45 protein-coding genes and 3 pseudogenes (1 of these 48 only partly in view) are annotated in these 57,671 nt (G+C 58.7%); 26 read left to right on the top strand and 22 right to left on the bottom strand.

The window, feature by feature from the left end:
• On the bottom strand, positions 1–151 hold the start of the coding sequence (locus tag ABJ99_RS12040; protein WP_054086031.1) for a LysR family transcriptional regulator. It extends 797 nt beyond the left edge of the window; 151 of the gene's 948 nt are visible here — the first part of the coding sequence; it begins with the start codon at positions 149–151; its stop codon lies beyond the left edge, outside the window.
• 159 nt (positions 152–310) lie between these two features.
• Between ABJ99_RS12040 and ABJ99_RS12035 the strand changes: the two genes are divergently transcribed.
• The 3 genes from ABJ99_RS12035 (at position 311) to ABJ99_RS12025 (ending at position 4,847) form a co-directional block, all read left to right on the top strand.
• Positions 311–1,837, top strand: coding sequence for a CoA-acylating methylmalonate-semialdehyde dehydrogenase (locus tag ABJ99_RS12035; protein WP_054086030.1), 1,527 nt, complete (start codon positions 311–313; stop codon positions 1,835–1,837).
• A gap of 34 nt (positions 1,838–1,871) precedes the next feature.
• Positions 1,872–2,762 (top strand): 3-hydroxyisobutyrate dehydrogenase, encoded by an 891-nt coding sequence (gene mmsB / locus ABJ99_RS12030; RefSeq protein ID WP_054086029.1) that lies wholly within the window; start codon positions 1,872–1,874, stop codon positions 2,760–2,762.
• Positions 2,763–2,876: 114 nt separating this feature from the next.
• Entirely contained in the window at positions 2,877–4,847 is a 1,971-nt protein-coding gene (locus tag ABJ99_RS12025; RefSeq protein WP_054086028.1) for a TonB-dependent receptor domain-containing protein, read from the top strand.
• A gap of 344 nt (positions 4,848–5,191) precedes the next feature.
• Here ABJ99_RS12025 and ABJ99_RS12020 read toward each other — a convergent pair whose 3' ends face one another.
• Both ABJ99_RS12020 and ABJ99_RS12015 read right to left on the bottom strand, forming a co-directional pair.
• Positions 5,192–6,529 carry an ATP-binding protein gene (locus tag ABJ99_RS12020; protein ID WP_054086042.1) on the bottom strand — a complete coding sequence of 446 codons (1,338 nt, stop codon included), beginning with the start codon at positions 6,527–6,529 and terminating at the stop codon, positions 5,192–5,194.
• 29 nt (positions 6,530–6,558) lie between these two features.
• On the bottom strand, positions 6,559–7,323 hold the full coding sequence (locus ABJ99_RS12015) for a response regulator transcription factor (protein WP_054086027.1): 765 nt from the start codon (positions 7,321–7,323) through the stop codon (positions 6,559–6,561).
• Between the two features lie 295 nt (positions 7,324–7,618).
• On the opposite strand from ABJ99_RS12015, the gene ggt reads away from it, so the two are divergent.
• Positions 7,619–9,346 (top strand): gamma-glutamyltransferase, encoded by a 1,728-nt coding sequence (ggt, locus tag ABJ99_RS12010; RefSeq protein WP_054086026.1) that lies wholly within the window; start codon positions 7,619–7,621, stop codon positions 9,344–9,346.
• 75 nt (positions 9,347–9,421) lie between these two features.
• Here ggt and phnE read toward each other — a convergent pair whose 3' ends face one another.
• The 4 genes from phnE to ABJ99_RS11990 are packed head-to-tail and all read right to left on the bottom strand — an operon-like array spanning position 9,422 to position 12,652.
• Entirely contained in the window at positions 9,422–10,189 is a 768-nt protein-coding gene (gene phnE, locus ABJ99_RS12005) for a phosphonate ABC transporter, permease protein PhnE (protein WP_054086025.1), read from the bottom strand.
• Positions 10,186–11,013 carry a PhnE/PtxC family ABC transporter permease gene (locus tag ABJ99_RS12000; RefSeq protein WP_054086024.1) on the bottom strand — a complete coding sequence of 276 codons (828 nt, stop codon included), beginning with the start codon at positions 11,011–11,013 and terminating at the stop codon, positions 10,186–10,188. The genes phnE and ABJ99_RS12000 overlap by 4 nt, the downstream gene beginning before the upstream one ends.
• On the bottom strand, positions 11,007–11,804 hold the full coding sequence (locus tag ABJ99_RS11995; RefSeq protein WP_054086023.1) for a phosphonate ABC transporter ATP-binding protein: 798 nt from the start codon (positions 11,802–11,804) through the stop codon (positions 11,007–11,009). Before ABJ99_RS11995 ends, ABJ99_RS12000 begins: the two co-directional genes overlap by 7 nt.
• Positions 11,801–12,652, bottom strand: coding sequence for a putative selenate ABC transporter substrate-binding protein (locus ABJ99_RS11990; protein WP_054086022.1), 852 nt, complete (start codon positions 12,650–12,652; stop codon positions 11,801–11,803). The genes ABJ99_RS11995 and ABJ99_RS11990 overlap by 4 nt, the downstream gene beginning before the upstream one ends.
• A gap of 231 nt (positions 12,653–12,883) precedes the next feature.
• Here ABJ99_RS11990 and selD point away from each other — a divergent pair, with 231 nt between their 5' ends.
• Genes selD through ABJ99_RS11975 form a run of 3 tightly spaced genes read left to right on the top strand, consistent with a single transcriptional unit; the run spans position 12,884 to position 15,817 of the window.
• Positions 12,884–13,918: a selenide, water dikinase SelD gene (selD, locus tag ABJ99_RS11985; RefSeq protein WP_054086021.1), complete on the top strand. Its 1,035-nt coding sequence runs from the start codon at positions 12,884–12,886 to the stop codon at positions 13,916–13,918.
• Positions 13,918–15,018 carry a tRNA 2-selenouridine(34) synthase MnmH gene (gene mnmH / locus ABJ99_RS11980; protein ID WP_054086020.1) on the top strand — a complete coding sequence of 367 codons (1,101 nt, stop codon included), beginning with the start codon at positions 13,918–13,920 and terminating at the stop codon, positions 15,016–15,018. Before selD ends, mnmH begins: the two co-directional genes overlap by 1 nt.
• 34 nt (positions 15,019–15,052) lie before the next feature.
• Positions 15,053–15,817: a sulfite exporter TauE/SafE family protein gene (locus tag ABJ99_RS11975; RefSeq protein WP_054086019.1), complete on the top strand. Its 765-nt coding sequence runs from the start codon at positions 15,053–15,055 to the stop codon at positions 15,815–15,817.
• Positions 15,818–15,974: 157 nt separating this feature from the next.
• Here ABJ99_RS11975 and ABJ99_RS11970 read toward each other — a convergent pair whose 3' ends face one another.
• Positions 15,975–17,558 (bottom strand): peptide chain release factor 3, encoded by a 1,584-nt coding sequence (locus tag ABJ99_RS11970; RefSeq protein ID WP_054086018.1) that lies wholly within the window; start codon positions 17,556–17,558, stop codon positions 15,975–15,977.
• 344 nt (positions 17,559–17,902) lie between these two features.
• Between ABJ99_RS11970 and ABJ99_RS11965 the strand changes: the two genes are divergently transcribed.
• The 6 genes and pseudogenes from ABJ99_RS11965 to ABJ99_RS26985 form a co-directional block, all read left to right on the top strand.
• Positions 17,903–18,616, top strand: a complete 714-nt coding sequence (locus tag ABJ99_RS11965; RefSeq protein ID WP_003379713.1) for an ABC transporter permease — start codon at positions 17,903–17,905, stop codon at positions 18,614–18,616.
• A 14-nt stretch (positions 18,617–18,630) separates the two neighbouring features.
• Positions 18,631–19,524, top strand: coding sequence for a glycine betaine ABC transporter substrate-binding protein (locus ABJ99_RS11960; protein WP_054086017.1), 894 nt, complete (start codon positions 18,631–18,633; stop codon positions 19,522–19,524).
• 13 nt (positions 19,525–19,537) lie between these two features.
• A complete protein-coding gene (locus ABJ99_RS11955) occupies positions 19,538–20,191 on the top strand; it encodes an ABC transporter permease (RefSeq protein ID WP_010436767.1) in 654 nt (217 codons plus the stop codon).
• A complete protein-coding gene (locus ABJ99_RS11950) occupies positions 20,188–21,357 on the top strand; it encodes an osmoprotectant ABC transporter ATP-binding protein OsmV (protein WP_054086016.1) in 1,170 nt (389 codons plus the stop codon). Before ABJ99_RS11955 ends, ABJ99_RS11950 begins: the two co-directional genes overlap by 4 nt.
• Positions 21,358–21,557: 200 nt before the next feature.
• Complete coding sequence (locus ABJ99_RS11945) at positions 21,558–21,785, top strand: EF-hand domain-containing protein (protein ID WP_054086015.1); 228 nt, start codon at positions 21,558–21,560, stop codon at positions 21,783–21,785.
• Between the two features lie 161 nt (positions 21,786–21,946).
• Positions 21,947–22,117, top strand: a pseudogene (locus ABJ99_RS26985) (glycine/betaine ABC transporter ATP-binding protein); the annotation flags it as partial.
• A 47-nt stretch (positions 22,118–22,164) separates the two neighbouring features.
• Here ABJ99_RS26985 and ABJ99_RS11940 read toward each other — a convergent pair.
• Positions 22,165–24,648, bottom strand: a complete 2,484-nt coding sequence (locus ABJ99_RS11940; protein ID WP_054086014.1) for a M60 family metallopeptidase — start codon at positions 24,646–24,648, stop codon at positions 22,165–22,167.
• A 433-nt stretch (positions 24,649–25,081) separates the two neighbouring features.
• Between ABJ99_RS11940 and ABJ99_RS11935 the strand changes: the two genes are divergently transcribed.
• The 4 genes from ABJ99_RS11935 to ABJ99_RS11920 all read left to right on the top strand — a co-directional run bounded on the left by ABJ99_RS11935 (position 25,082) and on the right by ABJ99_RS11920 (position 31,391).
• The gene (locus ABJ99_RS11935; RefSeq protein WP_054086013.1) at positions 25,082–26,245 is read left to right on the top strand and encodes a type III PLP-dependent enzyme; all 1,164 of its coding nucleotides are present in this window, start codon (positions 25,082–25,084) and stop codon (positions 26,243–26,245) included.
• Positions 26,246–26,525: 280 nt separating this feature from the next.
• Positions 26,526–27,725 carry an alpha-xenorhabdolysin family binary toxin subunit A gene (locus ABJ99_RS11930; protein WP_054086012.1) on the top strand — a complete coding sequence of 400 codons (1,200 nt, stop codon included), beginning with the start codon at positions 26,526–26,528 and terminating at the stop codon, positions 27,723–27,725.
• 35 nt (positions 27,726–27,760) lie between these two features.
• Positions 27,761–28,774: an alpha-xenorhabdolysin family binary toxin subunit B gene (locus tag ABJ99_RS11925; protein ID WP_054086011.1), complete on the top strand. Its 1,014-nt coding sequence runs from the start codon at positions 27,761–27,763 to the stop codon at positions 28,772–28,774.
• A 133-nt stretch (positions 28,775–28,907) separates the two neighbouring features.
• Positions 28,908–31,391: a PepSY domain-containing protein gene (locus ABJ99_RS11920; RefSeq protein ID WP_054086041.1), complete on the top strand. Its 2,484-nt coding sequence runs from the start codon at positions 28,908–28,910 to the stop codon at positions 31,389–31,391.
• Positions 31,392–31,406: 15 nt separating this feature from the next.
• Here ABJ99_RS11920 and ABJ99_RS11915 read toward each other — a convergent pair whose 3' ends face one another.
• From ABJ99_RS11915 to ABJ99_RS11865, 11 genes are all read right to left on the bottom strand, one after another.
• The gene (locus tag ABJ99_RS11915; RefSeq protein ID WP_054086010.1) at positions 31,407–32,381 is read right to left on the bottom strand and encodes a peptide ABC transporter ATP-binding protein; all 975 of its coding nucleotides are present in this window, start codon (positions 32,379–32,381) and stop codon (positions 31,407–31,409) included.
• The gene (locus ABJ99_RS11910; protein ID WP_054086009.1) at positions 32,381–33,349 is read right to left on the bottom strand and encodes an ABC transporter ATP-binding protein; all 969 of its coding nucleotides are present in this window, start codon (positions 33,347–33,349) and stop codon (positions 32,381–32,383) included. Before ABJ99_RS11910 ends, ABJ99_RS11915 begins: the two co-directional genes overlap by 1 nt.
• A 10-nt stretch (positions 33,350–33,359) precedes the next feature.
• Positions 33,360–34,271, bottom strand: coding sequence for an ABC transporter permease subunit (locus ABJ99_RS11905; protein ID WP_054086008.1), 912 nt, complete (start codon positions 34,269–34,271; stop codon positions 33,360–33,362).
• A gap of 10 nt (positions 34,272–34,281) precedes the next feature.
• Positions 34,282–35,292, bottom strand: coding sequence for an ABC transporter permease subunit (locus tag ABJ99_RS11900; protein ID WP_005620502.1), 1,011 nt, complete (start codon positions 35,290–35,292; stop codon positions 34,282–34,284).
• A 74-nt stretch (positions 35,293–35,366) separates the two neighbouring features.
• Positions 35,367–36,962: an ABC transporter substrate-binding protein gene (locus ABJ99_RS11895; protein WP_054086007.1), complete on the bottom strand. Its 1,596-nt coding sequence runs from the start codon at positions 36,960–36,962 to the stop codon at positions 35,367–35,369.
• 84 nt (positions 36,963–37,046) lie between these two features.
• Positions 37,047–38,426 carry an OprD family porin gene (locus ABJ99_RS11890; RefSeq protein WP_054086006.1) on the bottom strand — a complete coding sequence of 460 codons (1,380 nt, stop codon included), beginning with the start codon at positions 38,424–38,426 and terminating at the stop codon, positions 37,047–37,049.
• A gap of 156 nt (positions 38,427–38,582) precedes the next feature.
• Positions 38,583–40,172: an ABC transporter substrate-binding protein gene (locus ABJ99_RS11885; RefSeq protein ID WP_054086005.1), complete on the bottom strand. Its 1,590-nt coding sequence runs from the start codon at positions 40,170–40,172 to the stop codon at positions 38,583–38,585.
• Between the two features lie 304 nt (positions 40,173–40,476).
• Positions 40,477–42,105, bottom strand: a complete 1,629-nt coding sequence (locus ABJ99_RS11880; protein WP_054086004.1) for an ABC transporter substrate-binding protein — start codon at positions 42,103–42,105, stop codon at positions 40,477–40,479.
• Between the two features lie 258 nt (positions 42,106–42,363).
• Positions 42,364–43,971: an ABC transporter substrate-binding protein gene (locus ABJ99_RS11875; RefSeq protein ID WP_054086003.1), complete on the bottom strand. Its 1,608-nt coding sequence runs from the start codon at positions 43,969–43,971 to the stop codon at positions 42,364–42,366.
• Positions 43,972–44,067: 96 nt separating this feature from the next.
• Positions 44,068–45,624, bottom strand: a complete 1,557-nt coding sequence (locus ABJ99_RS11870; protein WP_054086002.1) for an HET-C-related protein — start codon at positions 45,622–45,624, stop codon at positions 44,068–44,070.
• A gap of 224 nt (positions 45,625–45,848) precedes the next feature.
• Positions 45,849–46,562, bottom strand: a complete 714-nt coding sequence (locus ABJ99_RS11865; protein WP_054086001.1) for an SIMPL domain-containing protein — start codon at positions 46,560–46,562, stop codon at positions 45,849–45,851.
• 193 nt (positions 46,563–46,755) lie between these two features.
• On the opposite strand from ABJ99_RS11865, the gene ABJ99_RS11860 reads away from it, so the two are divergent.
• The 9 genes and pseudogenes from ABJ99_RS11860 (at position 46,756) to ABJ99_RS11820 (ending at position 56,301) form a co-directional block, all read left to right on the top strand.
• On the top strand, positions 46,756–48,015 hold the full coding sequence (locus tag ABJ99_RS11860) for an ATP-binding protein (RefSeq protein WP_054086000.1): 1,260 nt from the start codon (positions 46,756–46,758) through the stop codon (positions 48,013–48,015).
• Positions 48,012–48,572 carry a response regulator transcription factor gene (locus ABJ99_RS11855; RefSeq protein WP_007249101.1) on the top strand — a complete coding sequence of 187 codons (561 nt, stop codon included), beginning with the start codon at positions 48,012–48,014 and terminating at the stop codon, positions 48,570–48,572. The genes ABJ99_RS11860 and ABJ99_RS11855 overlap by 4 nt, the downstream gene beginning before the upstream one ends.
• An 89-nt stretch (positions 48,573–48,661) precedes the next feature.
• Positions 48,662–50,164 (top strand): annotated as a pseudogene (locus tag ABJ99_RS11850) (ABC transporter ATP-binding protein/permease); the annotation flags it as partial.
• 330 nt (positions 50,165–50,494) lie between these two features.
• Positions 50,495–51,244: a FadR/GntR family transcriptional regulator gene (locus tag ABJ99_RS11845; protein WP_007249099.1), complete on the top strand. Its 750-nt coding sequence runs from the start codon at positions 50,495–50,497 to the stop codon at positions 51,242–51,244.
• Positions 51,245–51,526: 282 nt separating this feature from the next.
• The gene (gene kdgD / locus ABJ99_RS11840; protein ID WP_054085998.1) at positions 51,527–52,438 is read left to right on the top strand and encodes a 5-dehydro-4-deoxyglucarate dehydratase; all 912 of its coding nucleotides are present in this window, start codon (positions 51,527–51,529) and stop codon (positions 52,436–52,438) included.
• Positions 52,439–52,603: 165 nt separating this feature from the next.
• Entirely contained in the window at positions 52,604–53,989 is a 1,386-nt protein-coding gene (locus ABJ99_RS11835; protein ID WP_054085997.1) for an MFS transporter, read from the top strand.
• 10 nt (positions 53,990–53,999) lie between these two features.
• Positions 54,000–55,553, top strand: coding sequence for a galactarate dehydratase (garD, locus tag ABJ99_RS11830; protein WP_007249097.1), 1,554 nt, complete (start codon positions 54,000–54,002; stop codon positions 55,551–55,553).
• A gap of 130 nt (positions 55,554–55,683) precedes the next feature.
• Positions 55,684–55,923: a PLD nuclease N-terminal domain-containing protein gene (locus ABJ99_RS11825; RefSeq protein ID WP_007249096.1), complete on the top strand. Its 240-nt coding sequence runs from the start codon at positions 55,684–55,686 to the stop codon at positions 55,921–55,923.
• Between the two features lie 186 nt (positions 55,924–56,109).
• On the top strand, positions 56,110–56,301 hold the full coding sequence (locus ABJ99_RS11820) for a hypothetical protein (protein ID WP_054085996.1): 192 nt from the start codon (positions 56,110–56,112) through the stop codon (positions 56,299–56,301).
• Between the two features lie 304 nt (positions 56,302–56,605).
• On the opposite strand, the gene ABJ99_RS29115 is transcribed toward ABJ99_RS11820, so the two are convergent.
• A complete protein-coding gene (locus ABJ99_RS29115) occupies positions 56,606–56,806 on the bottom strand; it encodes a hypothetical protein (protein WP_057447147.1) in 201 nt (66 codons plus the stop codon).
• A gap of 215 nt (positions 56,807–57,021) precedes the next feature.
• Positions 57,022–57,648: pseudogene (locus ABJ99_RS11815) on the bottom strand (sulfite exporter TauE/SafE family protein); the annotation flags it as partial.
• Positions 57,649–57,671: the final 23 nt, after the last annotated feature.

The following is a 57,671-nucleotide window of genomic DNA, read 5'->3' as shown; positions in this document are numbered from 1 at the left end:
TTTCCAGAGAGTTGATACGCCGCGACACGGTGGTGTAGTCGACGGCCAGGCGTTTGGCGGCGCTGCTGACTTTGCGGGTGCGTGCCACTTCGAGGAAAAACTTCAGGTCATCCCAGTTCAACAGGCTTAAGGAAGTGATGTTTTTTTGCATGTTGACCCTGCTTTTATCTGCATTCTTATTAGAAGTTTGCACATCTATACTCCAAAGCACGCCCCCTGACCAACTCAAAAACAATACTGTCGGGAGGCCACGAGCATCCATCGGCAACTGCCCCGGATCGCTTGGTTTGCTGAAGGGAGAACAGCTGAAATGAATGCCTCGCCGAATAGCACCGCTACCTCGATAGCCCGCGTCAAACTGTTGATCGATGGTCAGTGGGTCGACTCGCAAAGCAGCGAATGGCAGGACATCGTCAACCCGGCCACGCAGGAAGTGCTTGCGCAGGTGCCGTTCGCAACAGCCAGTGAAGTCGATGCCGCCGTTGCTGCCGCCCTTGCGGCTTATTGCACCTGGCGTGAAACGCCCATCGGCGCTCGCATGCGCATCATGCTCAAGTTGCAGGCGCTGATCCGTGAGCACTCCAAACGTATTGCGGCGGTGTTGAGCGCCGAGCAGGGCAAGACGCTGGCGGATGCCGAAGGCGATATTTTTCGCGGTCTTGAGGTGGTCGAGCATGCGTGCTCGATTGGTACGTTGCAAATGGGCGAATTTGCCGAGAACGTCGCCAGTGGCGTCGATACCTACACCCTTCGCCAACCCATCGGCGTGTGCGCAGGCATCACCCCGTTCAACTTTCCGGCGATGATTCCGCTGTGGATGTTTCCCATGGCGATTGCCTGCGGCAACACCTTTGTCATCAAACCCTCCGAACAGGACCCGCTATCGACCCTGCTGCTGGTCGAACTGGCGATCGAAGCGGGCATTCCGCCGGGCGTGCTCAACGTGGTGCATGGAGGTAAGGACGTAGTGGACGCGATCTGCACGCACAAGGACATCAAGGCCATCTCTTTTGTCGGTTCGACCGCCGTCGGCACGCACGTTTATGACCTGGCCGGGCGGCACGGCAAACGCGTGCAGGCGATGATGGGCGCGAAGAATCATGCGGTCGTGCTGCCCGACGCCAATCGTCAGCAGACGCTCAACGCGCTGGTGGGCGCAGGCTTTGGCGCAGCAGGGCAGCGTTGCATGGCGACCTCGGTGGTGGTGCTGGTCGGCGCATCGAAGCTGTGGCTGCCGGACCTCAAAGCGTTGGCGCAGAAACTCAAGGTCAACGCCGGTCACGAGCCTGGCACTGACATCGGTCCGGTGATTTCCCGGCGCGCGAAGCAGCGCATTCTCGATCTGATCGAAAGCGGCGTGCGTGAAGGCGCGACCCTTGAGCTGGACGGTCGGGAAGTCTCGGTGCCGGGCTATGAAGGCGGCAACTTCGTCGGGCCTACGCTGTTCTCGGGTGTCACCACCGACATGCAGATTTACACCCAAGAGATCTTCGGCCCGGTGCTGGTTGTGCTGGAGGTTGACACGCTGGATGAGGCCATTGCGCTGGTCAACGCCAACCCGTTCGGCAACGGCACGGGCTTGTTCACCCAGAGCGGCGCCGCAGCGCGCAAGTTTCAAAGCGAGATCGACGTCGGCCAGGTCGGGATCAACATCCCGATTCCTGTGCCGGTGCCGTTTTTCAGCTTCACTGGGTCGCGAGGCTCCAAACTGGGCGATCTGGGTCCTTATGGCAAACAGGTGGTGCAGTTCTACACTCAGACCAAGACTGTCACCAGCCGCTGGTTCGATGACGACAGCGTGAATGATGGCGTGAACACCACGATCAATCTGCGTTGAGTGCTGCCTGTCAGCCAGGCCAAGGAGAACAATAATGAACATCGCATTTATCGGTCTGGGCAACATGGGCGCGCCCATGGCTCGCAACCTCATCAACGCCGGGCACAGCCTGCACGTGTTCGATCTGAACAAGGATGTACTGAGCGAATTCGCCGGGCTGGGCGCAAAGGTCAGTGATTCACCCAAGCAAGCCGCTGAGGGCAGTGGACTGGTCATCACCATGCTGCCTGCCGCTGCGCATGTACGCAGCGTGTACCTGAACGACGACGGCGTGTTGAAGGGGATTGCGCCCGGCGTTCCGGCCGTTGATTGCAGCACCATCGATCCGCAAACGATCCGCGACATCGCCGCCACCGCTGCGCTGCAAGGTGTGGTGTTGGGCGACGCGCCGGTATCGGGCGGCACCGCAGGGGCGCAGGCTGGCACGTTGACGTTCATGGTCGGCGGCTCGGCGCAGCACTTTACCGAGCTCAAACCGCTGCTGGAAATAATGGGCCGCAACATTGTGCATTGCGGCGAAGTGGGCACCGGGCAGATCGCCAAGATCTGTAACAACATGCTGCTGGCGATTTCCATGATCGGCGTGTCCGAATCAATGGCCTTGGGCAACGCGCTGGGCATCGACACCGAGGTGCTGGCCAGCATCATCAATACCTCGACCGGCCGTTGCTGGAGTTCCGAGGCGTACAACCCTTGGCCGGGCATCGTCGAAACAGCGCCCGCATCGCGAGGATATAGCGGCGGCTTTGGCGCGGAGCTGATGCTCAAGGATCTGGGGCTGGCGACCGAAGCCGCTCGTTCGGCGCATCAGCCGGTGATTCTCGGTGCTGTGGCCCAGCAGTTGTATCAGGCGATGAGCCTGCGCGGAGACGGCGGCAAGGACTTCTCGGCGATCATCGAGGGGTATCGTAAAAAAGCGCTTTGACAGAACAGATACCTGGGCGGTCGTTCAGCCCCAAGATGTTGTCACATCTTGTCCAACCTTCCTGAATGCAGATGCATACGATTCTCTTTTACTTGTGAATCGTAAGGAAGCTCCATGCATTCTCCTCTTCGTTTGCGGCCTGCGGCTGTGATGGTCAAACTCGCGCTGGCCTTTCTGGCAGTGGGCCAGGCTCAGGCTGCCGAGCCTGTGATCGAGCCCGCCAATGTGCTGTCGCTTGACGACGTTGTGGTCACCGCTTCCGGTTTCGAGCAGAACCTGGAGGATGCACCGGCTTCGATGACGGTGATTACCGGCGACGAATTGCGCAAGAAATCTTTCCGCGACCTGACCGATGCATTGCGCGATGTCGAGGGCGTGACCGTCAATGGTGGGGCCAACGAAACCGATATTTCCATTCGCGGCATGCCCGCCGATTACACGCTGATTCTGGTCGACGGCAAACGCCAGAGCGCCCGTGAATCGCGCGTCAACGGCAACAGCGGTTATGAGCAGAGCTTCATTCCGCCCGCCGAGGCCATCGAGCGTATCGAAGTGGTTCGCGGGCCGATGTCGTCGCTGTACGGCTCGGATGCGATTGGCGGGGTGATCAACATCATCACGCGCAAGGTCACCTCGGAGTGGGGCGGTTCGGTTACCTACGATTACTCGGCGCGCCAGCACAGCGATCAGGGCAATGCGCGTCAGACCCAGTTCTTTCTCGGCGGCCCGATCAAGGAAGACCTGTTGGGGTTACAGGTCTGGGGGCGTTATCTGGATCGTCAGGCTGACGACGACGTTGAAACCACCAACGGTTTCAGCAAGGCTGACCATCGTGATCTGACGGCGCGGCTGTCATTCACGCCGACCATCGACCACGACATTCTTCTGGAGGCCGGGGCCACGCGCCTCAAGAACGGCGATGGCGTGAGCGCCAACTGGGCCACTCGCGAGCAGGAAAACAACCGCGATCACTGGTCGATTTCGCACCAGGGCCGCTGGGGCTGGGCGACCTCGGACGTGTCGCTGGCCTATGAAAAATCCAGCCGCGAAGGCGAGGCCAGCGCAACGCAGACTGACGTATCGGGGCGCAAGCCTGAAGTTGAAAACCGGGTGCTCGACGCCAAGCTGGTGATGCCCACCGAGCGCAATATCACCACCACCGGCCTGCAGTGGAACGACACCACGGTGACCGACTGGAATCAGGGCCTGGGCGACCGTAAGGACTACGAGTTCTCGGTGGTGCAGAAGGCGCTGTTCGCGGAAAACGAATGGTCGGTGACCGACACCTTCGCGCTGACCAGCGGCCTGCGCATGGACCATCACGAACAGTACGGCGTGCATTTCAGCCCACGGGTGTATGGCGTGTGGCGCGCTACCGATGACTGGACCATCAAAGGCGGTGTGGCGCGAGGCTTCAAGGCGCCTGAAGTGCGCGCCGTTGTGCCGGGTTATTCCTACTTGCGTCGCAACCGGTTCGTGATGTTCGGCAACCCGGACCTCAAGCCGGAAACCAGCACCAACTACGAGCTGTCGGCGCTGTGGTCGAACCGCAACGACCTGTCGGCGGGCGCGACGGTGTTCTACAACGATTTTCAGGACAAGCTTTCTACTGTGACCACCACCGAAGTGTGGAATGGTTTTATCGTCATGGATCGGGTCAATGTCGATAAGGCGGTCATCAAGGGCGTCGAGCTCAATGGTCGTTGGGACATCACGCCTGCGGTCGCGATCAAGGGCAATTACACCTACACCGACTCCGAGCAGAAAAGCGGCGCCAACGCCGGTGCCCCGCTGGCGCTCACGCCGGAGCAGAAGGCCAATCTGCGCGTCGAGTGGACGCTCAACGACCGTACCCAACTGTGGGCCTCGACCCATTACTACGGCAAGGAATACGGCAACACCCTCACTGACGTGGCCGCGCCGGGCTACACCACAGCGGACCTGGGCGGCTCTTATGAACTGAGCAAAAACATCTCGCTCAACGCCGCGCTGTACAACGTCGCAGACAAGCGACTGGATGATGAAACCTACGGCACCGTCAATTACGGCCGCACGCTGTGGGCGAGCACCACCGTACGGTTTTGAGGTGGCACTTGTCGTCCTCATGCTCCAGCGCCCAGCGTTATACATAAGTCCGCTTTTGATTCTGGCCGGAGGCCACAGGAGTGGACCGGGCGACTATCGGTCAGGTTGAATCAACGTGCTTCTGCCCGGAGGGCGTGGGAGATTCAGGAGTTTACGACGGCCGCGATGGGTTGCGCAGCGGCCCTGAAACAGGCTACCTCGGGTGTGTCTGATACACCGAGGCGCCGGGTTCTGCTGCCGGTTCCCGGTAGTTCGCGGACAAGTCCGCTCCCACAAGCGCTCCGCTTTCCAGGCCCATCAGGACTTATGAACGCTGAGCGCAGAGCATTGATACGAAAGTCTGGTCATCCGCCCGCAGGCAACCGCACCACCGCACACAACCCCGCTGGCGGGCGGTTTTCCAGGGTGAGTTCGCCGCCGTGGGCTTGCACGCAAGCTCGGGCGATGGCCAGGCCCAACCCGAGCCCGCCGCCTTGAGGGTGGTCTGTGCCGGTCTTGCTCAATTGCACGAAGGGTTCGAACACGTGAGTCAGCCACGCCGCTTCGATGCCCGGACCATGATCGAGGACCTCCAGGCGGATATCCCCGTCATGCGTTTTGAATAACCGGACCGTGGCATCCCCGGCGTGCTTCAGTGCGTTGTCGATCAGATTGGTCAGTGCGCGTTTCAGCGCCAGGGGGCGGCAGCGACACCTGATCTCGCTTGCACCATCCCAGCCAATCGGCGTTCCCATCGTCGCGTAACGCTTTGCCAGATCATCGATCAGGGCGGTCAGTGATATCTCTGCCGTGGCTTCCTGCACCGCATCACCGCGCACGAAATTCAGGGTCTCGCGCACCATCGCCCGCAGCTCATCAAGGCTTTCGAGCATGTCATCGCGCGCTGGCCCGTCTTCAAGCAACTCCATGTGCAGACGCAGTTCGGTGAGCGGCGTGTTCAGGTCATGACTGATGGCGGCCAGCATGCGCGTGCGACCTTCCACATGGCGGGCAATGCGCGCCTGCATGATGTTGAACGCCGTGGTCAGATCGCGTGCCTCTTGCGGGCCGGACAGCGGCAGCGGTGGTATCCATTCACCCCGACTGACACGTTCGGTGGCCTTGGCCAGGGTCTTGACCGGCTGCACGATACGGCGCATGAAAAACACCACGATCAGCAGCACCGGAATGGTCGTCACCGGCAGGGTGTAGGCCAGCATTCGGCCCCACTCATAGCCGCCCGCCGGGTGCTGAATGCCATTCAGGAACGAACCGTTCAGCAGGTCGATACTGGTGCGCAGGCGCAAAGGCGCCCAGCCTGCCGCCACGAACACGTGCTCGCGCGCCGGGCCACCGCTGATGCGTTCCAGCTGCATGCCAATGGTGGTTTCGGCGGGCAGCATCAGGCGCTGACTCAGGTCGGCGACCAGTCGATATTCCTCTGCGCGCATGTCCTGCGTGTTGGCGACGGGCCAGGCGGACACCCACAGCTCCGAATCCGGCGTCTGCATGGCCGCCAGCAAGCGCGATGCGTCTGCGGCCGACAGGCCCTGCGTGGCATGGTAAGCGGTGATCAGCCGTTCGATGGCAAGCGTGCGCGACAACGGATGAATCAGCGCGCCGGTGCGTTGCAGATAAAGCATCGCGATGCCATTCGAGGCCAGCAGGGCAATCAGCAGCAACAGCGCCAGTTGTTGCGTCATGCGTCTGGGCCACAGTCGGCTCAACACGGTCATGCGTCGAGCGTTGCGACAGTGGCCGCCAGCAGGTAGCCGTCGCCCCAGATGGTACGCAACAGCACGGGCTCGACCGGGTTGTCACCGAGCTTGCGGCGCAGGCGGCTGATCTGTCGGTCGATCGCGCGGTCGTAGACTTCGCAGCCCGGTCGCGCTGTCAGGTCGATCAGGCGCTGGCGACTGAGAATGGTATTGGGATGGCTGAGTAATACGCCCAGCAGACGACTTTCCACCGTGCTCAGCCTGACCGCCGAGCCGTCACTGCGTAACAGCGTTGCGGTGCTGCTGATGAAACGCAGGCCGGCGAACGCATAGTGGTGCGTCAGCGCAGGCGCAGCGTCGACCGGTGCTGCCTCGATCCCACTGGGAACCGGCCCACGCCTGCGCAACACGCTGTTGAGGCGCGCCACCAGCTCGCGCGGCTCGAACGGCTTGGTGATGTAATCGTCGGCGCCAATGTCCAGGCCGTGCACCCGGTCTGCACAGGTATCGCGCGCGGTGAGCAGAATCACCGGGATGTTCTCGCGTCGATGCAAACGGCTGCACAGCTCAAACCCGTCGCCGTCCGGCAGCATCACATCCAGCACTACGGCGTCGAACGGCAATTGCTTGAGCAGTTGCCACATGCCCGCCGCATCCTCGGCCGTGCGCACGTCGAACAGGTGGCGACGCAGATAGACCGCCAGCGGATCGCGGATTTTGCGGTGATCGTCCACGACCAGAATGCGCGGGGCAGGGCGAGACTGAAGGGAGGGGCGCATCGTGTTTTTCCTGCGGCACGGCTGGGGATGATTCTCATTGAGTGGCGCGATATTATCCCATTTGTGATTGGAGAGTTGTCTTGCGGGGCGACAAACCAGTGCCTGGCTCAGCTGATAAGTGACGTGCATCGATATTTTTTACGCTAGGTAAACGCGCCAGAACCGGCTACTTTGACCCTGTCAGACCCGCGCAGGGATGCCCGGTACGCTTCGACGAGAAGCGCAGCATCCCTCGCCCAGAGGCTGTCGCTGCACTCATCAAACGTCCCTGATTCAGAAAAAGAAGAGATCGATCATGAAGCTCGAACCCCTCGCCAGGTCGCTGATCGCGACGGCACTGATTGTCGCGTATTCCCCCACATTCGCCGCATCACAGGCACCGGTCGCCGCCGAAAACGGTATGGTCGTGACTGCCCAGCATCTGGCTACCCACGTGGGTGTCGATGTGCTCAAGAAGGGTGGCAACGCGGTCGATGCCGCTGTTGCAGTCGGTTATGCGCTGGCAGTGGTTTACCCCGCCGCCGGCAACCTGGGTGGCGGCGGCTTCATGACCATCCAGCTGGCTGACGGGCGCAAGACCTTTCTCGACTTCCGCGAAAAGGCGCCCTTGGCAGCGACTGCCAATATGTACCTGGACAAGGACGGCAACGTCATCCCGGATCTGAGCGCCAAAGGCCATCTGGCCGTCGGCGTGCCGGGCACTGTGTCCGGCATGGAAATGGCGCTGAGCAAATACGGCACACGCAAGCGCGAAGAAGTCATCGCACCGGCGATCAAGCTGGCCGAAGACGGTTTCGTACTGGGGCAGGGCGACATCGACATGCTGTCCAGCGCCACCGAGGTGTTCAAGGCCGACATGGCGGATTCCGGCTCGATCTTCCTCGACAAGGGCGAGCCGATGCAGGTCGGTCAGAAGCTGGTGCAGAAAGACCTCGCCAGGACCCTCAAGGAAGTGTCCGAGAAGGGCAGCGACGGGTTCTACAAAGGCTGGGTTGCCAAGGCGCTGGTCGATTCGAGCCAGGCAGGCAAGGGCATCATCACCCAGGCTGACCTCGACCATTACAAAACCCGCGAGCTGGCGCCTGTCGAATGTGATTATCGCGGCTACCACGTAGTCTCGGCACCGCCGCCGAGCTACGGCGGTGTGGTCATTTGTCAGATTCTGAACATCCTCGAAGGCTACCCGATGAAAGAGCTGGGCTTCCGCTCGGCGCAGGGTATGCACTATCAGATCGAAGCGATGCGTCATGCCTACGTGGACCGCAACAGCTATCTGGGCGACCCGGATTTCGTCAAGAATCCGGTCGAGCATTTGCTGGACGTGAAGTACGCGGCCAAGCTGCGTGCGGCCATCGATCCGCAAAAGGCCGGTGATTCGAACAAGATCAAACCGGGCGTCGCGCCTCATGAGGGCAGCAATACCACCCATTATTCGATTGTCGACAAATGGGGCAACGCGGTCTCGGTGACCTACACCCTGAACAACTGGTTCGGCGCGGGCGTCATGGCCAGCAAGACCGGTGTGATTCTCAACGACGAAATGGATGACTTCACCGTCAAGGCCGGCGTGCCCAACATGTATGGGCTGGTGCAGGGCGAAGCCAACGCCATCGCGCCGGGCAAGACGCCGCTGTCGTCGATGAGCCCGACCATTGTCACCAAAGACGGCAAGGCGGTCATGGTCGTCGGTACGCCGGGCGGCAGTCGCATCATCACCGCGACCCTGCTGACCATGCTCAATGTCATCGATTACGGCATGAACATTCAGGAGGCCGTGGACGCGCCGCGCTTCCACCAGCAATGGCAACCTGAGACAACCAACATCGACACTTTCGCCGTCAGCCCCGACACGCTGAAGATTCTCGAGGGCTGGGGCCACAAGTTCGCCGGACCGCAATCGCCTAACCATGTGGCGGCGATTCTGGTCGGTGCTCCTTCGCTGGGCGGCAAGCCGGTCGGTAACAACCGTTTCTACGGCGCCAACGACCCACGCCGCAACACCGGGTTATCGCTGGGTTACTGAGTCACTCTGTTGATTGCGCCACGGCCCTGAGTTACAGGGGCGTGGCGTTTTTGTTGGTGCTGCCCTGCTGCCGGATCAGTTGCGCACCCAGCGCTGGCGGCTCCAGCCACTCAACGCATCGACGGCAAACACCAGTATCAGCATCGCCAGAATCACGCTGCTGGCCTGCGCTTCCTGAAACAGGCTGAGGCTGACGTAAAGCATCTGCCCCAGCCCGCCTGCGCCGACAAAGCCCAGCACGCTGGCCATGCGAATGTTGTTTTCCCAGCGGTACAGCGTATAGGCCAGTAACTGCGGCCAGAGGTTGGGCAGCGTGCCGTAGCCGAAGGCTTGCCAGGCGCTGCCACCGTGCAGGCGAATCGCCGCGGCGGGCTCCGGAGAGGTGTTTTCCAGTGCTTCGGCAAACAGGCGGCCGAGGACGCCAGTGGTGTGCAACGCCAGTGCCAGCGTGCCCGCGTTGGGCCCAAGCCCGGCGGCCAGCACCATCAGCACGGCCCACACCAGTTCCGGAATGGCGCGCAACGCATTGAGCAGCAAGCGACTCAGGCTGCGCAGCGGCCAGCCCAGACGTCCTGCAGCGGGCAACGCGAGCAGCAGACCGGCGACGGCTGCCAGCAACGCGCCCAGAGCCGACATGGCCAGCGTTTCCAGAGCGCCTTTGCCAATGGCCTGCACGTGATCGCGGCTCAGGTCCGGGCTCATGAAGCGCAACGCATAACGGCCCATCTGCGTCAGGTTGTCGTGACTGCCCAGCGTGAACAGGTCCAGACCGAGGTACACAAACGATCCGATCACCGCCGCCACAATCGCCAGCAATAGTAACAAATTGCCTGTGCGCCTCATGTGAACCGCCTGCGCAACAAGCGACTGAGCTGGTCGGCAATCAGCACCAGCAGCAGGAACGTCAGCAGCATGCTCGCCACTTCATCGCCTGCGAACATGCGCATCGACAGGTCAATCTGCTGGCCCAGGCCGCCCGCGCCGACAAAACCCATCACCACCGAGGCACGCACTGCGCACTCCCAGCGATACACCGTGTACGACGTCAACTCGGCCGCTGCATTGGGCAGAATGCCATAAGCCAGCGCGGCAAGCCGTCCGCTGCCTGACTGGAGTAAAGCGTGAGCCGGGCGCTGGTCCACCGATTCGTATATCTCGGCGTAAACCTTGCCGAGCATGCCCGCGTAAGTAATCGCGATGGCCAGCACGCCTGCCGTGGGGCCAAGGCCGACCGCGCGCACGAACAGCAGCGCCCAGACGATTTCCGGCACGCTGCGCAGAAAGATCAACAGCCCACGCACCGGCCAGCGCAGGCATTGGCCGAGCCAACCCGGCCGGCCGCCACGCGAAGCGGCCGACAAAGACAGTGCCTTGCTGGCGAGCAGGCTTGCCGGTACCGCCAGCAGCAGGGCGAGGGCGATACCGGCAGTGGCGATGGCGAGGGTTTGCAGCGTGGCGTCCAGCAGCAGGCCGAGAAATTCTGCGGAGTGCGCCACAGGCCAGAATCCGGCGAGGAAGTTGCCCATCGTCCGGGCGTTGTCGGCTTGCAGCAGCACAAACGGATTCAGCTCAGCCAGACGAATGCCCGGCCAGAGCACCGCGACTGCCAGCAGCGCCAGCATCAGGCGCGGCAATGCCGCCGGATCGCGTTGGTCGCGACTCAGCATCGCGGCGTCCAGGCGGTTTCTTTAACCTCTGACACCTGCTGCGGGCTCAGTTGTTCATTGGCGTACAGCGTGTCGAGGTGTTGCCGCTCGATCTCGCTGGCCGGGAGGTCGAAGTGGATGCGCCCATCGCGCACGCCGATGATGCGCGGAAAGTGTGCCAGCGCCAGTTCGACTGCGTGCAGGCTGGCGACCAGCGTGACGGTGTGCTCGATGGCGTGCTGACACAATAACGCCAAGGTGTGTTCGGCCAGACGTGGGTCCATCGCCGAGACAGGTTCGTCGGCCAGTAACAATTCAGGAGCCTGATACAAGGCGCGGGCGATGCCGACGCGCTGCAACTGGCCACCAGACAACTGCTGGCAACGCTCGAACAGTTTGTCGGCCAGATCGAGACGCGCCAGCACCGCGCGTGCGCCGGGCACGTCCAGTGGGTGCAGCAGGTTCAACAGGCTTTTGCCCAGCCCCCATTGCCCCAGCTTGCCCGCCGACACCGCCGTGACGACACGCTGGCGCGCAGGCAACGGCGGTGCCTGATGAATCAGGGCAATGCGGCTGCGCAAATGCTGGCGTTGCCGGCTGGACAGCTGCCACGGATCGACGCCCAGCACGTCCAGCTGCCCGGCGCTGGGTGGCAGAGCGCTGGCCAGCAGGTTGAGCAAGGTGGTCTTGCCCGCACCGGACGGGCCGATGATTGCCACCCGCTCGCCGCGCTCAATGCTCAGGTCCAGCCCGCGCAACGCCAGCATGCCATTGCTGTGGCGCAGGTCGATGGCGGACAGGCGCAGGGTCATTTCAGCAGGTCGGCAGCGCGTGCGGCTTCTTCGATACCCTTGTAGTTCTCGGGTTTGGTTTCGATGAAGCGGCTGGCAGCCTGCAAATCGAGAATCGCCTTCTGCTCCGGGTTGGCCGGATCGAGGTCAAGGAATGCCTGTTTGATCTTCGCCGCCAGCGCCGGATCGAGGCTGCCGCGCACGGTCCAGTTGTAGTCGAAATAGGTCGGTGTGGTCGCGAAGACGTGCACCTTGCTGGTATCGACCTTACCGCTGGCGACCAGCTTGTCCCACACGCTGGCATTAAGCACGCCGGCATCGACCTTGCCCGCCTGAACCCAGGCAGCCGTCGCGTCATGAGCGCCGGAATAGGCAACGCGGCTGAAGAACGTCTCCGGCTTGATGTTTTCCTTGAGCATGAAATAGCGCGGCATCAGGCTGCCGGAAGTCGACGACACCGAACCGAAGGCAAACGTCTTGCCCTTGAGGTCGGCAAGCGTCTTCACGTGCGGATCGGAGGTGATGAATTTGCTGGTGAATCTGGCGTCCTGCTCACGCTGGACCAGCGGCACAGCGTTACCGGTCTTGAGATTGACCTGCACGAAGGTGAAGCCGCCCAGCCAGGCCATGTCGAGGCGATCGGTGGCCAGTGCTTCGACGACTGCCGGGTAATCCGCTACCGGGACGAATTCGACTTTCATGCCCAGGCGTTGCTCCAGATAAGCCCCCAGCGGCTTGAACTTGCGCAGCAGTTCGGTGGGCGCTTCGTCGGGAATGGCCGACACGCGCAGGGTGCCGGCTGCGTGGCTGGTCAGCGCGGAGAAGGACAGGGCAAGGCCGGCGGCGAGCGCCAGGGTACGCTTGAGCATGGAAGTTCTCCGGTTCAATAGCGGAAAAAAAGGGCGAAGGCCACGAGAGTGAACAGGCAGCGCTTTGCAGAATTGGGTAGCCGTGCGCGGGGATTATAAGAGGCATGGCGAGAAAGACCAGTTCAGCGCGCCGTCGTCGTCTGACACGCCCGGCGGGCACTGCGGTTTGCGCTGATACGCGAACAGCCCCTAGACTCCGCAGCCTGTTTCCCGCTTACCGAGAGTGTCGCGATGAATGAGCCAATCCGCCTGACCCAGTACAGTCATGGAGCTGGGTGTGGCTGCAAGATTTCCCCCAAAGTGCTGGACGTGATCCTCGCTGGCAGCGGCGCGCAGAACCTCGACCCGAAACTCTGGGTCGGCAATGCCTCGCGTGACGACGCCGCGGTTTACGCGCTGGACGACGAGCGCGGCGTGGTCTCGACCACCGACTTCTTCATGCCCATCGTCGATGACCCCTTCGACTTCGGCCGCATCGCGGCGACCAATGCGATCAGCGATATTTATGCGATGGGCGGCGACCCGCTGATGGCCATCGCGATTCTCGGCTGGCCGGTCAATCTGCTGCCACCCGAAGTGGCCCGCGAAGTGATTCGCGGCGGTCGCGCGGTGTGCGATGCAGCCGGTATTCCGCTGGCAGGCGGGCATTCTATCGACGCGCCAGAGCCGATCTTCGGCCTGGCCGTCACCGGCGTGGTGCAGAAAAAGCACATGAAACGCAATGACACGGCGCAGGCCGGCTGCACGTTGTACCTGACCAAACCACTGGGCATCGGCATTCTGACCACCGCCGAAAAGAAGGCGAAACTGCGCGAAGAGGACGTCGGCCTGGCACGGGACTGGATGTGTACGCTGAACAAGCCGGGTAGTCGCTTCGGCAAGCTGGCCGGTGTGCTGGCCATGACCGATGTCACCGGCTTCGGCCTGCTCGGGCATCTGGTTGAAATGGCCGACGGTGCAGGGCTGACTGCTCGTCTGGATTACGCCGCCGTGCCGCGCCTGCCGGGTGTCGAGCACTACATTGCCGAGGGCTGCGTGCCGGGCGGCACGTTGCGCAACTTCGAAAGCTATGGTGACAAGATTGCCGCGCTGAGCGATGCCCAGCGCGATCTGTTGTGCGATCCGCAGACCAGCGGCGGCTTGCTGGTCGCGGTCAGCCCTGAAGGTGAAGCGGAGTTTCTGGCGGTGGCGGCCGAACTGGGCCTGCTGCTCAACCCGATCGGCACCTTGCTCGAGCGACAGACCCACGCCGTCGAGGTGTGCTGATGGCCGACAACAGCAGCGACTACCGCGCACTCTTTCTCAATGATGTGCCGATGATGGACGCTCGTGCCCCGGTGGAGTTTTCCAAGGGAGCGTTTCCGGGCGTGATCAACCTGCCGCTGATGAACGACATCGAGCGGCAGAAGGTCGGCACCTGCTACAAGCAGCACGGCCAGGAGGCGGCCATTCAGCTCGGGCATCAACTGGTCTGCGGGCAGGTCAAGGATGAGCGGGTCGAAGCCTGGATCGAATTCGCCAGGGCCAACCCGGATGGCTATCTGTACTGCTTTCGCGGTGGCCTGCGCTCGCAGACCGTGCAGCGCTGGTTGAAGGACGTCGGGGTCGACTACCCGCGTATTCTCGGCGGTTACAAGGCAATGCGCAGCTTTCTGCTCGACACCCTGCACGAAGCCGTCACCGAGTGCGATCTGGTCGTGCTCGGCGGCATGACCGGCACCGGCAAAACTGAAGTGCTGACGCAACTTCCCAACAGCCTGGACCTGGAAGGCATTGCCAACCATCGCGGCTCCAGCTTTGGCAAGCGCGCTACCGGGCAGCCAGCACAGATCGATTTCGAGAACCGCCTGGCCATCGATCTGCTCAAGAAGCGCGCCGCCGGTATCGAACAATTCGTGGTCGAAGACGAAAGCCGTCTGGTCGGCAGTTGCAACGTGCCACTGGAATTGCACCAGGCCATGCAACACTGCCCGATGGTCTGGCTGGAAGACAGCTTCGAGCACCGCGTCGAGCGCATTCTGGCTGATTACGTGGTCAACCTCTGTGCAGAGTTCATCAGCGTCAAGGGCGAAGAACTCGGCTTCGGCCTGTTCGCCGATCGCTTGCTGCAAAGCCTGAACAACATACATAAGCGTCTGGGCGGCGAGCGTCATCAACGCTTGCTGGCACTCATGCAGGCGGCGCTGGAAGAACAGCAGCGCAGTGGGGCGGTTGAGCTGCACCGGGGCTGGATCGAAGGTCTGCTCGGCGAATACTACGACCCGATGTACATCTACCAACGCGAACAGAAGGCGGCGCGCATCGAGTTCGCGGGTAATCAGATGGACGTGTCGGGTTATCTGAACGAGCGTGCATCGCGGGTTTAGCCTGCGAGACGTTTAGCCAGCGGACAGGGATGCCATGAGCACAGTCTTTGATTTCTACGAACACCTTGGGTGGGGCCTTTCAGCGCTGGTGATCGGCACCTTTCTGCTCGCGGGCACGGTCAAGGGCGTCATCGGCCTCGGCCTGCCAACCGTCGCAATGGGCTTGCTGGGGCTGGCCATGTTGCCGGCGCAGGCTGCGGCGCTGCTGATAATTCCCTCCACTTTGACCAACGTCTGGCAACTGGCGTCCGGTGGGAATTTGCGACCGCTGCTGAAACGCCTGTGGCCGATGCTGAGCATGATCTTTGTCGGCACGCTGGCCGGGTCGGCCTGGCTGGGGATGAGCGGCAGCCATTCTATGACGCGGGTGCTGGGCGCGGCACTGCTGCTGTATGCGCTGAGCGGACTGTTCCTGCCGACCTTCAAGGTCAGGGCCACTGCCGAGCGCTGGCTGGGGCCGCTAGGTGGTTTTGTCACCGGAGTTATCGCTTCGGCTTCCGGGGTCTTCGTGATTCCTGCGGTGCCCTATCTGCAAGCGCTCGGGCTTGAACGTAATCAGCTGATACAAGCGCTGGGGTTGTCGTTCACCGTGTCGACCCTTGCGTTGGCAATCGCGTTGTCCTGGAGCGGCGCTTTGGGTGGCGCAGAGCTGGGCGCTTCCATGCTGGCCCTGGCACCGGCGCTGCTGGGCATGCTGTTCGGCCAGTGGCTGCGGCAGCGGATCAGTGCCGTGTTGTTCAAGCGCATGTTCTTCATCGGCATGGGGTTGCTGGGTCTGCATCTGCTGATTGCGGGCTGACCGCGTCAAGAATACTCACTCTGCGCGGACGTTCGGAACGATAGTCTTCTCGAGCACCTATCGTTCCGAGCGTTGGCATGCAGTTCTGGACGCTCCGCGTCCGATCTTGAGCCAGTAGCGTGGCGCAGATTATGACGCGGAGCACACGCAGGGATTGTCAGTGATGCTCGCGGGTAGCGCGGAATTTCACGTCGGGCCAGCGTTCTTCCATCAGGGCCAGGTTCACGCGGGTAGGGGCGAGGTAGGTCAGGTGACCGCCGCCGTCTACTGCGAGGTTTTCCACCGCCTTGTTTTCAAACTCTTCGAGCTTCTTCTTGTCGGCGCATTCGATCCAGCGGGCAGACCACACGGTGATCGGCTCGTAGGCGCATTCGACCTTGTATTCTTCCTTCAGACGGCTGGCGACCACATCGAACTGCAGCACACCCACTGCGCCGAGAATGATGTCGTTGCTGCGCTGCGGGAAGAACACCTGCGTGGCGCCTTCTTCGGCGAGCTGTTGCAGGCCCTGACGCAACTGCTTGGATTTGAGCGGGTCTTTCAGGCGCACGCGGCGGAACAGTTCCGGGGCAAAGTGCGGGATACCGGTGAAGCCCAGCGCTTCGCCTTCGGTGAAGGTGTCGCCAATCTGGATGGTGCCGTGGTTGTGCAGGCCGATGATGTCGCCTGCGTAGGCTTCTTCCAGTTGCTCACGCTCCGAGGAGAAGAAGGTCAGCGCGTCGCCGATCCGCACGTCTTTGCCCAGCCGTACATGGCGCATTTTCATGCCTTTTTCGTAGCGGCCAGAGCAGATGCGCATGAAGGCGATCCGGTCACGGTGCTTGGGGTCCATGTTCGCCTGAATCTTGAACACGAAACCGGCGAATTTCTCTTCGATCGGCTCGACGGTGCGTTCGTTGGCGACCCGTGCCAGAGGCTTGGGTGCCCAGTTCACCACCGCATCGAGTACGTGGTCGACGCCGAAGTTACCCAGGGCCGTACCGAAGAACACCGGCGTCAGCTGACCGTCGATGAATTCCTGCTGATTGAATTCATGGCAGGCGCCCTGCACCAGTTCCAGCTGCTCGACAAAACGGTCGTACTCGTCACCCAGGTGGGCGCGTGCTTCGTCGGAATCGAGCTTTTCGATGATCCGGGTTTCGGTGCGTTCGTGACCGTGGCCTGCGGTGTAGACAATGATGTAGTCGTCAGCCAGGTGATAGACACCCTTGAAGTCCCGGTAGCAGCCAATCGGCCAGGTGATCGGCGCGGCCTTGATCTTGAGTACCGCTTCGATCTCGTCAAGCAGTTCGATCGGGTCGCGAATGTCACGGTCGAGCTTGTTGATAAAGCTGACGATAGGCGTGTCGCGCAGACGGCAGACGTCCATCAGGGCGATAGTGCGTGGCTCGACGCCTTTACCGCCGTCGAGGACCATCAAGGCCGAGTCGACCGCTGTCAGGGTGCGGTAGGTGTCTTCGGAGAAGTCTTCGTGCCCCGGCGTGTCGAGCAGGTTGATCATATGATCGCGATACGGGAACTGCATCACCGACGTGGTGATGGAGATACCGCGCTGTTTTTCCATTTCCATCCAGTCGGAGGTGGCGTGACGGTCGGATTTACGCGACTTGACCGTACCGGCGATGGAAATGGCCTTGCCCATCAGCAAGAGTTTTTCCGTGATGGTGGTTTTACCCGCATCCGGGTGGGAAATAATGGCGAAAGTGCGGCGTTTCGCGACTTCGGCGGCCTGTTGGGTCATGGGAAATCGCCTGGGATGGGATTGAAAAAAGGGCGCAGATTATAGCTCAACTTGCGGCAATATCCGAACCGTTCAGACAATAAACGATGGCCAGATAGTGTCTCGTGTGGGAACCTTTCAGGCCGTGGAGACGTCCACTCCCCCGTCAAGGCTCGCAACGAAGCCAACGCAAGGGGCTGATTCATCAGCATGTTGGCTTGACGAAGCTGCGCTTATGGCTTGTGTTTTCGCCGAGGTTCAACCCTTACCGGCGACCCACCCGCTGCTCTTCGCGAACGTTATTGCGGCGCCTTTTCCGGGCGTTCAAGTCAACGCGTTCGCCGACTGAAATAAGGAGTCCGCCTGTGGCTAATCGCTATGGCAAGGGGCTATTGGGAGGTGCGGTTGTGATCGCACTCCTGGCCCTGCTGATCCACTGGATCGGCATCAGTACTATCAAGCAATACCAGGATGACCTGCTGTTCTACCTTCAGGCTCACCTGATTCTGGTTCTGGTTTCAATGTTGGCGGCCCTGGTGGTCGGTATCCCCGCAGGCATCGCCCTCAGCCGGCCGAGCATGGTGGGTCGCGCCGAACGCTTCATGCAGATATTCAATATTGGCAACACCGTTCCGCCTCTCGCCGTTCTGGCCATTGCCCTCGGGATTCTCGGGATCGGCAGCGGGCCGGCCATCTTCGCGCTGTTTCTCGCCTCGTTGTTGCCCATTGTGCGCAACACTTATGAAGGCCTGAAAAACGTTCAGGGTTCGCTCAAGGAAGCCGCTGTCGGAATCGGCATGACCCCGCGTCAGGTGCTGTGGCGTGTCGAGTTGCCCAACGCCGTGCCGATCATCATCGGTGGCGTGCGCGTCGCACTGGCGATCAACGTCGGTACTGCTCCGCTTGCTTTTCTCATCGGTGCCAACAGCCTCGGCAGCCTGATTTTCCCGGGCATCGCGTTGAACAACCAGCCGCAGCTGGTGCTGGGTGCGGCGTGTACCGCGCTGCTGGCGCTGCTGCTCGATGGCCTGGTGACACTGGCCAGTCGTCTCTGGCTGGAACGCGGGCTGGCTCGCTGAGCAAAGGAATTATCATGAAAAAAATATGCTTGTTTTTAGGCTTTGCCTTGTTGTTTCCGGCATTTGCCCAGGCAGCGGAAAAGCCGCTGTTGCGCATCGGCGCACGGGTGTTCACCGAACAGACCATCCTTGCTGAACTGACCGCGCAATACCTGCGCACCAAGAACTACGACGTGCAAATCACTGGCGGCCTGGGCAGCAATCTGGCACGCAGCGCACAGGAAAGCGGTCAGCTCGATCTGCTGTGGGAATACACCGGTGTGTCGCTGGTGTCTTACAACCACATTGATGAAAAGCTCGACAGCGCACAGACCTATGCGCGGGTGAAGGAAGTCGATGCCAAAAAGGGCCTGGTCTGGCTTTCCCCGTCGAAGTTCAACAACACCTACGCGCTGGCACTGCCGCAGAAAGTGGCTGACAAGTACCCGCAGGTCAACACCATGACCGACCTGGCCAAAGTCTTTAAAGACGAAGCCAAAGAAGGCCATCTGGTCGCGTTGGACACCGAGTTTGCCAACCGCTCTGACGGTCTGGTTGGCATGGTCAAGCATTACGACATGAACCTGGGGCGTGAAAACACCCGGCAGATGGACTCGGGGCTGGTTTACACCGCGTTGCAAAACGGTCAGGTTTTCGCCGGGCTTGTTTACACCACCGACGGCCGCCTGAACGCCTTCAAACTGAAAGTGCTGGAAGACGACAAACACTACTTCCCGGACTACACCGCTGCGCCGGTGATTCGTCAGGAGTATCTGGATAAACATCCGGAGATCGCCACGCTGCTCAAGCCTATGGCTGATTTGCTGGACAACCAGACCATGATTGACCTCAACGCCCGCGTTGACGTTGGCCATGAGAGCCCATCCTCGGTTGCTGCAGATTTCCTGCGCCAGCATCCCCTGAACTAAGGAAGGAGACGATATGAGTTTCTTGAGCGCCTTCTCCCATCTGGACTGGGCACAGGTTCTGCACCTGACCTGGCAGCACATCACGCTGGTCGGCATCGCTGTAACCCTGGCCATCGTCGTCGGTGTGCCGCTGGGCGTGTTGATGACCCGCTTCCCGGCACTGGCCGGCCCGCTGCAAGCCAGCGCTACCGTGCTGCTGACCGTGCCGTCCATTGCTTTGTTTGGCCTGTTGCTGCCGTTCTACTCCAAGTTCGGTCAGGGCCTTGGCCCGATGCCGGCGATCACCGCAGTGTTTCTCTATTCCCTGCTGCCGATCATGCGTAACACCTATCTGGCGCTGACCGGCGTCGAGCCAGGCATTCGCGAAGCCGCCAAAGGCATCGGCATGACCTTCGGCCAGCGCCTGCGCATGGTCGAACTGCCTATTGCTGTGCCCGTCATCCTCGCCGGTGTGCGCACCGCCGTGGTGATGAACATCGGTGTCATGACCATCGCCGCGACCATCGGTGCCGGTGGTCTGGGTGTACTTATTCTCGCTTCAATCAGCCGCAGCGATATGTCGATGCTGATCGTTGGCGCGGTCCTGGTCAGCATTCTGGCCATCATCGCCGACCTGCTTCTGCAATGGCTGCAACGCACGCTGACTCCAAAAGGATTACTGAAATGATCGAACTCCAGAACCTCTCCAAGACTTTCCAGAGCAACGGCAAAGAAGTGAAGGCTGTCGATTCGGTCAGTCTCACGGTCAACGAAGGCGAAATCTGTGTCTTCCTCGGTCCGTCGGGCTGCGGCAAGAGCACCACGCTGAAAATGATCAACCGTCTGATCATGCCGACCTCCGGCAAAGTGCTGATCAACGGCGAAGACACCACTGACCTGGATGAAGTGACCCTGCGTCGCAACATCGGCTACGTGATCCAGCAGATCGGTCTGTTCCCGAACATGACCATCGAAGAGAACATCGTGGTCGTGCCCAAATTGCTGGGCTGGGACAAGCAGCGTTGCCACGACCGTGCGCGCGAACTGATGAGCATGATCAAGCTGGAGCCCAAGCAATACCTGCATCGCTACCCGCGCGAATTGTCCGGTGGTCAGCAACAGCGTATTGGCGTGATCCGCGCGCTGGCCGCCGACGCGCCACTGCTGCTGATGGACGAGCCGTTTGGTGCGGTCGACCCGATTAACCGCGAGATGATCCAGAACGAGTTCTTCGAGATGCAGCGGGCGCTGAACAAGACTGTGATCATGGTCAGCCACGACATCGACGAAGCCATCAAACTGGGCGACAAGATCGCGATCTTCCGTGGCGGCAAACTGTTGCAGATCGATCACCCGGACACTTTGCTCGCGCATCCGGCTGACGACTTCGTCAGCAGCTTCGTGGGTCAGGACAGCACGCTCAAGCGCCTGCTGCTGGTCAAGGCCGAAGACGCCGCCGACAACGCGCCGTCAGTCAGTCCGGAAACCCCGGTGGCTGATGCGCTTGAAGTCATGGACGAAAATGACCGTCGCTATATCGTTGTCACAGACAGCGAGAACAAGGCAATGGGCTACGTGCGCCGTCGTGACCTGCATCGCCAGCAAGGCACCTGCGCGCAGTTCTTGCAAGAGTTTAATGCCACAGCGGCCTATGACGAGCACTTGCGCATTCTGCTGTCGCGCATGTACGAGTTCAACCGCGCCTGGCTGCCGGTGCTGGACGCCGAGAACGTATTCCTCGGTGAGGTGACGCAAGAGTCGATTGCGGCTTATCTGAGCTCGGGCCGTTCGCGTGGCATGAAGACCAGTATTGTTTCGCCGGCTGAAACGGCTGCGGCAGACGCACAGGTTTAATTTGAAAACAGCAAGCCCAGTGCTGTAATGGCCTGGGCAAGCTTGATTGGACAGTGTCATTGCCCTCAGGTCTCAGGCTATGTCAACTATCAACTCTGTCAGTGGTCGTGCAATGGCCGCGAGCTTATCGTTGCTTGACGCAGCAAGTTTTTAATAAATGTGCTGCATGGGCTACTTTATGTTGATTGAAGGAATGGGCAATGACTAAGCTGACGGAAAAGCAGTTGGCGCGCGCGCGCGAAGACTTTAAGCGGTACGATGCGAATGGCGACAAAAAAGTAACAGTGGCGGAGTTTCGTTCAACGATGGAGAAATACCTCACCCCGGAAGACTTTAAGGCCTTACTTGCCAAGATCAACTCAGATGGTAATGATGAAATAAGCTGGGAGGAATTTCTGGCCGACTACGAAAACGATTTGGATAATTAAGAGTACTGCATTTTCTTCGCTGAACGCAGGCGTGATGAACGGTATCAGTTCAAGCCCTTTCTTAATCAGGTCAGGGCTTTTTTTGTCGTGGTTGATAAGGCTTGAAGACGAGGTTACCCTTTTTTTGAATGAGGGCCGTTCAAGTAATATGAAGATTCGCACTGCTGTCGCGCATACACGAGTTCAGTTGCGCCCGGCTGCCGGTGCTGGATGTCGAGAATATGCTCCTGGGTGAGGTCACGCAGGAGTCGATTGCGGCTTATCTGAGCTCGGGCCGTTCGCGTGGGATGAAGACCAGTAGTGTTTCGCCTGCGGAGCAAGTGGCTTCCTGATTTGCCGGGTTACCGCCAGTCTTTAGGACTGGCGGTTATGAACGCAGCTACAGATCCTCTATTTTGCAATGAGTGATATCCGGTTTCTGTTGCTCGGCTTTATTGGCTCGGTCCATGGCATTGCTTTCGTAAAGGGTATAGGTCGTTTCCTCGTATACGCACAAGACTTTGCAATTGTCATCGCTGTCATGCTTACCGGAAGTGGTCCACACCCCATTGGTCACGCTGGAGTAATAAGCCAGCCCTTGGGTGATCTCGGATGCATAAGCATTGTTGAGGTGCATTTTGTAGTTGAGTTTTTTGTACGCCTCCCCCGCGAAGTGAACAGACAGGCTGCTCGTTGTCCGTACTACTTTGGTGATGGTTCTTTGAAGTAGTATGTGCTGTGCAATGTTCAGATACGATCGATAATCTGCGCGATTTTTGATGCTGATAACCGGGTTGCCATTGACTGTCGCATACAAGGCAGTAACGGTTTTCTGATCGGCCAAGGGGGTTAGTTGAGTCATGGTGTGGTCGGTAAAAAGCGCTCGTATCGGCTGAGCTATAGTGTATTCGTTGAGGGTTCCTGAAAAAAGTGTATAGAGTGTGCTTGAGTGGTCCAGGCTCACAGAGATGGAATGCAGAAGATTATGGGTTACGGGTGATTTCGTTATCCAGGTGTTTTCAACCAGGTCCGAAAAGAGAGGGTGCCCCTTGTCAAGCCTTGCAATAATAAATGTATTCATCTTTAGCTGGTAGTTATGATTCTTGAATTCTGCGGTTGCGAAAGTGACGCTGATACCTTGCGAGCTTAGCTGTACGCTGCGGATAATTTTTTCTAGAAAAATACGCTGCGCTCGGTTCAATAAGTGACGATGAGTTTTGTTCAGTTGAAGGCTGTTAACCTCTGAGAAATACGTGTTCAAAGCTTGCTGTGTGAGGCCGGGCTTTAGTACGACACAACGCTCATCGGTAAACAGATTTTTTATACTGGCCAAAAGCAAAGGGTAGTCGTGATTGCTGGCAGCCTCGTATTTGATTGAGGTTAAGTCGTTAGATACGATATTTACAGCCCATCGCTCACCCGGCATGATCTGAATGGGGGTATCCACATAGCAACGGTCGCCATCAAAACTGACTCTGCAATTTACAGCAGACGCATGATTCAACGATGACATAACCAGTCCATTCTTGGTCACGTTGTAGCGATATCCCCCGTACCATTTCTCATTAATGGAGAAACGGGTGGTTTGCCTGAAGTCAGCCTGTAGGTCCGCCAGGATATGGGCCAGTTCACGAAAATACATGATAACCGGTAGAAAAATCGGAAACGTCGTTGTTGCATCGGTCTCCCAGATGGCTTTTTCCAGCGGCAGCAAGTCTGAGATTTGTCGCAGCGTCGCCGGTGTTGGATAAAGTCCCCAGCGGTCAAAAAATGCCGAGAGATCTCTTCCGCTGAGCAGTGAGGTTTCCACGATAAAACGCTGAAGTATATCGTCACTCTGCTGTGGCGGGTTTTGCATGAGCCGGTAGCGCTGGTGCAATTGAGAGTAGAAGTCGATGCGGAAGGTAAGATGGAGTTGCCAAAACATGGCGACTTTCTGAAAAAGACTGGGCAGCGTACTAAAAACCCTGTGTGAACTGTTCAGGTATTGTTTTATGGACGGGTACTGACTGTCCAGGCGTGATGCACGGCCTTCCATTCTTTCTTGCGTTGCAAGTGAATATATATTGACCGTCACCTCAGTCATGCCCGCCCAGGTCATGGGGTTTATCTGCCGCTGATGACCACTTTCATGCCAAGGGCCCCAGCCGTCTGCGGTATTGCCTGATAGCAGGTGCCTCAAGGCCGTCGCGCCGCTGAACCCCATGTGCCCATCCGACGCAAACATATAAAGCCGGTCGGCCTCTACATAAAAATGCTTGTTAGGATCAATGGACCACTCATTTTCTCCGTACTCCACCACTCCGGAGACAAGATCCTGAGTGCGAACGACGTCATCGTAGTAAGCCATCAGCTTTTCAGGGTCGGTGATGTAGAGCCGGGCGCTTTCGTAGCGGACGACGATGATGGCTCGCTCGCTGGTCAGCATTACAACGGGCGCATTGTTGTATTGGGCCATCATGGTTTGCCACATCGCGTTGGTTGTTTCTTTCAACGTGAAGGCAGGTACGTGGCTATAGGAGCCTTTAATGCTGATTAGCACCGATTTGCCTGGTGTTTGATAGATAAAGCTCAGCAGGCCTGACTCAGGCACGTCTATGGCGTTAAAGCCGAAACTCAGGTCAATAACGATGGGTTTATTGAGTTCGGGAACGCCGATGACAGCAGAAATTTTCCCTGCCGATTCATCATAGTGACTGAGTTCAAGGCGCTCGCCTTTCGTGACATAAATACTGGTCGGTTGGTAGTCACTGTGCGCTCTGGGGCGCATCTGCCGAACCTTGTTCAGGTAGGCAGACGTCCTCCCTGTGACGGTAAAGCTTGTTTGACGTGGCGTGAGGCTGGCAGGTGCTGAGCTTGGCGTACCATCGTGTCTATCGTCCATGATCGTTTCCAGATGAGGTGGCTCGGGGTTTTATTGGGCGCGCGGACAGTCGATCCGTCTACTGTCAGAACTGACAGGCAGGTCAGCCTTTTGCCTCATCGCCGTTCTGGGCCAAGGGAACATCTGCCTGTCATGCAGGTCGGTTAAACAGGTCCTTGGCGAGGCAACTCAAGCGCCTTGTGCAAAAACGCGACATTTTTTGTTGATCTCCGGCCCCTCAGGTCCTAAAGTTCGCGCCGAACGTCCATGCTGGAAACGATCCATCCGGCTCAAGTACTGACGACGAGACAGCAAGGCCAGGAAGGCAGCCCTTCAGTGGCCTTTTTGCTTTCGGCGACATGCCTTGGGAAGTAGGCGAACCAAAGTGGGGATACGGAGGGCGTTCATTTGCACCCATTGACCAATACCGTTTGCCATCAGGAGTTCCAGCAGCATGTCGATCAATGTCGAAGACTACTATTCAGCCGACACCTTCAAGAAAATGAAGGCGTTCGCTGACAAGCAAGAAACTCCGTTCGTGGTCATTGATACCGCCATCATCAGCAAGGCCTATGACGACCTGCGTGCGGGCTTCGATTTCGCCAAGGTTTATTACGCCGTCAAAGCCAATCCGGCCGTTGAAGTCATCAATCTGCTCAAAGACAAGGGTTCGAGCTTCGACATCGCCTCGATCTACGAGCTGGACAAGGTCCTGAGCTGCGGCGTTGGTCCGGAGCGCATGAGCTACGGCAACACCATCAAGAAATCCAAGGACATCCGCTACTTCTACGAGAAGGGCGTACGTTTGTTTGCAACCGACTCCGAAGCGGATCTGCGCAACATCGCCAAGGCGGCACCGGGCTCGAAAGTCTACGTGCGTATCCTGACCGAAGGCTCGACCACCGCTGACTGGCCACTGTCGCGTAAATTCGGCTGCCAGACCGACATGGCCATGGACCTGCTGATTCTGGCCCGTGACCTGGGTCTGGTGCCGTACGGCATCTCTTTCCACGTCGGCTCGCAGCAGCGCGACATCAGCGTCTGGGACGCGGCCATCGCCAAGGTCAAAGTGATCTTCGAACGCCTTAAAGAAGAAGACGACATTGTTCTCAAGCTGATCAACATGGGTGGCGGCTTCCCGGCCAACTACATCACCCGTACTAACAGCCTGGAAACCTACGCCGAGGAAATCATCCGCTTCCTGAAGGAAGACTTCGGTGATGACCTGCCGGAAATCATTCTGGAGCCGGGCCGTTCGCTGATCTCCAACGCTGGCATTCTGGTCAGCGAAGTGGTGCTGGTCGCGCGCAAATCGCGTACTGCGGTCGAGCGTTGGGTATACACCGACGTGGGCAAATTCTCCGGCCTGATCGAAACCATGGACGAAGCCATCAAGTTTCCGATCTGGACCGAAAAGAAAGGCGAGATGGAAGAAGTGGTCATCGCCGGCCCGACCTGCGACAGCGCCGACATCATGTACGAGAACTACAAGTACGGCCTGCCGCTCAACCTGGCCATCGGTGACCGCATGTACTGGTTGTCGACCGGTGCCTACACCACCAGCTACAGCGCAGTGGAATTCAACGGTTTCCCGCCGCTGAAATCGTTCTACCTGTAAATTTCCAGCTTCAGAAAAAAACCCATGAAAATGGGTTTTTTTTCGAGCAGAAAAAATAAATATATAAACCTCTCCAGGCGTTGAAGTGCGTTAGGTATGAAGTCGTCTGCTGTTCTATAGTCGCTGATTAATAATCCTCATCTATTTTGTTGCTGATTCCTACAGGCAATGTCCACTTCGCTTGCTATTTAAGCTCGACGACCTCTGTTAATTTTCAGTGGCCTTGAAACGACAGTTGAATGCTGTCGTAAACAAGATGCCCATAATAAGGAAATTAATCATGGTTACTTTAGTTGAGCCGCAATTTACAGATGGTGAAGAGCACGCGGTCGAAGATGTCAGTCGTGTCAGCAAGGAATTAATGGATGTTCTCAGCAGTCAAGGGGACGGTGTCGCGCGCGCCCCTGGCTTGCTGATTACAAACGAAGATGTCCGACGCATCAGGCGTTATGTCAATTCCGGTCTGGCACTTCCGACCGCTCTGGATGAGGTCAGCCAGTTAACGGGTGGCATTGACAGCGCTATTCCCGGTCTGGGGCCAGACGCCATTGCTGAGCTGCATGCCGGTATTCAGGCCCACGCCAAAAGTTGGTCGGCGATTGAAACCAATATGCAGAAAGTCGGCGGCGACCTTTATGTGTTCTCAGGCAATCTGATTAACATCGCTACCCATGTCGTGGATTTCATCACGGGGCTGGAATCCTATCAGACCCTGCAGGTGGGGGAGCTGACCCCGGCGCAGATTGATCAAATGCCTCCTGTCGCGTTGATGGACCGGGACAGCAGGAAAATACCTGGCTTACTGGCCCTGGTGGATGATCTCAAGATTCATATCAAGGACCACAGCGCAAGCACCACCCGCACCAGAGTCGGGGTGACTGATTTCAAACGTTGCCTCAAGGAAGAGATAGCCCCCGGCGTGGCGCTGAAGATAAGGCTGGCCCGCTCGGGAAGCGCAGGTGACGAAATCGCCCGGCTCACAGCCGATGTTGATCAGCTTAACAATCGCATCAATCAGAAACTTGCTGAGTATGAAGAATACTCGGAATACAAGTGGATCGGTTTCTGGTGGGGGCCCATCGTCGGGGCGTTGTCCTACTCCATTTATGGTCCCAAAGCCTCGGCAGCGCTCGGTGAAAAAGATCGCCTGATTGAAGAAAAACGTCAGGTCGAGCTGACGTTGAAAAAACAAAACAGGTTGTTGGGCGATCTGCTGGCGTTCGAAACCAGCCTTCAGGATTTGAAAACCAGAATCGATGGCGCTGCCAGTGGCGTCAGCAACATTGAAAGTTTGTGGGTGCTGTTGGAGGAGTTGGTCGAGTCCTCGTACGACCGCATCAAGAACACCAATAATGCGGTGTACCTCGTCAGTTTTGTCTCTCGCTTTCAAACCCTGATGAGCAACTGGAAAGAGATTCAAGTTCAGTCCTTCGATCTGCTGACTGCGTTCAATAACGCACTTGAAGAGTCCGCTGTTTAAGCATCGATCAACGTATATCTAATGAGAATGCCGTTATGAACGTTCATGTACTCGATACGCCTTTTCAACTGCCACAACCCGATATGGAAATTATTATTGGCAGTCGTGAAAAGCTGAAACACCAGGCCGACGCGCTAGGTGATATTTATTTACCCGTGATGAAAGAAACGCTGCGCAGCCTGGTGAACGAAATAGGCAATGTCGATAAAGAAGCACTGGATACGCTGACGCTGGTTCCGCATTTTTTCAATGACGATGAGATGCTGCCTTTTGTTGAAGCGATTGCAACGCTCAGGGGCGAGCCTGACGAGGCGAAAAGTAAAACCGCCATTTTAGAATTCAATGAAGAAATCAGTATGCTTCTGGACGCACGTACTGCTTCTCTGGCCAGCCAGGCTAAAGCGCTTGATAAAGCGCTGATCAATTTGAACGCCGTGCAGGTCAACGCAGTGGATCATCTGACGCCCGCCCTTGATCAGGAGATCAGCACGCTGCAGGCCAGGCTGGCGATTGAAAAAACGCGTCTGGAGGAAATGTTGGCGAAGGAAAAAGTGGTCAATGCATTGATTACCGATGTAGAGAGTCTCAGCTTTTTCGACAAGCTGAAGCCTTTGATCGCTTCGCTGAAAACGCTGCCGGATATCGATCCCAAAAATCCGTTGATCGGGTCCATCAAGGCGGGTATCGCCGGCGTGTCCAATATGCTGGATCTGCTGGACGATGCCGTTGATTATGATCACCTGATGACCCTGCGCGATACGTTGCAGGCGCAGTTGCTCGATCTGCAGGGCAGGGTTGGTGAGGCTCGCGCGGCACTTGATGTCGAAGTGAGCAAGCGCAACCAGATTTCGGGGCTGGCATCGGTTCAGGTCTGCAAGAACGACTACGCTCGAGAAATCGGCAAACTGCATATGGCGCTGACTCAGGTTCTGGCCAATTGCCGACTGCCCGCCTCTGAAGTGCTTGAGGAGCGCGTCAGTCATTTCAGGCGTCAAGCAGATGCACTGAATACCTATCTGGTAGATCTACGAGGAAGCTGGCGCAGCTGATAATTTGCTATTGCCCCGCTTGTTAACGTAGGCGGGGTTTTCGGCGTGTGGCAAAAACACGTTACAGATAGACACGCTATGGCGGTCAGTGCATTAATTGCGCCGCGCAATATGAGTGAGAGTAGCGAGCGTGTTGAAGAAAGTCCTGTTTCAGCTGCACTGGTTCTTCGGAATCACGGCAGGTCTGGTTCTGACCCTGATGGGCATCACCGGCGCCTTGTATTCGTTTGAGGACGAGATTCTCGACGCGCTGAACCCGGACGTTCTGCTCGTGGAAGAGCGCTCCGCAACGCTACCGCCCATCGAGCTGGTTCACAAGCTGGAGGCTGCAACCGGTCTGACGGTGGCAATTCTACGTGTCGAAACCCTCGGTAACCGCGCGGCTCAGGTGTATTTCACCCCGGAGCCGGGCGAGCGCCGAGGCCCCAAGCGCAATTTCGATCCTTACACCGGCGAGCTTAAAGGCGATGCCGTGGGTGAAGGCTTTTTCGATTTCGTCTTGCAATTGCATCGTTATCTGGCAATGGGCGAGTTCGGCAAGCAGATTACGGCAGTGTGTACGCTGATTCTGGTGTTCTTCTGTCTGTCCGGACTTTATCTGCGCTGGCCTCGCAACGTCTTGAGCTGGCGTGTCTGGCTGACACTGGACTGGGCAAAGAAGGGCCGCAGTTTCAACTGGGATCTGCATTCGGTTTTTGGTACGTGGTGCCTGGTGTTCTACCTGTTGTTCGCCCTCACTGGGCTGAACTGGTCTTACGACTGGGTGAGCAGCGGTCTGAACAAGCTGCTGGGCGACTCGCCGCTGGAGCCGCGCAAAGTCACTGTCGCTGTTACCGGCAATAAAGCACCGCTGGTCGTCGACTATGCGGCTATCTGGGACAGTATTCAGAAAACCGCCGGGCCCGAACTGCGCTCTTATAACCTGCGCCTGCCTGCTGCAGGTGACCAGCCCGCTACCGTGTTTTACCTGCTCAAGGACTCCCCGCATTCGCGCGCGCTGAACAGCATCACCCTTGACCCCGCAAGCGGGCAGGTCAGTTCGGTGTCACGTTACGCCGAGCGCAGCTTCGGTGCGCAACTGCTGGCCAGCAATTATGCGCTGCACGTTGGCAGCTACTTCGGAATCGTTGGCCGAATCGTCATGACTGTTGCGTCGTTGATGATGCCGCTGTTTTTCATTACCGGCTGGCTGTTGTATCTGGATCGCCGCCGCAAACAGCGCGAGATCAAGAGCGCACGCTTTGCTGTACCGGAAGACCTTTCCACTGATGCGCCGTCCTGGCTGATCGGTTTCGCCAGCCAAAGCGGTTTTGCCGAGCAACTGGCGTGGCAGACCGCGAGCCAGTTGCAGCTTGCCGGCGTGTCTGCGCGCGTGCAGCGGTTGGGTGAACTGACCGTGCAGGATCTGCTGCAAAACCGCAACGCGCTGTTTATCGTCAGCACCTTCGGTGATGGGGAGGCGCCGGACAGCGCTCGCGGTTTCGAACGCAAGTTGCTGGGCAGTCCGCTGGCGCTGGAGATGCTCAATTACGCCGTACTGGCGCTGGGGGACCGGCAGTATGCGCATTTTTGCGGCTTCGCTCATCGTCTGCATGACTGGCTGGCGCAGTGCGGCGCGCGCACGCTGTTCGCTCCGGTTGAAGTGGACAGAGTCGATCCCGCAGCCTTGCAGCACTGGCAGCAGCAACTCGGGCAACTGACCGGCGCTGTGCCGCAATCGAGCCACTGGCTGACTCCGGTTTTCGAGAACTGGACCCTCGCACGTCGCCAGCACCTGAACCCCGGCAGCAGCGGTGCGAAAGTGTTTCTTCTGGACCTGATCGCGCCAGCATCCGCCTGCTGGCAGGCAGGCGATCTGGTCGAGGTGATGCCCCGAAACCCGGCACCTGTCATCGAGCTGTTTCTTGACGGGCTGGGTATTGATCCATTGACTCAAGTACAGGTCGGCGGGTTGCAGGAGACGCTTGTTCAGGCGCTCGCCAGCCGCCAATTGCCGCACAACCGTGTGCACCTTGTCGGGCTGCATGCGCAAGCGCTGGTCGATGCATTGGCGCCGGTGTCTGCTCGTGAGTACTCCATTGCGTCGATCCCCGAGGATGGCTGTCTGCAACTTATCGTGCGTCAGGAAATTCATCCTGAGGGCAGTCTGGGGCTGTGCTCTGGCTGGCTGACCGAGCACGCGGCGCTCGACGCTGCTATCAGCCNCCTGCCTGTCGAGCCGGTCCCGTTGATTTTGCTGGGCAACGGCACCGGGCTTGCCGGACTGCGCAGCTTGCTTAAGTCACGGATCGATCAAGGGCAGGAGCGCAACTGGCTGCTGTTCGGCGAACGCAACCGAGCGCACGATTTTCATTGCGGCGCGGAACTTGAGAGCTGGCTTGAGGCAGGCCACCTGACCCGACTGGACCTGGCGTTCTCACGTGATCAGGCGGAGAAAATCTACGTGCAGGACCGCTTGCGCGAGGCCGCGGATGAATTGCGCGCGTGGGTGGGCGACGGCGCAGCGATCTATATCTGCGGCAGCCTGTTGGGTATGGCGGCGGGGGNGGACGCGCTGCGTCCGATCTTGAGTCAGCAGTGCGGCGTAGAGCGTCATCCAAGGCATTCCGCACGATAGTCTCGTAGCTTGCGCCTACGCCGCCACAAACTGCTCGGCGTAGTGGCATGCCACCTGACGATTATCCACCAGACGCAGTTCCGGTACGTCGGTTGCGCAACGCTCGGTCGCGTAGGGGCAGCGCTTGTGGAAGGCGCAGCCGCTTGGCGGGTTGAGCGGGTTGGGCAACTCGCCGACGATCTTGATCTTCGGCTTGAGCGGGTCCGGGTGAATGGTCGGGGTCGCTGACAGCAGCGCCTGCGTATACGGGTGCAGCGGGCGGTTGTAGATCTCGTCTTTGGGACCCATTTCCGCCGGGCGGCCCAGATACATCACCAACACCGTATCGGCGACATGACGCACCACCGACAGGTTGTGGGAGATGAACACATAAGCTGTGTTGAATTCCTTCTGCAGGTCCATGAACAGGTTCAGCACCTGAGCCTGAATCGACACGTCCAGCGCCGAAGTCGGTTCATCCGCCACCAGCACTTTCGGTTGCAGCATCATCGCCCGGGCCAGCGCGATACGCTGACGCTGACCGCCGGAAAACATGTGCGGGTAGCGCTGATAGTGCTCGGGGCGCAAGCCGACCTGAGCCATCATCGCCTGCACTTTTTCACGGCGTTCTGCGGCCGACAGCTTGGTATTGATCAACAGCGGCTCGCCGAGCTGATCACCGACTTTCTGACGCGGGTTGAGCGAGGCGTAAGGGCTCTGGAAAACCATCTGCACATCTTTGCGCAACTGCTTGCGCTCTGACTTGCTGGCCCCGGCCACTTCCTGGCCGGCGATTTTCAGTGACCCGGAGGACGGCTCTTCGATCAGCGTCAGGGCGCGGGCGAGAGTCGATTTGCCACAGCCGGATTCGCCGACCACGGCCAGGGTCTTGCCGGCTTCCAGTTCGAAAGATACGCCGTTAAGCGCGCGTACCAGCGCCGAGCCTTTGAACAGGCCGCGCGAGACTTCGTAGTGACGGGTAAGGTCGCGGGCGGTAAGTACGACGCTCATTACGCCACCTCCTGATTCAAGGGATAGAAGCAACGTGCAAGGCTATGCGCCTTGGGGGCCAGATCCGGACGCTGGGTCCGGCAGTTGTCGCGCACGTACGGGCAGCGCGGCGACAGCAGGCAGCCCTGCGGACGGTCATAGCGGCCCGGCACCATGCCCGGCAGCGTGGCGAGTCGTTCGGCGCCCATGCTGTGCTCGGGAATGGCAGCCAGCAGGGCCTCGCTGTACGGGTGGGCAGGTACGTCGAACAGACCGGGCACCTGACCCACTTCGACTGCCTGACCGGCGTACATCACGCAGACGCGCTGCGCCGTTTCGGCGACCACGGCCAAGTCATGCGTGATCAGCACCAGTGCCATGTCCTGCTCTTTCTGCAGGCTCAGCAGCAGGTCCATGATCTGCGCCTGAATGGTCACGTCCAGGGCTGTGGTCGGCTCGTCGGCGATCAACAGTTTTGGCTCGCCAGCGATGGCCATGGCAATCGCCACACGTTGGCTCATGCCGCCCGACAGTTGGTGCGGGTAGGCATTCAGGCGCGCAGCGGCACCCGGGATTTCGACCTTTTCCAGCAGCTCCAGCGCTCGCTGACGTGCAGCCTTGCCGGACATGTTCAGGTGCTGACGCAGCACCTCCTCGATCTGGAAACCCACGGTGTAGCTCGGGTTCAGAGCGGTCATCGGGTCTTGGAACACCATCGCCAGGTCTTTGCCGATGATGCGGCGACGCTGCCGGGAGTTGAGTTTGAGCAGGTCATTGCCGTCGAAATTGAGTGCGTCGGCGGTGATGATGCCGGGGGAATCGATCAGCCCCATCAGCGCCATCATGGTCACTGACTTGCCGGAACCCGATTCGCCGACGATGGCCAGTACTTCACCCTTGTCTACGCTCAGGGACAGGCCGTCCACAACAGGTACGGCCTTGGTGTCGCCGAAGCGGACGTTGAGATTCTTGATTTCAAGAAGTGACATGCGGATCTCCTCAGGCGGCGTTCTTGAGTTTCGGGTCCAGCGCATCGCGCAGACCGTCGCCCATCAGGTTGATTGCCAGCACGCTGAGCAAAATGGTCAGACCGGGCAGGCTCACGACCCACCAGGCACGTTCGATATAGTCGCGGGCCGAGGCAAGCATGGTGCCCCACTCAGGCGTCGGCGGTTGTACGCCCAGACCCAGGAAGCCCAGTGCTGCGGCGTCGAGAATCGCCGACGAGAAGCTCAGGGTTGCCTGAACGATCAACGGCGCCATGCAGTTCGGCAGCACGGTGATGAACATCAGGCGCGGCAGGGTTGCACCGGCCAGACGTGCAGCCGTCACGTAATCGCGATTGAGTTCGCCCATCACCGCAGCACGGGTCAGGCGGACATAAGACGGCAGCGACACAATGGCGATGGCGATCACGGTGTTGATCAGGCCAGGGCCGAGAATTGCCACGATGGCGACTGCCAGCAGCAACGAGGGCAGGGCCAGCATGATGTCCATCAGGCGCATGACCGAAGGGCCGAGTATGCGCGGGAAGAAGCCCGCCAGCAGCCCGAGAAAAATGCCGGGGATCAAGGACATCACCACCGAGGCCAGACCGATCAGCAGTGACAGGCGCGAACCCTGAATCAGGCGCGACAGCAGATCGCGGCCCAGTTCGTCGGTGCCGAGGATGAACTGCCATTGGCCGCCTTCAAGCCAGACCGGAGGGGTCAGCAGGAAGTCACGGTATTGCTCGCTCGGGTCATGCGGTGCAACCCAAGGGGCGAACAGGGCGCAAAACACGATCAGGATCATGAACAGCAGGCCGGCAACCGCGCCTTTGTTTTTCGAGAACGCTTGCCAGAATTCTTTGTACGGGGATGGGTAAAGCAGGCTTTGATCGACTGCTACCGCAGGAGTAGGGGAGGTCATATCGATAATCTCAGCGCTGATGACGGATGCGTGGGTTGGCAAAGCCGTAGAGGATGTCCACCACGAAGTTGACCAGGATCACCAGACAGGCGATCAGCAGAATGCCGTTTTGCACGACCGGATAGTCTCGCGCGCCAATGGCTTCGATCAGCCACTTGCCGATACCCGGCCAGGAGAAGATCGTTTCGGTCAGGACCGCACCGGCCAGCAGCGTGCCGATTTGCAGACCGAACACGGTCAGCACCGGAATCAACGCGTTGCGCAGGCCGTGAACGAATACCACACGTGCCGGCGACAGGCCTTTGGCCCGAGCCGTACGCACGTAGTCTTCACGCAGCACTTCAAGCATCGACGAGCGGGTCATCCGGGCGATCACCGCCAGCGGGATGGTGCCCAGCACGATGGCCGGAAGAATCAGGTGATGCAGGGCATCGAGAAACGCGCCTTGCTCGTCGCTGAGCAGCGTGTCGATCAGCATGAAGCCCGTTACTGGCGGAATGTCGTACAGCAGATCGATGCGCCCGGACACCGGGGTCCAGCCCAGGCTCACCGAGAAAAACATGATGAGAATCAGGCCCCACCAGAAGATCGGCATGGAGTAACCGGCCAGGGAAATGCCCATGACCCCATGATCGAACAGGGACCCTCGCTTGAGGGCGGCGATCACGCCAGCCAGCAGGCCGAGGATGCCCGCGAAAATCAGTGCTGCCAGCGACAACTCGAGGGTTGCCGGGAACAGCGAGGTGAACTCGCTCCAGACACTGGTGCGCGTACGCAGCGATTCACCGAGATCGCCCTGGGCGAGCTTGCCGATGTAGTCGATGTACTGGGCATAGAGTGGCTTGTTCAGACCAAGACGTTCCATGGCCTGAGCGTGCATTTCCGGATCGACCCGGCGTTCACCCATCATGACTTCGACCGGGTCGCCCGGAATCAGACGGATCAGGGCGAAGGTCAATAAGGTGATGCCGAAGAAAGTGGGTATCAGCAACCCCACTCGGCGGGCGATAAAACTAAACATCTTGGTGTGTACCTCATCAGCCGGTTAGGCGTGCTCCGGCGAGTCTCGGGTTATGAGCTCGCCGGATTATTTTTCTACTTCACCCTGGTAGTGGCGAAGTTGTTAGTGGTGAGCGGGCTTATTTGATAGCCCTCTACGTTGTTGCGCATGGCCGTGAACATTCTGGTGTGTGCCATGCTGATCCATGGCTGGTCCTTGTTGAATAGTGCCTGAGCCTGCTGATAGAGCGCGGCGCGCTCCTGCGGCTCCACTGTTTCGCGAGCCTTGTCGATCAGCTTCTGGAAGTCGGCATTGCACCAGCGTGCATAGTTCTCGCCGTTTTTCGCCGCTTCGCAACTCAGCATCGGGGTCAGGAAGTTATCAGGGTCGCCATTGTCGCCTGCCCAGCCGGCCGACACCATGTCATGTTCGCCATTCTTGGCGCGTTTGAGCATTTCACCCCATTCCATGACGCGAATGTCGATCTTGATGCCGACCTTGGCCAGGTCGGATTGCATCATTTGCGCACCGAGCATCGGGTTGGGGTTGGTCGGGCCACCGCCGTTACGGGTGTAAAGGGTGAACACAGTGCCTTCCGGCACACCCGCTTCCTTCAGCAAGGCGCGTGCCTTGTCCAGATCCAGAGGCGGGTTCTTCAGGTCCTTGTTGTAACCCAGCAGGGTCGGAGGATAAGGGTTTACCGCGACGGTAGCATTGCCTTTACCAAACAACGCATTGACATACGCTGCTTTGTCGAAAGCCATGTCAATGGCTTTACGTACCCGTACGTCGCTCAGGTATTTGTGCGTGGTGTTGATCGCGATATAGGACGTCGTCATCGCATCCATTTCATCGACCTTGAGATTCGGGTCTTTCTTGATGCTCGGGATATCGTCCGGCTTAGGATACAGCGCGATCTGGCATTCGTTGGCCTTGAGCTTTTGCAGGCGCACGTTGTTGTCAGTGGCGATGGCGAGGATAAGCGCTTCGGACGGCGGCTTACCGCGGAAGTACTCCGGGTTGGCCTTGAAGCGCACCTGCGCATCTTTCGCATAGCGCTGGAAAATGAACGGCCCGGTGCCAATCGGCTTGCTGTTCAGGTCGTTAGTCTTGTTGGCTTTCAGCAACTGGTCGGCGTATTCGGCCGGATAGATCGAGGCGAAGGCCATGGCGATGTCAGCCAGGAAGGGCGCTTCACGGCGGGTCAGGGTGAACTTGACGGTGTAGTCGTCAGTTTTCTCGACGCTTTTCAGCAGCTCTTTGAAGCCCATGCTTTCAAAGTAGGGGAAGCCGACGCTCGACTTGTCATGCCATGGGTGTTTCGGGTCCAGCTGACGCTGAAAACTCCAGAGCACATCGTCGGCGTTCATGTCGCGGGTCGGTTTGAAGTAGTCGGTAGTGTGAAACTTGACGCCTTTACGCAGGTGGAAGGTGTACGTCAGGCCGTCTTCGCTGATATCCCAAGACTCAGCCAGTGCCGGAATCACTTCCGTGGTGCCGGGTTTGAAATCGGCCAAGCGGTTGAACACGGTTTCAGCCACGGCATCGGCCGTTACGGCGGTCGTGTATTGCACCATGTCGAAGCCTTCAGGACTCGCTTCGGTGCAGACCACCAGAGGTTTTGCCGAAACACTGACGGCGACGCTGAGCAGGGTCAGGGCGATCGAGTTGCGTAGCGATAACAGTTTCAATGTGAACCCTCCATAGAATTGACGCCGGTCTTGGTGCTCTGACGCGAGACGGTTGCCTCGCGTCAGAGCGGTTTTTTCAGCGAATCAAAGAATGTTGAACGGGATGGTGGTCACCAGACGGAATTCGTTGATGTTGCCATCAGCCTGATTCTCGCTGGCGCGGTGCGTGGTGTAAGTTGCGCGAATAGCGGTGGCCTTGAGCGGGCCGGACTGGACCGAGTAGGACGAACCGATGCCGTACTCGTAGTGGGTTTCGCCGTCCATTGCCAGCACGTCGGTGTAGCCAGTGCCTCTGTAGTGAGTACCGTCGATGTCCCAGCCACGCGCCTGATAGATGTTGAACTTCAGGCCTGGCACGCCGTATTCGGCCATGTTCAGCACGTAAGCGATCTGCAGGGATTTCTCGTTCGGGCCGTTGAAGTCCGAGAGCAGGGAGTTGGCCAGGAAGATAGCGTTGGTGTCGTGGGCGTAGTCGAAATACTCGTTACCGTTTACTTCCTGGTAGGCAAGGCTGACGCTGTGCGCATTGTGCGTACCGGTGAAGGACAGGCTGTAGGTGTCGTTGTCGATTGCGCCCAGTTTGCTTTGACCGGCATCTTTCGTTTTGTAGTAGTTCAGGTTGGTGCTCAGCGCGAATACTTTGCTGTCGCCCAGTTCGTGGGTGAACGCGAAGTAGTACTGGTGCCAGAAGTCTTCCAGGTTCGACGCATAGAAACTGGCGGTCAGGCTGTCGGTCGGTTTGTAGTCACCACCGAACATGTCCAGGCGGTCGGCAGTCTGGCTGCGATCACCGTACTCGGAGCGGAACTTGTCCTGGCTCTGTTCCATACGTGGCGATACACGGTCGAAGCTGCCGGCCTGCAGGGACAGGTTGTTGAACTCGTCGCTCTGGACGGCCACACCCTGGAAGCTGGAAGGCAGTGCGCGGTTGCCGATGAAGGCGATGACCGGGGTGTTCACCGACTGGCGACCCATGGTCAGCACGGTGTTGGAAACACGTGCCTTGACGTTGCCCAGACCCATTTTGCTCCACTGACCGACGGCATCGCCGTCACGGTCGGCCAGAGTACGGTTGGAATTACCCGCAAAGTCATCGGTGTCACGATCCAGCGCGATGGCGTTATACAGCGCCAGCTCGGTGGAGAAACCGACCACGCCCTGGGTGAAGCCCGAGCTGTAGTTGATGATGGTGCCCTGCTGCCAGTTGATGCGGCGCGGGGTCTGCTTTCTGACGCCGTCGTCGTTATAGCTGAACGTGCTGTCGCGACGTCGCAGTTCGTTGGCGTACCAGTTGCGGGTTGTGCCGGTCAGATGTTGATCTTCAAAAAAGCCATTGGCGTCGGCCTGTGCATTCTTGGAACTCAGCTCGGTCGGCACGAAGGTCTGGCTGGCTGGCGCTGCCTGAACCATCGCGCCAAATGACGAGAGAGATAAGGCCAATAATGCAGTGCTTGTTGTTTTCACGATGTGCAGCTCCCTTTATCACTTTTATAAATGCCAGTTTTTTAAAGTCTGGCTTTTGGTGGTGCAGGGCCTGGGGCCCTGCATTGTTACAGGTATCAATGCGCAACGGCGGGCTTGCGCCGTACACAATACGGCGAAGGCAAGCCTGGGCGGGAATCAGTCAACGACGCTCACGCCCGAAAAGTTGTTGCGGCCGAACGGGCTGACATGGAAGTCCTTGACCTCGGTACGCAGCGGCTGATTGACGGTCGAGTGGGCAACCGGCGTGATTGGCACCTGTTCCTTGAGGTAGCGTTGCGCCTGTTTGTACAGATCGGTGCGCTGCTCGCGATCGGTGGTGGCAACGGCGGCCTTGATCAACTGGTCGTATTTCTCGTCGCACCACATCGAATAGTTGTTACCGCCAATGGCGGCGCAGCTGTACAGGGTGCCGAGCCAGTTGTCCGGGTCACCATTGTCGCCGGTCCAGCCGATCAGCGAGATATCGTGCTCGCCGTTCTTGGTGCGCTTGAGGTATTCCCCCCATTCATAACTGACGATGTTGACCTTGATGCCGACCTTGGCCCAGTCGGACTGGAGCATCTCGGCCATCAGCCTTGCATTGGGGTTATAAGGACGCTGGACCGGCATGGCCCACAGGTTCAGTTCGGTGCCTTCCTTGACCCCGGCAGCACGCAACAGCTCTCTGGCTTTTTCCGGGTTGTAGGGCGCATCCTTGATGCTGTCATCGTAAGACCATTGGGTCGGCGGCATGGCATTGACTGCCAACTGCCCCGCGCCCTGGTAGACCGCGCCGATGATGGCTTTCTTGTTGACCGCCATGTCCAGCGCCTGACGTACCTGAAGGTTGCCAAGCGGTTCATGACGCACGTTGTAGGAGATGTAACCGAGGTTGAAGCCCGGTTTCTCGATAACCTGCAGGCTTTTGTCTTCCTTGAGCTTGGCGAGGTCCGCCGGGCGCGGGTTGAGCGACACCTGGCACTCGTTGGCTTTGAGTTTTTGCATGCGTACCGAAGCGTCAGTGTTGATGGCGAAGATCAGCTGATCGATCTTCACCCGGCTCGGGTCCCAGTATTCCTTGTTGCCCTTGTAGCGAATCTGCGAGTCCTTCTGATAGCGCTGGAACACGAAAGGTCCCGTGCCGATCGGCTGCTGATTGATGTTTCTGACATCACCTTTGGCCATCAACTGTTCTGCATACTCGGCAGACAGAATACCGGCGAAGTTCATCGCGATGTTTTGAATGAACGCGGCGTCAACCGTATTGAGGGTGAAGACCACGGTCAGCGGATCGGTTTTCTCGACGGACTTGATCTTCTTGTTCAGGCCCATTCCGGTGAAATACGGAAACTCGGTCGGGTAAGCGACGCGAAAAGGGTGATCAGGTTTGAGCATGCGGTTGAACGTGAACAGCACGTCGTCGGCGTTGAAGTCGCGACCGGGCTTGAAGTCCTTGTTGCTGTGAAACTTGACGCCTTCGCGCAAATGAAAGGTATAGACCAGACCATCCGGCGAAACATCCCACGAAGTCGCCAGACCCGGAACCACCGAAGTGTCCCCCTGCTTGAACTCGGTCAGGCGGTTGTAGATCGGTTCTGATGCATCGTTGTCAGTGGCCGAGGTGTATTGCGCGCTGTCAAAGCCCGCCGGGCTCGCTTCCGAGCAGAACACCAGGTTGTTCGCCTGAGCCAGCGGAGCCAGGGCAAACAGCCCCAGGCACGACGTCATCGCAAGAGTTTTACGCATGATGATCCCTATCCTTAAAAGGACGAGCCAAGGCTCGAATGTCTACAAGGCCCCCAGGCACGCCCGGTGCTTCGCGATTTACCAGCGCCATGCGGCGACAGCTTCCTGCCTGTTGCCACAACATTTCGACGTTAAGTCGATAGCGGCGTGCGGTATATAGGCTTGAAGGCTGCAAAGCTCGTAGGAAAAAGCGCGGTGACAGTGAAAACGCATCGCTGACGACACGTTTCCAGCTGACTGCACGGGCTGCATGTTCAGGTATGGCGGACACTGCGCCGGGTGAACGGCGCAGCAACCGCCGCTATTACTTCCCGGTCACGCTCACACCGTAGAAGGAGTTCAAGCCAAACGGGCTGATCTTGAAATCCTGAACGCTGGTACGCATGGGTTGATAGACAGTCGAGTGCGCGATAGGGGTCATCGGCACTGCGTCTTTCAGCAGGTGTTGCGCCTGTTTGTACAGTTCGGTGCGCTTGGCCTGATCAGATGTTTCCTTGGCCTGATGGATCAGCGTGTCGAAAGGCTCGTCGCACCACTTGGCAAAGTTGTTGCCGTTCCGCGCGTCGCAGCCAAACAGGGTGCCGAGCCAGTTGTCCGGGTCACCATTGTCGCCACTCCAGCCAATCAGCATCGCGCCGTTTTCACCATTCTTGGCGCGCTTGATGTATTCGCCCCATTCATAGCTGACGATCTTGACGTTGAGACCGATCTTCTTCCAGTCGGACTGGAGCATCTCGGCCATCAACTTGGCGTTGGGGTTGTAAGGACGCTGTACCGGCATCGCCCACAGGGTGATTTCAGTGCCTTCCTTGACGCCTGCCTTTTTCAGCAAGGCCTTGGCTTTCTCGACGTCGAACGGCGCATCCTTGATGGTTTTGTCGTAGGACCATTGGGTGGGCGGCATGGCGTTGACGGCCAGCTGGCCTGCGCCCTGATACACGGCATCGATGATGCCCTGTTTGTTGACCGACATGTCCAGCGCCTGACGAACTTCCTTGATGGCCAGCGGGTTGGGCTCGTCGCTGCCTTTGATCTTGTCCATGGTGTTGTAGGCGATGTAACCCAGGTTGAAGCCTGCCTGATCAGGCATCTTCAGATTCTTGTCAGCCTTGAGGGGGTCCAGATCGGCAGGGCGCGGGTAAGCGGTGACCTGGCATTCGTTCTTCTTGAGCTTCTGCATGCGCACCGATGCATCGGTGGTGATGGCGAAGATCAGATTGTCGATCATGACGTCTTCAGGCTTCCAGTAATCCTTGTTGCCGGTGTAGCGGATGTTGGAATCTTTCTGGTAGCTCTTGAACACGAACGGGCCAGTGCCGATCGGCTGCTGGTTGATCAGTTCCGGCTTGCCTTCCTTGAGCAGCTTGGCGGCGTATTCTGCGGACTGAATCGAAGCGAAGCTCATGGCCATGTTCTGAATGAACGCGGCGTCGACGGTGCCAAGAACGAACTTGACGGTGTGGTCGTCGACTTTCTCGATCTTCTTGATATTGGTGTCCATCGCCATATCGGTGAAGTACGGGAATTCGGTCGGATACGCTTTGCGGTAAGGCATGTCCTTGTCAATCATGCGATTGAATGTGAACAGCACATCGTCGGCGTTGAATTCGCGGGTCGGCTTGAAATAACGCGTGGTATGGAATTTCACACCCTCACGCAGATGGAACGTATAGCTCAGGCCGTCTGGCGAGATATCCCAGCTGGTTGCCAAGCCTGGCACAACGGCGGTGCCGCCGCGTTCGAACTGGCTCAAACGGTTGAAAATGGTCTCTGCCGCGGCATCGAAGTCAGTGCCGGTGGTGTACTGACCTGGATCGAAGCCGGCAGGGCTGCCCTCGGAGCAGAACACCAGGTTCGATGCTGCGTGGGCGAAAGGTGCGCTGGCGAGCAAGCTGGCGCCGAGCAGAAACGGAATGACCGCGTGTTTGAGCATGATTGCCTCAGTTGTTGTCATTTTTGATTAGAGGAAACGGCCTCGAGAAGCCGATCCGTCCGATACTTATGCAGGGGCCATACCCAAATCAAGGCAATGACGTCAAAGAAGCGACAAAGAGTGGCACGATCGTACAAGAATGTCGCGAAAGTGTAATTTTCTGGGCAGTTGATCGTTTGCGCGGTGCATTTTGAATCTGTTCGCGCACCATTGGGGCGCAACCGGGTGAGAAAAATGCACCCGGTTGGAGCCATGTTGTTACTTTGCTGTTCCCAGGCTGACACCATAGAAGGGCGTCAGACCAAAAGGACTGATCTTGAAGTCCCGCACTTCCTGACGCATGGGCTGAAACACCCGGGAGTTGGCAATCGGGGTGATCGGCACTTGTTGCTTGAGAATGTGCTGGGCTTGCTGATAGAGCTTGATGCGTTCATCGCGGTTGGTCGTGATCTTGGCCTGCTGCACCAGCTTGTCATAAGCCGGATTGCACCATTTCGCGTAGTTGCTGCCTTTGACGGCTGCGCAGCTGTAGAGCACACCGAGCCAGTTGTCGGGGTCGCCATTGTCACCGGTCCAGCCGTAGATCATCGCGTCATGCTCGCCGGCCTTGGCGCGCTTGATGTACTCGCCCCATTCATAGCTGACGATGTTGGCCTTGATCCCGATCTTTTCCCAGTCGGACTGAATCATCTGCGCCGACATGCGCGCATTGGGGTTGGAGGCGCGCTGAACGGTCATGGCCCACAGATCGATCTTCGTCCCCGGCGCCACACCTGCTTCCTTGAGCAGCTGTTTGGCCTTGGTCACATCGTGTGGCGCATCCTTGATCGTCCGGTCGTAGCTCCACTGGCCAGGCGGCAGGGCGTTGTCGGCCAGCTGGCCTGCACTCTGGTAGACCGCCTTGATGATGGCCGGCTTGTCGATGGCCATGTCCAGCGCCTGACGAACCTTGAGTTGATCAAGCGGCGCGTGGGTCACGTTGTAGGCCAGAAAACCCAGGTTGAAGCCTGGCTGACTCAGGACCTTGAGCTTAGGGTCCTTTTTCATCTCTTCGATGTCCTGCGGACGTGGATAACCGCTGACCTGGCACTCACCGGCCTTGAGCTTCTGCATGCGCACGGCGGCATCGCTGCTGATCGAGAAGATCAGGTTGTCGATCTTCACATCCTCGGGCTTCCAGTAGTCGGTGTTGCCGACGTAGCGGATCTGCGAGTCCTTCTGGTAACGCTTGAACACGAAAGGCCCGGTGCCGATCGGCTTCTGGTTCAGCTCTTCTGCTTTGCCTTCCTTGAGCAGTTGGTCTGCGTATTCGGCGGACTGAATGGAGGCAAAGCTCATGGCCAGATTTTGTACGAATGCCGCATCAATGTTGTTCAGCGTAAAGCGCACGGTCTGCGGATCGACTTTCTCGACGCTCTTGATCGTCGTGTTCAGGCCCATGTCGGTGAAGTACGGCGACTCCGACGGGTAGGCCTTGCGGAACGGGTGATTGGCATCGAGCAGGCGATTGAAAGTGAACAGCACATCGTCGGCGTTGAAGGTGCGGGTCGGCGTGAAATAATCCGTGGTATGGAATTTCACACCGTCGCGCAGGTGAAACGTGTACGTCAATCCGTCAGGTGACACATCCCAGCGGGTAGCCAGCCCGGGCTCTACTTCGGTTCCGCCGCGCTTGAACTGGGTCAGACGGTTGAAGACAGTCTCAGCCGAGGCATCGAAGTCCGTACCGCTGGTGTATTGACTCGGGTCGAAACCGGCCGGGCTGGCTTCGGAGCAATACACCAGAGTGCTCGCCGCCTGGGCCATTGGTACGCAGGCCAGCAGTGCAGTAGTCAAAAGCAGCGGTTTGAAAAGTGTGTGTCCCATGGATCCCTCGCGTGGTACGGCAGTCACCGTGCATGAATATCGATAATCAGATAGCCAGCGGATAGTGCCGTACTTGGTCGGGTTCGGACAACACGCTTACTTGCCGGTCATTCTCGTCCACAAGTCCGCCAACGAAGTGCTTTCGAAAAAAATGTTCAGAAAGCTGCTGCTGTCCTGACTGAAACGCTGCAAGTCTTTCTTTGCGTTGCTTTGCAAGTCGGACTGATATCGATCCAGCTCGCTCTTGAGTGCGGCACGTTCGATTTGCGCCGGATTTGCCTCGGCCCATTCACGGATGATGGCGTCTTGCCATTCACAGTCCATTGGGTGAGTGAAAAACCGTGCGGCAACGCGGGCCGGATGCTCGATATCCTCTTTGCCTTGCCATTGGCCCAGAAGAGCCTGACCCACTTGAAGCACTGCTTTTCTGGCAAGGATTGCAGCGGGCACATGCAAGGGATGTTGCGCGTGATCCTTGGCCAGTTGCGAGTGTGACGGGTCGGTCGAGCCGCTGGTATTGGGGTCTTCGTCGAGCAGGGTTTGCAGATCGTCGACGCTGTTGCCCAGCCAGACGGCCAGACTTTGCATGGCGATACCAAACGCATTGCCAAGCAATCGCCCCGGCGTACCGATGAATGCGTAGAACTTTTCGACCTGTTCGGAGAACGGCAGGCTGGCCCATTGATCGCGAGCTTCGAGAAACGCCTCGTAGCCCGCAAGCAGACGCTGATCCGGGTGCTCGCCGAGGATGATCAGGAGAATCTGGTCGCGCTCATAACGTTCTCCGGCCTTGAACATCTCGAACGGCTTGTCGTCTGGTGAGAACAGAATATTGCCCAGCGGTTCTGCGAGGCTGGCGATGATATCGCTGCCGCCGAACGTGCCGGTCACCAGTGGCAATTGGTGCTTGCAGTTTGCCCTGGACGTCCAGGGCAGCACATGGGTGTGGCCGAGCTTGATCAGGCTCAGTTCCACGAAGTTGGAGTGGGCGAAGAAGTCCTCAAGAATATGCAGCGCCGCTCCCATGTCCCGGAGACCGTCAGTGGAGTGTGGGCCAGCCTTTACGGCTGACTCCAGACCTGCGGTCATGATGTCCACCGAACGCTGAATATAGCGTTTCATCGAGGTCTCATGATCGACCTGTAAAACCGGGTCGTCGGGCATTACCCAGTCATCGAAATCGGCGTCGCGCTCTTTGGGGCTGGCCGGTTTGGGGGTGATGGCCTTGGGATTATCGATGTGTTCAGCAGGCCTATAGACGCCGAGTCGCTCCGGTGTCACGACAAAGCGCGAGCGGTCGGTCTGCATCAGATCGGTGAATTCCTTCACCGCCAGCACGTCTACGATGCGGGTCAAGGCCTCGCGGGACAGCAGGTCAGGGAAACTTTTCGGCATGGTCGTCGCCCGGACGATCTTCGGGTCGAGCAGTTGCGAATAGTCGCGCAGCCAGTTGCCGAAATAGATTGCGCGTATCTCGTCAGGTCTGAAACCTGCGGACTCGAGAACTGCCTCGATAGCGCCATGAGTATGCTTGTGTTCGTCGCCTTTCCCGGCTTCAAACGCCAATGGCGCGGGAAGCGGTTCGCTGTTTATGTCTGTATCCGGATTGTGGGCAACAGCAAAGCGTTCGGAAGTGCTCTCCGGGTGGTTCATCCTTGATTCCTTTGGGATAAAGACGCGCTGGCCGTATCGCTCGGTCAGGGCGGTGGTCTGTGAAGTGAGTGCGTAGTTTCGCGGGTTGGGAGGCTGTCGCCAATCAGACGACACGCCGGCAAACGTAGGAGATTGCCGGGGCGCAGAGGGGGATCAAGAGGAGAGGGGGGAAGTGGTTCGCAGGTAATGGAAAGTGGCGGCAGTCGAAACTGCCGCCTGGTGAATCAAGGCATCGCGACTTCAATCACGCCATCGGCCGCGACGCTGACCTGGCTGGTGCCGGCTTCGACATCCGGAGTCGGTGCCGCTTCGTCACGCAAGGATTTCGCCATCATCATGGCCGGCGCGCGCAGGTAAGGCTGCGGGTAGCCGGAGGTATTGAGGTTCAGGTTGACCAGTTTGTAGCCTGTGCCGCCCAGCGCTTCGGTGACCAGCTGGGCGCGAGCCTTGAACGCCGTCACGGCATCCTTGAGCAGAGCGTCTTCGCTGGTCTTGCGGGTCGATGGCGAAATAGAGAAGTCCATGCCGCCCATTTTCAGGTCCGTCAGCATCTCCCCGGTGAGCTTTGACAGGACCGCGAAGTCGGCGCTTTCCAGACGCAGTTCGGCACGCTCGCGCCAGCCGGTGATTTTCTGGCCCTTGTCGTCGTAGACCGGGTAACTGTTGCGGCTGCCCTGACGGATTTTCACGTCCTTGACCTGACGCGCCTGGCTCAGCGCTTTGTTCAGGGTTTCAGTGATCTGCGCCGCCAGTTTTGCCGGGTCGCTGTCCTGCGCTTCGGTGTACAGCGTTACGAGCATCAGGTCACGCTGGACTTCCTGATTGACCTCGGCACGCAGGGAAATCTGATTGTAACGGGCTTCCTCAGCCAGAGCCGGCAGGCTGGACAGAGCAGCGGCCAGCGCGACGAACGCGGCAGCGGGGCGGAGATTGAACATGGGAGCTCCTTGTTATCAAACGTCCATCCAACGATTGCCGGATGGTGCAAAGCCTCAAGACTTTAGCCTTATACGCCGGTTTCTGCGATGACCAGACGCTCTGACGTGTGGTGCGATGACGCACTTTTCCAGTTTTGCCTCCCGCTTGGTTATACTCGTCGCGGTCCACCTGGAGCACTCATCAGGAGAGCTCATGCTCGCCCCCGTTCAAATGCTTTCAGCCACACGGCAAAACCTGTGGCGCCTGACATTCATCCGCATTCTGGTGCTGGCCGCGCAGGCAGGTTCGGTCGGGATTGCGTGGCTGTTCGATTTTCTGCCGTTGCCGTGGCTGCAACTGTCGATCACCCTGGGCTGTTCGCTGGTGCTGTGCGGGCTGACCGTCATCCGCCTGCGCACCTCCCTGCCGCTGACCGAGTTCGAGTACGCGCTGCAACTGGCCCTCGACCTGCTGATTCACAGCGCCTTGCTGTACTACTCGGGCGGCTCGGCCAACCCGTTCGTTTCCTATTATCTGGTGCCTTTGACCATCGCCGCCGCCACGCTGCCCTGGCGGTACTCGCTGATCCTGTCCGGCTTCGCGCTGACGATGTACACCATGCTGATGGTTCGTTCCTACCCACTGGAAACCGACGCCATCGCGCGGGAAAACATGCAGGTCTACGGCATGTGGCTGAGCTTTGCGCTGGCGGCGGGGGTTATCACCTTTTTTGCGGCGAAGATGGCCGAAGAGCTGCGTCGTCAGGAACAGTTGCGGGCCGAGCGACGCGAGGAGGGCCTGCGCGATCAACAGTTGCTCGCCGTCGCGACCCAGGCCGCAGGCGCTGCCCATGAGCTGGGCACTCCGTTGGCGACCATGAGCGTGCTGCTCAAGGAAATGCGTCAGGACCATAACGACCCCGCGTTGCAGGACGACCTGGCGGTGTTGCAGGAGCAGGTCAAGCAGTGCAAACAGACCCTCCAGCAACTGGTGCGCGCTGCTGAAGCCAATCGGCGCATGGCCGTGGAGCAACAGCCCGCCACCCGCTGGCTGGACGAGTCGCTCAATCGCTGGCATTTGATGCGCCCGGAAGTGAGTTACCGCTTCTTTCAGCTGGGCAAAGGCGAGGTGCCCATGCTGGCCCCGCCGCCGGACTTGACCCAGGCGCTGCTCAATCTGCTCAACAACGCCGCTGATGCCTGCCCCGACGGGCTGGAAGTCAATCTGGACTGGGACAGCGCAGAAGTCTGCATCAGCATTCGCGACCACGGCGCTGGCGTGCCGCTGGCGATTGCCGAGCAGATTGGCAAACCGTTCTTTACTACCAAGGGCAAAGGTTTCGGCCTGGGTCTGTTTCTGAGCAAAGCCAGTGTCACCCGTGCGGGTGGCTCGGTAAAACTCTACAGTCATGAAGAAGGCGGTACGCTCACCGAGCTGCGCCTGCCCCGTGACGCGCGAGGAGAAGAAGCATGAGTGATGAAAATCAGGTCGAAGGCGAAGAGCTGCCGCATCTGTTGCTGGTCGATGACGATGCAACGTTTACCCGCGTGATGGCCCGCGCCATGAGTCGGCGCGGATTTCGCGTCAGCACGGCCGGGTCGGCCGAAGAGGGGCTGTTGCTGGCGCAGCAGGACATTCCTGAATACGCCGCGCTGGACCTGAAAATGGACGGCGACTCCGGCCTGGTGCTGCTGCCCAAACTGCTGGAAATGGACCCGGACATGCGCGTGGTGATTCTCACCGGTTATTCGAGCATTGCCACGGCGGTCGAAGCCATCAAACGTGGTGCCTGCAATTACCTGTGCAAGCCCGCCGACGCCGACGACGTACTCGCTGCGCTGCTGTCCGAGCACGCCAACCTCGACACGCTGGTGCCCGAGAATCCGATGTCGGTTGACCGCCTGCAGTGGGAGCACATCCAGCGCGTGCTGGCCGAGCACGAAGGCAACATTTCAGCGACGGCACGGGCGCTGGGCATGCACCGCCGAACCCTGCAGCGTAAATTGCAAAAGCGCCCCGTTCGGCGCTGATGAAGGTTTTTTCATAGTGATCGCGTAGGCGTTTTTTTGCTTCATTGTGCTCAGGCATCGTAGTTCCATAGAGAGCGAGCCTGAACCACATGAATCGCAATGCTGAATATTCGGTCGTCAACGATACGGTAAAGGGGGCATTTTTCCCCCGTGTCTGGAAGCTGATAGCGCCGTATTGGCGCAGTGAGGAAAAGAAGTCTGCCTGGGCTTTGCTGATCGCAGTGATCGCCTTGTCACTGTTCAGTGTGCAGATATCAGTCCTGTTCAACAGCTGGTATCGGGACTTCTACAATTCGCTGCAGAACAAGGATCTGGCGGCGTTCACTCACTTGATCCTGTACTTCAGCGGGATTGCCGCCATCGCTATCCTGGCCGCTGTCTACCGCCTGTACCTGACCCAGATGCTGACCATCCGCTGGCGTCGCTGGCTGACCGAGCAGCACTTCGCCCGCTGGCTCGAGCACAAGAATTACTACCATCTGGAGCAGGGCGGTTACACCGACAACCCCGACCAGCGCCTGTCCGAAGACCTCAATGAGTTCACCACCAGCACCCTCAGCCTCGGGTTGGGGTTGATGAGCGCCGTGGTCAGTCTGGTTTCGTTTTCGGTCATTCTCTGGGGCGTATCGGGCAGCATTGAGCTGTTTGGCATCACCGTCAACGGTTACATGTTCTGGGCGGCCATGCTCTATGCGTTGGTGGGCAGCTTGCTGACGCACTGGATCGGCAAGCGCCTGATCCCGTTGAACAATCAACAGGAACGCTACGAGGCAGACCTGCGTTTTGCCTTGGTGCGCGTGCGGGAAAACGCTGAAAGCATCGCTTTGTCCGAGGGCGAAAAGAATGAAAATCAGCGTTTGAGCGGGCGCTTCACGATGATCTGGAATAACTTCCGGACCTCGATGAAAGTCCAGAAGCGCCTGACCTTCTTTACGTCCGGTTATGCGCAGATCGCGCTGATTTTCCCTTTCATTGTCGCCGCGCCCCGCTATTTCGCAGGCAAGATCGAGCTGGGTGATCTGATGCAGATCAATTCGGCGTTCGGCAACGTGCAGGAGAACTTCAGCTGGTTCATCAGCGCCTACAGCACGTTGGCGTCATGGCGTGCCACGTCGGATCGTCTGCTGAGTTTCCGCCAGGCCATGACCGAACTCGAGGCGCAACAGCCTGCCATCAACACGGTTTCCGGTGCGGATGCGCTGGTTCTTAGTGATCTTGGGCTGAGTATCGGCGGGGGGCGACAGTTGCTGAACGATGCCAACCTGCGCATCGGCGCAGGTGAGCGAGTCATGCTCAGCGGTCCGTCGGGCAGTGGCAAAAGCTCTTTGCTCAGGGCGCTGGGCGGCTTGTGGACAGAAGGCGCAGGTATGATTCAACTGCCGGCTGGTCCCGCGCTGTTTCTACCGCAACGGCCTTATCTGCCCATCGGCACCCTGCGCGAAGCGATGAGTTATCCACAGCCTGCCGATCATTATCCGGCCGAGCGTTTTGCCGACGTGCTGATGCAGTGCCGTCTTGAGCATCTGGTGCCGCGTCTGGATGAAAGCAATCATTGGCAAAGCTTTTTGTCGCCCGGTGAGCAGCAGCGCGTAGCATTTGCCCGTGCGCTGCTGATTGCGCCGCGCTGGCTGTATCTGGATGAGGCGACTTCGGCGATGGATGAAGAGGATGAGACAGCGATGCATCGCGCGATCATCGACGGCCTGCCCGGGATCGGCCTGCTCAGTGTCGGGCATCGCAGCAGCCTGAAGCGTTTTCATGACCGGCATATACGCGTTGAGGGGCGCACCTTGATCGAACAATCGACTTCCGAACCTGTTTGAGGTCGGTCCTGTCCGGAGGTTGGCGCTTTTTGAGGGTGTGATCATACAACCGCTGAGCTATGATTAGCCCTTGTTTAGCAGTCCAGAGATCGATGTTGGATGGAAAATCAAAGCGCTCTGCCTCGCGCCCGCAGAAAACACCGCAGCCTCGCGCAGGAGCTGGTGACCGAGCTGTCCGAGCGTATTCGCAGCGGCCAGCTCAAGCGCGGCGATAAACTGCCCACTGAATCCGCGATCATGGAAGAGCAGGGCGTCAGCCGGACGGTGGTGCGCGAGGCGATCTCGCGTCTGCAAGCGTCCGGTCTGGTCGAGACCCGGCACGGCATCGGCACCTTCGTTCTGGACACGCCGAGCCCTAGCGGCTTTCGCATCGATCCAGCGACCATCGTTACCCTGCGTGATGTGCTGGCGATTCTGGAGCTGCGCATCAGTCTGGAAGTGGAGTCGGCAGGGCTTGCCGCTCAACGTCGCAGCGATGAGCAACTGGCAGCCATGCGCGCCGCACTGGACGCGCTCAATGAAAGCGCCGCCCACGCGACCGATGCGGTGGCCTCGGATTTCCAGTTTCACCTGCAAATTGCGCTGTCGACCGGTAACCGCTATTTCACGGACATCATGACTCACCTGGGGACCAGTATCATTCCGCGCACGCGCTTGAATTCTGCGCGTCTGGCCCATGATGATCAGCAGCATTACATGGACCGCCTGAGCCGTGAGCACGAAGAAATCTTCGACGCCATCGCCCGCCAGGACTCCGACGCCGCCCGCGCCGCCATGCGCCTGCACCTGACCAACAGTCGCGAACGCCTGCGCCATGCGCATGAAGAGGCTGAATCGCAGCGGGCTTGAAGATCAAAAGCGGACGCAGAGCGCCCAGAACTGCATGCGACGCGTAGCGTCGCACGATAGTCGAGATCGTTCCGCACGCTCCAGCGTAGGAATGCCTTGCGTGACGCTCTGCGTCACAAATCTGCGCTGCATCGCAGAAGTCAAAACCTGCCCCCGTCCGCTCCCTCTGAAAAAACCCGAAAATCCCTGTTGAGTGATTTTATTATCAGTTGTACGATGACTTACGACATCGGCACTGGCCCGGTGATCTTCTAACAATTATGTCTCCAGGGTGTTCGAATAATGAATCCACAAGAACTGAAGTCCATCCTCTCTTCCGGTCTGCTGTCCTTCCCGGTTACCGATTTCAACGCACAGGGCGATTTTCATCGCGCTGGCTATATCAAACGTCTCGAGTGGCTGGCTCCTTACGGTGCAAGCGCTCTGTTCGCTGCGGGCGGTACAGGTGAGTTCTTCTCCCTGGCGGCCAGCGAATACTCCGAAATCATCAAGACTGCCGTCGACACTTGCGCCACCAGCGTGCCAATCCTCGCCGGTGTAGGCGGTGCCACCCGCCAGGCCATCGAATACGCTCAGGAAGCCGAGCGTCTGGGCGCCAAAGGTCTGTTGCTGCTGCCGCATTACCTGACCGAAGCCAGCCAGGACGGTGTTGCCGCTCACGTTGAAGCGGTTTGCAAATCGGTCAAGATCGGTGTGGTGGTCTACAACCGCAACGTCTGCCGCCTGACGCCAACCCTGCTGGAGCAACTGGCCGAGCGCTGCCCGAACCTGATCGGCTACAAGGATGGCCTGGGTGATATCGAACTGATGGTTTCGATCCGTCGCCGTCTGGGTGATCGTTTCTCTTATCTGGGCGGTCTGCCTACCGCCGAAGTCTACGCTGCGGCTTATAAGGCGCTGGGCGTGTCGGTCTACTCGTCGGCGGTGTTCAACTTTGTTCCGAAACTGGCGATGGACTTCTACCACGCCATTGCCCGCGACGATCACGAGGCCGTTGGCAAGTACATCGACGATTTCTTCCTGCCTTATCTGGAAATCCGCAACCGCAAAGCCGGTTATGCCGTGAGCATCGTCAAGGCTGGCGCGAAGATCGCCGGCTACGACGCAGGCCCGGTTCGCGCGCCATTGACCGACCTGACACCGGACGAGTGCGACATGCTCGCCGCTCTGATGGACAAGCAAGGCAAGCAATAACAGCTGTAACGCCAGAGCCGCTGAGCGATCAGCGGTTTTTTCGTTGCCCTGCATGATTCTTACAGGTGGCAGGTGTCATCGCCGTGACACTGCCAAGGGGCCTGTAACGCTACACCCAAAAAACAGCTTTACCCGCGTAAAAAAATAATCAGTGGGAGCTTTACCATGCAAAAGTCCAAGCCGACGCACGTCCGCTATTTGATTCTGTTGATGCTGTTTCTCGTCACCACGATCAACTATGCCGACCGTGCCACCATCGCAATCGCGGGTTCCAGCATCCAGAAAGACCTCGGCATCACGCCGGTCACGCTGGGCTATATCTTTTCTGCATTCGGCTGGGCCTACGTGGCCGGTCAGATCCCTGGTGGATGGCTGCTCGACCGGTTCGGGTCGAAGAAAGTCTATGCCATGAGCATCTTCACCTGGTCGCTGTTCACCCTGCTGCAAGGCTACGTCGGTGAATTCGGCATTTCCACTGCGATTGTCGCGCTGTTCATGCTGCGCTTTCTCGTCGGGCTGGCCGAAGCGCCTTCCTTCCCGGGCAACGCGCGCATCGTGGCGGCCTGGTTCCCGACCGCCGAGCGCGGTACGGCTTCGGCGATCTTCAACTCGGCGCAATACTTCGCCACCGTGCTGTTCGCTCCGTTGATGGGCTGGATCGTCTACACCTACGGCTGGCAGCATGTGTTCGTGGTCATGGGCGCGGTCGGGATCGTGTTCTCGATGATCTGGATGAAGGTCATTTACGGTCCGCGCAATCACCCGATGATCAACGAGGCCGAGTTCGAACACATCTCCAGCAATGGGGCACTGGTCGATCTGGATCAGGACAAAGGCAAAGGCGCGCCAAAAGCAGCCAGCAGCGGGCCGAAGTGGGACTACATTCGCCAGTTGTTGACCAACCGCATGATGCTGGGCATCTACCTCAGCCAGTACTGCATCAACGGCATTACCTATTTCTTCCTGACCTGGTTCCCGGTGTACCTGGTTCAGGAGCGCGGCATGACCATCCTCAAGGCGGGCATGATCGCGTCGTTGCCGGCCATCTGCGGCTTCATCGGCGGGGTCCTGGGCGGAATCATTTCCGACTACCTGCTGCGCAAGGGGCACTCGCTGACCTTCGCCCGCAAGGCGCCGATCATCGGTGGATTGCTGCTGTCGACCTCGATCGTGACTTGCAACTATGTGGACGTGGAATGGGTGGTCGTCGGCTTCATGGCGCTGGCATTCTTCGGTAAAGGCGTGGGCGCACTGGGCTGGGCGGTGATGTCCGACGTTTCGCCCAAGCAGATCGCCGGCTTGAGTGGCGGCCTGTTCAACACCTTCGGTAACGTTGCATCGATCACCACCCCGATTGTGATTGGCTACATCATCAGCAGCACCGGCTCGTTCAAATGGGCACTGGTGTTTGTCGGCGCCAACGCGCTGGTGGCGGTGATCAGTTACATTTTCATCGTGGGTGAAATCAAGCGTGTGGAATTGAAAGAGCCGCCTGCCAAGGGGCCATTGCTGAACGATCCAGTCAGCGACCTTTCCGAAGCAAAATCCTGAGGAAACCGTGATGAACCTGATTCAACATGCCGATTCTCCACGCTACATCCGGCTGCATCCGCTGGATAACGTCGTGGTCGTGGTCAACGACCAGGGCGTGCCGGCCGGGACCGAGTTCGACAACGGCCTGGTGACCGTCGATAACGTGCCGCAGAGCCACAAGGTCAGCACCGTTGATCTGGCGGTCGGCGAGGCGATCATTCGTTACGGCCATACCATTGGCTACGCGCTGCAACCGATCCCGCGCGGCAGTTGGGTCAGGGAAGATCAACTGCGCATGCCGTCTGCGCCGGCGCTCGACAGCTTGCCGATGTCCGACGCGGTGCCGGAGAAACAGGCGCCGCTTGAAGGCTATACCTTCGAAGGCTACCGCAATGCCGACGGTACAGTGGGCACCCGGAATATTCTGGGCATTACCACTACCGTGCAGTGCGTGACCGGCGTGCTGGACCATGCGGTCAAACGCATTCGTGACGAATTGTTGCCCAAGTACCCGAACGTTGACGACGTTGTGGCGCTGACCCACAGCTACGGCTGTGGTGTGGCGATCACTGCCACCGATGCCTACATCCCGATTCGCACCGTGCGCAATCTGGCGCGCAACCCGAATCTGGGCGGCGAAGCGCTGGTCATCAGCCTGGGCTGCGAGAAATTGCAGGCCGGGCAGGTCATGCACGAAGGCGACAGCTCGGTGGACCTGAGCGATCCCTGGTTGTACCGGCTTCAGGACTCCAGCCACGGCTTCAATGAAATGATCGAGCAGATCATGGAACTGGCCGAGACGCGCCTGAAGAAACTGGATCTCCGTCGTCGCGAGACCGTTCCGGCCTCGGAGCTGATCCTTGGCATGCAATGCGGCGGCAGTGATGCGTTTTCCGGCATCACCGCCAACCCGGCGCTGGGCTATGCCTCGGACCTGCTGTTGCGCGCTGGCGCGACGGTGATGTTTTCCGAAGTGACTGAAGTGCGTGATGCCATTTACCTGCTGACCTCCCGTGCGCAGGACCAGGACGTCGCTCAGGCGCTGGTTCGCGAGATGGACTGGTACGATCGCTATCTGGCCAAAGGCGAAGCGGATCGCAGCGCCAACACCACGCCAGGCAACAAGAAGGGCGGGTTGTCGAACATTGTCGAGAAATCCCTGGGGTCGATCGTCAAATCCGGCAGCAGCGCGATCAATGGCGTGCTTGGCCCTGGCGAGCGTGTCAGCGGCAAAGGCCTGATCTTCTGCGCCACGCCGGCCAGTGACTTTGTCTGCGGCACGCTGCAACTGGCCGCCGGGATGAACCTGCATGTATTCACCACCGGGCGCGGTACTCCATATGGTCTGGCGATGGCCCCGGTGGTCAAGGTCTCGACCCGCACCGAACTGGCCCAGCGCTGGCCCGACCTGATCGATATCGACGCCGGCCGCATCGCCACCGGACGCGCCAGCATCGAGGATCTGGGCTGGGAGCTGTTCCACTTCTATCTGGACGTGGCCAGCGGCAAGAAAAAAACCTGGACCGAACACTACCGTCTGCACAACGACATCACCCTGTTCAACCCGGCACCGATTACCTGACAGGGTGTGCCGCTGCGCGCTGTGTTGAGCACAATCCGAAAGATTCTCTGAACTTTAGTGCGCTCTCTGGCCTCTTCTACTGTAGGGCGGCTGGTCTGGCCGCCTTCGTTGAAGGTGCAGGAGATTTCAAATGGGTTGGATATCGGAAAATCATTTGTGGTTGTTTGCAGCGCTGACCGCCCTGATCGTGATTTCGGACATCTGGGCAGTCATGCGTATTCGCAAAAGCAAGACACAGTCCAGCAACAAGCTGATGTGGATCATCGTCGTCGTCGCCGTGCCGATTGCTGGCGTACTCGCTCTTATCGTTGCAGGTCCGCGTCATGTGGACACCCCTGCCAAACCTGAGCAGCAAAGCACCAAGTACTGACCCCGCCTTCGATAAATACCCCGCCAGCCAGCGGGGTATTTCTTTTTCAGCGCCATTTTCCCCATCCTCAGACCCTCTGCATGGAAAGATGCGCCGTCGACTGGCAAAAATAAAAAACTCTGCAATTCTTCTGCAATGACGAGGTGTTTATATGCTCGCCATCCAGACCCGAAAAGGAGAGAGCACATGTCGATCATCACCAAGTGGGCGTTGCAGGCGGTTGCATTATTTGTGTTGGGCTGGATGGCGTCAGTCACGGCGAGCTGGAGCAATAACGTTGCCAGTGGCACAGGCAGTGACCGGCTGGCAGAACTGAACAGTGGCGTACTGACGACGTCAGCAGTCGCCAGCTTGAGTGCTGACACACGGGTTGAATGAGCTCGCCAGGCCATTACTTTTTCGCAGGCAAAAAAATGGCCCACAACGGGGTGGGCCAAATGGGATTCATCAAAGGAGTGGGTTCAATTTATCCAGCCTGACGTGAAGAGGATGTGAAACGGATGTCATGGAAACGAGAACTGTTTCAAATTCAGGACAGTTCTGAAAAGCGCTGAAAGAGGCGTGCAACGGAGTGGTTGCAGAGTGCCCGGCGTACCCACGCGCGGCATCGGTAAGACCAGCAGCAAACGGATCAGCCGTATGACAGCGCTGATCCGCGATTCAAGAGGCGAGTCTCAAAGCTTCAGCGGGCCATGGCCCTGGCGCTTCGCTCTGGAGCGACATGTTGCGTCATGTGAGGGAGTGGATGGGGCGCATCGATCCGGGATTTCATGCGATCTGCAAATTCTCTGGCTTCCTGCCAGCTCCGGCAGCTCACCGGATAGTCATCCAGTTTTACAACCCAGTTAGCTCCGTACATACCTTCTTCAATTCGGATAAGCATGGTTGGCATCCTCCAGTCAGTAAGGTTGAATCTGTGCCGAGTCATCGGCGCGAAAGCAGACGACGAAATCCTGCGCCGAAAATCCGCATTGGGCTACAAAAAATTACAAATCCCGATGAATGCGACTTATCGTCTGAAGCCTGCATCGGAGCGCTGAAAAAGTTTGCACGCGGGCAGCCTGACGCAAAAATGTGACAGGCTGTGGGGAGGGCGAATCAGAATGCCAGTTTGAAGCCGATAATGCCCAGCATGACTGCCAGACAAGGGCGCAGCAGATCATCGGACACGCGGCCAGCCATGTGACTGCCCAGATAGATGCCCGGCAGCGAACCCATCAACAGCCAGCCCAGCAATTCCCAGTTCATGTTGCCCATGCTCGCGTGGCCCAGACCGGCGACCAGCGTCAGCGGGACGGCATGCGCGATTTCTGTGCCGACCAGGCGTCGGGTGGGCAGTAGCGGATAAAGAATGAACAGCGCCACGGTGCCCAGCGCGCCCGCCCCGATGGACGTCAGTGCGACCATGGTGCCGAGGATCAGGCCGGTGATAACGGTCAGTATCGTCAGGCTGGTGCCGCTGAAAAAGGAATGACCGTCGCCGCGGCCGTGGGCGAAGGCCAGCAGCCTTTTCTTGAACAGAATGGCCAGTGCGGTCAGTAGCAGGACAAACCCCAGCGCCTGTTTGATGATCGCGTTCAGCGCATCAGGTGCCGTGTGCAGCGAACTCAGAAACCACAGCGTCATGAGCACGGCCGGAACGCTGCCGAGGGTCAGCAGACCAGTGACCTTCCAGTCGATATTGTCGTTTTTACGGTGAACCAGCACCCCGCCGGATTTGGTAATCGGGGACTGTCAGATTTTTTGTG

This window comes from Pseudomonas syringae pv. cilantro, from assembly GCF_001293775.1.
In the GTDB taxonomy this organism is placed as follows: Bacteria; Pseudomonadota; Gammaproteobacteria; order Pseudomonadales; family Pseudomonadaceae; genus Aquipseudomonas; species Aquipseudomonas syringae_P.
The sequence above is the reverse complement of the archived record's forward strand: the minus strand, read 5'-3'. Positions and strand labels throughout refer to the sequence as shown.

Bases quoted from the DNA above. Each gene is read 5' to 3' on its own strand.
- ABJ99_RS12035 (WP_054086030.1), top strand. From the start codon at position 311: ATGAATGCCTCGCCGAATAGCACCGCTACCTCGATAGCCCGCGTCAAA.
- mmsB (WP_054086029.1), top strand. From the start codon at position 1,872: ATGAACATCGCATTTATCGGTCTGGGCAACATGGGCGCGCCCATGGCT.
- ABJ99_RS12025 (WP_054086028.1), top strand. From the start codon at position 2,877: ATGCATTCTCCTCTTCGTTTGCGGCCTGCGGCTGTGATGGTCAAACTC.
- ABJ99_RS12020 (WP_054086042.1), bottom strand. From the start codon at position 6,529: ATGACGCAACAACTGGCGCTGTTGCTGCTGATTGCCCTGCTGGCCTCG.
- ABJ99_RS12015 (WP_054086027.1), bottom strand. From the start codon at position 7,323: ATGCGCCCCTCCCTTCAGTCTCGCCCTGCCCCGCGCATTCTGGTCGTG.
- ggt (WP_054086026.1), top strand. From the start codon at position 7,619: ATGAAGCTCGAACCCCTCGCCAGGTCGCTGATCGCGACGGCACTGATT.
- phnE (WP_054086025.1), bottom strand. From the start codon at position 10,189: ATGAGGCGCACAGGCAATTTGTTACTATTGCTGGCGATTGTGGCGGCG.
- ABJ99_RS12000 (WP_054086024.1), bottom strand. From the start codon at position 11,013: ATGCTGAGTCGCGACCAACGCGATCCGGCGGCATTGCCGCGCCTGATG.
- ABJ99_RS11995 (WP_054086023.1), bottom strand. From the start codon at position 11,804: ATGACCCTGCGCCTGTCCGCCATCGACCTGCGCCACAGCAATGGCATG.
- ABJ99_RS11990 (WP_054086022.1), bottom strand. From the start codon at position 12,652: ATGCTCAAGCGTACCCTGGCGCTCGCCGCCGGCCTTGCCCTGTCCTTC.
- selD (WP_054086021.1), top strand. From the start codon at position 12,884: ATGAATGAGCCAATCCGCCTGACCCAGTACAGTCATGGAGCTGGGTGT.
- mnmH (WP_054086020.1), top strand. From the start codon at position 13,918: ATGGCCGACAACAGCAGCGACTACCGCGCACTCTTTCTCAATGATGTG.
- ABJ99_RS11975 (WP_054086019.1), top strand. From the start codon at position 15,053: ATGAGCACAGTCTTTGATTTCTACGAACACCTTGGGTGGGGCCTTTCA.
- ABJ99_RS11970 (WP_054086018.1), bottom strand. From the start codon at position 17,558: ATGACCCAACAGGCCGCCGAAGTCGCGAAACGCCGCACTTTCGCCATT.
- ABJ99_RS11960 (WP_054086017.1), top strand. From the start codon at position 18,631: ATGAAAAAAATATGCTTGTTTTTAGGCTTTGCCTTGTTGTTTCCGGCA.
- ABJ99_RS11955 (WP_010436767.1), top strand. From the start codon at position 19,538: ATGAGTTTCTTGAGCGCCTTCTCCCATCTGGACTGGGCACAGGTTCTG.
- ABJ99_RS11950 (WP_054086016.1), top strand. From the start codon at position 20,188: ATGATCGAACTCCAGAACCTCTCCAAGACTTTCCAGAGCAACGGCAAA.
- ABJ99_RS11945 (WP_054086015.1), top strand. From the start codon at position 21,558: ATGACTAAGCTGACGGAAAAGCAGTTGGCGCGCGCGCGCGAAGACTTT.
- ABJ99_RS11940 (WP_054086014.1), bottom strand. From the start codon at position 24,648: ATGGACGATAGACACGATGGTACGCCAAGCTCAGCACCTGCCAGCCTC.
- ABJ99_RS11935 (WP_054086013.1), top strand. From the start codon at position 25,082: ATGTCGATCAATGTCGAAGACTACTATTCAGCCGACACCTTCAAGAAA.
- ABJ99_RS11930 (WP_054086012.1), top strand. From the start codon at position 26,526: ATGGTTACTTTAGTTGAGCCGCAATTTACAGATGGTGAAGAGCACGCG.
- ABJ99_RS11925 (WP_054086011.1), top strand. From the start codon at position 27,761: ATGAACGTTCATGTACTCGATACGCCTTTTCAACTGCCACAACCCGAT.
- ABJ99_RS11915 (WP_054086010.1), bottom strand. From the start codon at position 32,381: ATGAGCGTCGTACTTACCGCCCGCGACCTTACCCGTCACTACGAAGTC.
- ABJ99_RS11910 (WP_054086009.1), bottom strand. From the start codon at position 33,349: ATGTCACTTCTTGAAATCAAGAATCTCAACGTCCGCTTCGGCGACACC.
- ABJ99_RS11905 (WP_054086008.1), bottom strand. From the start codon at position 34,271: ATGACCTCCCCTACTCCTGCGGTAGCAGTCGATCAAAGCCTGCTTTAC.
- ABJ99_RS11900 (WP_005620502.1), bottom strand. From the start codon at position 35,292: ATGTTTAGTTTTATCGCCCGCCGAGTGGGGTTGCTGATACCCACTTTC.
- ABJ99_RS11885 (WP_054086005.1), bottom strand. From the start codon at position 40,172: ATGCGTAAAACTCTTGCGATGACGTCGTGCCTGGGGCTGTTTGCCCTG.
- ABJ99_RS11880 (WP_054086004.1), bottom strand. From the start codon at position 42,105: ATGCTCAAACACGCGGTCATTCCGTTTCTGCTCGGCGCCAGCTTGCTC.
- ABJ99_RS11875 (WP_054086003.1), bottom strand. From the start codon at position 43,971: ATGGGACACACACTTTTCAAACCGCTGCTTTTGACTACTGCACTGCTG.
- ABJ99_RS11870 (WP_054086002.1), bottom strand. From the start codon at position 45,624: ATGAACCACCCGGAGAGCACTTCCGAACGCTTTGCTGTTGCCCACAAT.
- ABJ99_RS11865 (WP_054086001.1), bottom strand. From the start codon at position 46,562: ATGTTCAATCTCCGCCCCGCTGCCGCGTTCGTCGCGCTGGCCGCTGCT.
- ABJ99_RS11860 (WP_054086000.1), top strand. From the start codon at position 46,756: ATGCTCGCCCCCGTTCAAATGCTTTCAGCCACACGGCAAAACCTGTGG.
- ABJ99_RS11855 (WP_007249101.1), top strand. From the start codon at position 48,012: ATGAGTGATGAAAATCAGGTCGAAGGCGAAGAGCTGCCGCATCTGTTG.
- ABJ99_RS11845 (WP_007249099.1), top strand. From the start codon at position 50,495: ATGGAAAATCAAAGCGCTCTGCCTCGCGCCCGCAGAAAACACCGCAGC.
- kdgD (WP_054085998.1), top strand. From the start codon at position 51,527: ATGAATCCACAAGAACTGAAGTCCATCCTCTCTTCCGGTCTGCTGTCC.
- ABJ99_RS11835 (WP_054085997.1), top strand. From the start codon at position 52,604: ATGCAAAAGTCCAAGCCGACGCACGTCCGCTATTTGATTCTGTTGATG.
- garD (WP_007249097.1), top strand. From the start codon at position 54,000: ATGAACCTGATTCAACATGCCGATTCTCCACGCTACATCCGGCTGCAT.
- ABJ99_RS11825 (WP_007249096.1), top strand. From the start codon at position 55,684: ATGGGTTGGATATCGGAAAATCATTTGTGGTTGTTTGCAGCGCTGACC.
- ABJ99_RS11820 (WP_054085996.1), top strand. From the start codon at position 56,110: ATGTCGATCATCACCAAGTGGGCGTTGCAGGCGGTTGCATTATTTGTG.
- ABJ99_RS29115 (WP_057447147.1), bottom strand. From the start codon at position 56,806: ATGCTTATCCGAATTGAAGAAGGTATGTACGGAGCTAACTGGGTTGTA.